Raw genomic sequence first — 57,671 nt, 5'->3', positions numbered from 1 at the left:
CGAGCCGGCTCCTGGGGGAGGCCGAGCGCGCGGAGGTCGCCGCCATCGTGGGGGAGTGGGGCGTATGAGCACGCAGACCAGACGCCCCGATGAGCTGCGCAGCCACCAGTGGTACGGCACCGACGGCATACGGTCCTTCAGCCACCGCGCCCGGACCCGTCAGCTCGGCTACCTGCCCGAGGAGCACCTGGGCAAGCCGGTGATCGCCGTCCTGAACCCGTGGTCCGATATCAACCCCTGCCATGTGCACCTGCGCGACCGGGCCCAGGCCGTCAAGCGGGGCGTGTGGCAGGCGGGCGGTTTCCCGCTCGAGTTCCCGGTCTCGACGCTGAGTGAGACCTTCCAGAAGCCGACGCCGATGCTCTACCGCAACCTCCTCGCCATGGAGACGGAGGAGCTGCTGCGGTCCTACCCCGTTGACGGCGCCGTGCTGATGGGCGGATGCGACAAGACGATCCCCGCGCTGCTCATGGGCGCCGCCTCGGTCGGCCTTCCTACCGTGTTGGTACCGGCCGGACCGATGCTGCCCGGCCACTGGCGCGGCGAGACCCTCGGCTCCGGCACCGACATGTGGAAGTACTGGGACGACAAGCGTGCGGGCCTCATCGACGACTGCGACATGGCCGAGCTGGAATGCGGACTGGCCCGTTCGCCCGGTCACTGCATGACCATGGGCACCGCCTCCACGCTGGCCGCCGCCGCCGAGGCCCTCGGCGTCACACTGCCCGGCGCCTCCTCGATCCCTGCCGTCGACTCCGGGCACGAGCGGATGGCGGCCGCGTCCGGGATGCGGATCGTCGACCTCGTACACCGGGATGTGACGCTGTCGCACCTGCTGACACGGGACGCCTTCGAGGACGCGGTCACCACTGTCCTCGGGCTCGGCGGCTCGACCAACGCCGTGATCCATCTGATCGCGATGGCCGGGCGCGCCGGAGTGAAGCTGACGCTGGACGACTTCGACCGGATCGCCCGCACGGTGCCGGTGCTCGCCAACGTCCGCCCCGGCGGCGGCCCCTACCTGATGGAGGACTTCCACTTCGCGGGCGGCCTGCCCGGGTTCCTCTGTCGGATCACCGACCTGCTGCACCTGGACCGGCCGACCGTCGCGCACGCCACCCTGCGCGAACAGCTGCGCGGTGCCCGGGTCCACAACGACGACGTGATCCGCACCCGGGACAACCCGGTCGCGGACGAGGGCGGTGTCGCGGTGCTGCGCGGCAACCTCTGCCCGGACGGCGCGGTCGTCAAGCACCTCGCCGCCGAGCCGCACCTGCTCAAGCACACCGGCCCCGCGGTCGTCTTCGACGACTACCAGCAGCTGCAGCGCACCATCGACGACCCGTCCCTCGGCATCACCCCCGACCATGTGCTGGTGCTACGGGGCGCCGGCCCCAAGGGCGGCCCCGGCATGCCCGAGTACGGGATGCTGCCGATCCCGGACCACCTGCTCAGGCAGGGGGTGCGGGACATGGTGCGGATCTCCGACGCCCGGATGAGCGGCACGAGTTACGGCACGTGCGTGCTGCACATCGCGCCCGAGTCGTACGTCGGCGGACCCCTCGCCCTCGTCCGCACCGGCGACCTGATCAGCCTCGACGTCGAGGCGCGGACCCTGCGGCTGGACGTACCGGACGAGGAGCTGGAGCGTCGGCGGGCCGAGTGGACCCCGCCGCCCGAACAGTACGAGCGCGGCTACGGCGCCCTCTACAGTGAGCAGGTCACCCAGGCCGACACCGGCTGCGACTTCGCCTTTCTCGCGAAGCCGGGGAAGGTGCCTGATCCGTACGCGGGTTGAGCCCGCCGCCCCCCAAGCAGCTCCTTGCACAGCACTGTGGCCGATATGTCGAACAACGTTCGCGAAGCGCTTCACCTCGCACCGCCCGCACGTCCGCACGTCCGCACGTCCGCACGTCCCTGAGAACGGAGAGAAGAGTCATGGCCCCAGCCGCAGCCGTGGCCCAACCCCCGCCCCGGCGCCGCCCCGGTGCGACGCCGCGCCGACTGCCGTACCTGCTGATCGCGCCCGCCGTGCTGCTGATGCTGGGCTTCATCGCCTACCCGGTGCTCAGCGTCTTCTACTACAGCCTGCAGCACTACACCCCCACCAAACCATGGCGGAACGGCTTCGCCGGGCTGGAGAACTTCACCGCGATCCTCAGCGAGGACGAGCTGTTCTGGGGCACCCTGACGTTCAGCCTCAAGTGGGTCGTCGTCGAGGTGGGGCTGCAGCTCCTCTTCGGCCTGGCACTGGCGCTGATCGTCAACCAGAGCTTCGTCGGCCGGGCGCTGGCCCGTGCGCTGGTGTTCTCGCCGTGGGCCGTCTCCGGCGTTCTGACCTCGGCGATCTGGGTGCTGCTCTACAACTCCCAGACGGGCATGGCTCGTTACTTCGCCGACCTGGGCCTCGGCGAGTACGGCACCTCGTGGCTGTCGGACACCGCTACGGTCTTCCCGGCCGTGATCGTCGCCGAGCTGTGGCGCGGCGTGCCGTTCTTCGCGATCCTCATCCTCGCCGACCTCCAGTCCGTCTCGAAGGACCTGTACGAGGCGGCCGAGGTCGACGGCGCGAGCCGCATCCGGCAGTTCTTCCACATCACGCTGCCCCACTTGAAGGACGCGATCATCCTGTCCACCCTGCTGCGTGCCGTGTGGGAGTTCAACAACGTCGACCTGCTCTACACGCTCACCGGCGGCGGCCCCGCGGGCGAGACGACCACGCTGCCGCTGTACGTCGCCAACACCAGCGTCGACGCCCACAACTTCGGCTACGCATCCGCGCTGACCACGGTCGCGTTCGTGATCCTGCTCTTCTTCTCGATCGTCTACCTGCGACTGAGCAAGTTCGGGGGTGGCGACAAGTGATCACCAAGGACGCCGACACCGGGACCGCCGTGGTGCCGGGCCCCCGTGCCGAATCGGTCATGGGCGCGACCGTGCCGGCGCGCCCCGCCGGGGCCCGGCGCGCCTGGGACGAGGCCCCGCGCTGGCAGATCCACCTTCCGCTGACGATCTACCTGCTGTTCACGCTCGTTCCCCTCTACTGGATGCTGCTCTTCTCGCTGCGCCCGACCGGATCCACCTCATTGGTGCCCTGGCCGATGACCTTCGACCACTTCACGAAGGTGTGGACGGAGCGCAGCTTCGCGACGTACTTCCAGAACAGCCTGCTCATCGGCGCCGCCACGCTGGTGCTGACCACGGTCGTCGCACTCGCCGGCGGCTACGCGCTCGCCCGCTTCGACTTCCGCATGAAGAAGGGTTTCATGCTGGCCCTGCTGTGCTCCCAGTTCGTGCCGGGCGCGCTGCTGCTGGTGCCGCTCTTCCAGATCTTCGCCGAACTGCGCATGATCAACTCTCTGGGCAGTGTCGTCGTCGCGGAGACGGTCTTCCAGCTGCCGCTGTCGATGATCCTGCTCAGCGGCTTCATCAGGAACGTCCCCGCCTCCCTCGAGGAGGCGGCCTGGGTGGACGGCTGCTCCCGCTTCCGCGGCTTCTGTGCCGTCGTGCTTCCGCTGCTGCGCCCCGGCCTGATCGCCGTGGGCTCCTTCGCCTTCGTCCACAGCTGGAACCACTTCCTGTTCGCCCTGATGTTCCTCAGCAACCAGGAGAAGCAGACCATCCCCGTCGGCCTCAACACACTCATGGGCGCGGACAGCGTCGACCTGGGCGCGCTCGCCGCCGGCGGCGTCATCGCCGCCGTCCCCGTCGTGATCGTCTTCGCCTTCATCCAGAAGTGGCTGATCACCGGATTCAGCGCGGGGGCGGTGAAGGGATGACCACGACGCCCGCTCAGCCGCTGCCCGTCGTCCTCGCGGGGGCCCGGGGTCACGGCCGCTGGCATCTGCACAACATCCGTCGACTGGAGGAGAGAGGGCTCGTACGCCTCGCCGGCGTCTGTGAGCTCAAGGCCCTCACCGACGACGAACTCGACGGCTTCGGCACCCCCGAGCAGTCGGACGACTTCGACGCGCTGCTCGCCTCCACGGGCGCTCGCATCGCCGTGGTCTGTACGCCTATACCCAGCCATGCCGACCTTGCGCTCACCGCCGCAGAGCGCGGTGCGCACGTGCTGCTGGAGAAGCCGCCCGCGCCGTCGCTCACGGAGTTCCGACGCATCGTGGACGGCGTCGAACGGGCGGGCGTGGCCTGCCAGATCGGTTTCCAGTCGCTCGGTTCGCATGCGACGGCGGCCATCCGCGGCCGGGTGGCGAGCGGCGCGATCGGGGAGCCGTTGGGCATCGGAGCCGCCGGGGCGTGGGTGCGCGACGAGGCGTACTACCGTCGCGCCCCCTGGGCCGGGCAGCGCAGGCTCGACGGCGCCGACGTCGTCGACGGGGTGCTCACCAACCCCCTCGCGCACGCCGTCGCCACCGCACTCGCCCTTGACGGCACCACTGCGGCCGATGACGTCGCGGGCGTGGAGACGGAGCTCTTCCGCGCCAACGCCATCCAGTCCGACGACACCTCCTGCGTCCGCGTCACCACCGTGCGCGGCAGCCGGATCACGGTCGCCGCGACCCTCTGCGCCGAGCAGTCCGCCGAGCCGTACGTCCTGATCCACGGGACGCGCGGGCGGATCACGTTCTGGTACCGGCAGGACCGTGTGCTGCTGCAGCGCGCCCACGACGACGCTGAGGAGATCCAGTACGGCAGGACGGACCTGCTGGAGAACCTGGTCGAGCATCTGACGCTCGGCGTACGGCTGCTCGTACCGCCCGCCGCCACGGGCGCGTTCATGCGGGTCCTCGAAGCGGTTCGCCTGGCGCCCGACCCGGTGCAGCTGCCAATGTCCGCCTGGCGTACCGAACCGGCCGCCTCCCTGGCGGGCAGCCCGGCGCCCGTCCAGAGCGCGCCGCGCCGAGTCGTCCGCGGCATCGACGGCCTCGTCGCCGCCAGTGCCGACTCCCTCTCCCTCTACTCCGAAATCGGCGTCCCCTGGGCGCTTCCGGCGGAAGTGAACCACTCATGAGCACCATCATGTTGTTGCGCTGCTCGGGGCGGCCCGTCGGGCGGTACGTCTACCGGCCCGAGCTCGGCATCCGGCTCTCCCCCCGCCCCTATCTGCACCCCGTCTCCACGCTCCACGGGGTGACCGTCACCGAGCTGATGCCCGAAGACCATCCGCATCACCTCGGTGTGGGCGTCGCCGTGCCCGATGTGCGGGGACACAACTTCTGGGGTGGGCGTACCTACGTGCGCGGTCAGGGGCCGACCAATCTGGACAACCACGGAGTCCAGCGCCACCAGGGCTTCAACCTCCGGGACTCGGACGGGTTCGTGGAGGAGCTGAGCTGGGTCACGGGGGCGGGTCAGCTGCTGCACGAGCGCCGCACGGTGGCCGTCACCGAACTCACCGGCAGTGCCTGGGCACTGGACTTCACGTTCTGTCTCACCAATACAACGGCCGAGCTGCTGTCGATCGGCAGTCCCGCGATCAATGGCCGCCCAGGAGCCGCGTACGGCGGATTCTTCTGGCGCGCACCCAAGGAGGCAGCGGCCCCGACCGTGTTCACCGCCGTAGCCGAGGGGGAGGCCGCTGTGCACGAAAGCCGCGCCGGCTGGCTCGCGCTGAGCGGTGAGAGCTGGACCCTCGTCTTTGCGGGGGCGACCGCAGAGACCCGCCGTGACCCATGGTTCGTGCGCGCGGCCGAGTATCCGGGCGTCGGCTCCTCGCTCGCCCACGAAGAGCGGTTGCCGATCGAGCCCGGAGCCACCGTCGTACGGCGGATCGTCACCATCGTCGCCGACGGCCGCCTCGACCGCGGCGAGGCGGCGGCTCTCGTCCGCAAGGCGGTGACCGCATGACGCCCGCCCGGCTGCGCACCGACTGCACCCCGCCGCAATCCGGGACACACCGGTGCCACGGCCTTCCCCAGCTTCCGCATCACTCCCAGGAAAGAGAGCCGACCATGACCATCTTCCGCAGCAGCAGAGGGCACCGCGCGGTGCTCGCCTTCGCTCTCACCGTCGCCCTCGGGGCGAGCGCCGCCTGCGGCGACGACGGCAGCGGCGCCGCAGGGGACACCGGCAACGAGGGTTCCGGCAAGGGAGAGATCACCTTCTGGGACAACAACGGCGGTGTCCGGACCGACATTTGGAAGGACATCATCAAAGACTTCGAGCAGAAGCACCCCGACATCAAGGTCAACTACGTCGGTGTTGCCGCGACCGAGGTGCAGTCCAAGTACGACACCGCCATCCAGGGCGGCGGCCTGCCCGACGTCGGCGGCATCGGCGCCGCGATGCTCGCTGGGATCGCCGCGCAGGACGCGCTCGAGCCGCTCGATTCGCGCCTCGCGAAGAGCTCGCTCACCGAGAGGCTGAACCCGGGCATGGTCCAGAGTGTGCGGGCCGCCTCCGGCGGCACGTCGCTCTACACCCTGCCCACGTCCGCCAACAACGGCGTGCTGTACTACCGCACCGACCTGTTCGAGGCCGCGGGGCTGGCCGCGCCCACCACCTGGACGAAGTTCTTCGAAGCCGCCGACAAGCTCACGGACAAGGGCAGGAACAAGTTCGGCTACACCATCCGCGGAGGTGCGGGCTCCGTCGCACAGGCGCTGGACGCGATGTACGGCCAGTCCGGCATCACGGAGTTCTGGGACGGCGACAGCACGACCGTCAACGCCCAGAAGAACGTCGAGGCACTGGAGAAGTACGTCGCCCTCTACAAGAAGAACACGCCCTCGGCCGACCTCAACAACGACTTCACCAAGATGGTCGCCCAGTGGGACAGCGGCGAGATCGGCATGATGACCCACAACCTGGGCTCCTACCAGGACCATGTGAAGGCCCTCGGCCCCGACACCTTCCGCGGCATCCCCTCCCCGACGCTTGACGACGGCACGCGCGTACAGGTGTCCAACCCGGTCGACGGGCTCGGCCTGTTCAAGTCGAGCAAGAACAAGGCGGCGGCCTGGAAGTTCATCGAGTTCGCCGTGGACCACGAGGCCAACAGCAAGTGGAACGAGTCGGCAGGCGCCATCCCGGCCAACACCGACGCCGCCAAGGACCCCTGGATCCAGAAGTCTGAGCCGACGAGGCTCGCCGCCGAGGCGCTGAACGACGACAGCACCAAGATCGTCCAGCTGCCGTACTACCTCCCCGACTGGAACACCATCTCCAAGGCCGACAACGAGCCGAACTTCCAGAAAGTGCTGCTCGGCAAGATGGCCGCCAAGGAGTTCCTCGACGACCTCGCCCAGCAGCTCAACAAGGCGCAGGCCGAATGGAAGAAGCAGCAGGCGTGACGGCCGCGGGCCTGGCGCGACGCTGCGTACGCCGTCTCGACGACGAGATTCCCGAGTCCTGGATCACCTGGCCACAGGGCGCCGACACCGCTCGAGCCCCGAGGAGGGTCGCACTGTGAGCACGCAAAGAAGTCATGACCGGATCACCCACCTCGTGGCTTGTACCGCTCTGGTGCTGGCCGCGACGGCGACCACCGCCCACGCCGACCCGGGCCGCACGCACGCCCACGACCCGGGCCGCCAAACCCTTCCGGCCCGGGACGGCTGGGCCTCGGCCGGCACGGGCACGACCGGCGGCGCGGCGGCGGACGCCGAGCACGTCCACACCGTCACCACCTGGGAGGAGTTCAGGGCCGCCCTCCGGGACGGCGGCACCCCGAAGATCATCAGAGTCGTGGGTACGATCGGCGCGGACGACCAGGGCTGCGCCTCGTTCGAGGCCGAGGGCTACGACTTCCGGAAGTACCTCGCCGACTATGACCCCGCCGTCTGGGGCCGGGACAAGCCGGTCAGCGGCGAACAGGAGGACCTGCGCGCCGCCTCCGCCGCCCGCCAGTCCGAGGCCGTCACCGCGTACGTTCCCGCGAACACCACCATCGTGGGCGTCGGCAGGAACGCCGGATTCACGGGCGCTAGCCTGCAGATCAAGGGCGTGGACAATGTCATCGTCCGCAACCTCACCCTGGAGAGCCCCCTCGACTGCTTTCCGCAGTGGGATCCCACCGACGGCGCCACCGGAGCGTGGAACTCCGAGTACGACGGCATGGTCGTGCACGGCTCCACGCACGTGTGGATCGACCACAACACGTTCACGGACGGCGCCCACCCGGACAGCTCGCTGCCCAGGTACTACGGGGAGCTCTATCAGCAGCACGACGGCGAGCTCGACATCGTGAGAGGCGCCGACCTGGTCACCGCGTCCTGGAACGTCTTCGCCGACCACGACAAGACCCTGATGATCGGCAACAGCGACGGCGCGGGGGCCACCGACCGGGACAGGCTGCGGGTCACCCTGCACCACAACCTCTTCCGGAACATCGTCGAGCGGGCCCCGAGGGTGCGCTTCGGCAAGGTCGACGCGTACAACAACCACCACGTCGCCCCGGCCGACGGCTATGCGTACTCCTTCGGCATCGGTTACGAGTCGCGACTGGTCGCCGAGAAGAACGTGTTCACGCTCCCCGAGGGCGTCAGCCCCGCGCGCATCCTCAAGAAGTGGAAGGAGGCGCCGGTCACCGCCGACGCGAACCACGTGAACGGCAAGCCCGTCGACCTGATCGCCGTCCACAACGCGGAGATGCCCGAAGAAACCCTCCAGCGGGACGCGGGCTGGACCCCGGAGCTGCGGTCACGTATCGACGCCCCCCACGCGATCCCCGGCCTCGTCGGCCACCGGGCGGGGGCCGGACGGATCTGCTGACCGAGCTGAGCTGTACGCCGACCCCAGGACGGGCCGGGGCGCGGACCGGAGTCCGCGCCGCCGTCGACAGCTTTCCCGAGTCACTTCACAAGCCCATCACCGACCATGGGGACTTCATCAACGCCATGTCAGATTCGCTGATGGAGCAGGCCGTGGAGTGCATCAATACCGGGCGCCGCTGCGGCTGACCACGTGCACGGCGACCGTCGGCGAGCCAGCGGCCAGCTGGCGTCGGCGGTCGGCACGGTATACACGTGATTCGGCTGGAGCGGCACCGGCCGCGGTCGGCGCGCAGGCACCCAGCGGCACCGAATGTCATAGCCGCGTAACAGCGCACAACCAGACCAGGGGGGCCGACCGTCGTTACGGGGTGAACGCGACCTGAAGTTCTGAACAATGAGAGGTTCCCCCACATGTCTCATCGAGCGCCTCGCACCTCGCTGGTCATCCGCTGCGCCGCCCTCGCCGCGCTGGTGGCCGCACCGGTGGCCTTCGCGATACAGGCGTCGCTCGCTGACAGCGCCGATGCCGCCCCCGGCCTGGTGAAGACCGACGGCAAGCCGGACTTCAACGGCGACGGCTACGCCGACACCGCCACCGGTGCCCCCGGTGGGTCCGGCGGGGGCTACGTGGCCGTGGTGTACGGCTCGGCGAACGGCACGGACATCGGGCACTCCCAAACGCTGCGCCGGCCGACCGCGGTCGACGGCGGCCAGTACGGCAGCCGCACCGCCGCCCGCGACCTGAACGAGGACGGCTATACGGACCTCGCGGTGTACGGCGGGGTTGCGGGCGCCATCGTGCACTGGGGCTCGGGTAAGGGGCTCGGCTCCGGAGTGGCGCTCACCGACTACGCCGAGGCGGACAGCGGAAACCTCACCGCCGGGGACTTCAACGGCGACGGCCATCCGGACCTGGTGGCCAACGCGGAATCGTTCACCGACAACGTCAAACTCCGCGTCGCCTACGGCCCGTTCAACCGCAGCGGCAAGGCCGCCAAGACCGCCGATCTGGCCACCGGAGAGATCGACGCCCCCACCGACATCATCGCGGGCGACACCACCGGCGACGGCAAGGACGACGTGGTCACCACACACGCCTTTGAGGAGATGTCCAACGCCAGCAAGCTCTGGCGCGGCACCGGTGAAGGGCTGCTCCGCACCGACCAGACCCTTGACGACGCCGCGACCGGCACCGTCGGCGACGTTGACGGGGACGGCTATGGCGACCTGGTGATCCGTCCGGTGCCGGGCGGCGTCGTGGAGAATCTGCCGTACGACAAGGGCACGGTGAAGGTGCTCTACGGCACCAAGAACGGGCCGAGCAAGACCCGTACCACCACCATCACCCAGGACACCTCCGGGGTGCCGGGCATCGGCGAGGAGGGCGACCAGTTCGGCTACCAGCTGTCCGCGAAGGACGCCAACGGCGATGGGTACGCCGATGTCGCGGTGGGCGTCCCGTACGAGAACCTGAACACCGGGCAGGAGGACACCGGCGCGGTGGTGCTGCTGAAGGGCGGCGCCGGCGGGCTTTCAGGAAGCGGGGCGCAAGCCTTCAACCAGAGCACCTCCGGGGTTCCGGGCATCGCCGAGAAGGGCGACCACTTCGGCTCGGCGGTGCAGCTGCTGGACACCAACAAGGACGGCAAGTCCGATCTGGCGGTCGGCACGCCCGGCGAGGACGGCGCCCACACCAACAGCGGCGCGGTCTGGACGCTGCGCGGCGCGACCGGCGGGCTGACCACCAGCGGCGTGGTGTCATACGGGCCGGACGCGCTGGGTGCACCGCCGTCGGGTGCGCAGCTGGGCGAGAGCTTCCCGCGCTGAGCCCGCCAGCAGCAGCAGTGTGCCCGCCACCGTCGCCGCAGGGGCCGGTCCGCGGCGCAGTCGGTGGACCCGCGCAGGCATGGCATGTGCGGGCCCGGCCTGCGACGCCCGTTCACGACTTCGGCGACCGGTCCTTGATGCGCATGAAGGTGACCGAGTTGGCCGGGAAGGTGTAGGTGAAGGTGTCGGCGACGCCGTCGAACGTCGACCGGCGGGGGCGGATCGGCTGTGAGGTGGGGGTGTTGACCGCATCGGGATCCCCCTGGAGCGTGGTCAGCCGGGCGACCGGCGCGACGTCGGCCTCCGGACCCAGGTCGACGCGCGTACGGGCAGCCGTGTCCTGAGCGTTGACGACCTTCACGATGAGATCACCTGTGGTCTCGTCCCGGGTCACCACCTGGCGGAAGGGCTCGGCGGCCTTGTCGTCGGTGAAGCGTCCCCACTCCTTGCCGTCGAGGAACAGCGTCACCTGCCGTCCGCGGACCTGGATCCGCAGGTCGTACTCACGGCCGGTCTCGATCGTGGTGCCGTCCTCCATCATCGTCTGCTTGGCGCCGCCGACCGATTTCTCCACGGCAGAGCGCGTGTTCCCCCAACCGCCCAGGTTCCACCAGTAGTAGTTGCCGGTGTCCTTGACGCCGAAGGCGACGAGGAAGCCCTCACGCCCCGAGCGCTTGGTCGCCTTCACCTGCAGGTCGTAGTCGTGCCAGGCGGGGTCCCCGGCGGTGACCAGAGTGTTCTCGGCCGTGGCGTCGGTCTGCACGTACGCGCCGTCCTGGATCGTCCACGATCCGCGGCCGGCGGCCCTGGTCCACTGCGCGTCGCCGTCGGAGAAGTCGTCACTGAAGCGGGCGTTGCCGTCCGCGGAGGTGACCTCGACGTCGTCGTACGCAGCGCTGGTGGCCCAGGTCGACAGGCCGACGGCGCCGCTGATCGGAGCCACAGTGGAGGGCGTGGCGGAGGCCTTGCTGGGCACCACCCGATCTCCGACATTGGTCATGAACAGCTTCTGCATCTCGTAGCTGGTCGAGCCCCACGACCTCTGGCCGTCGAACCAGATCATGTCGGGACGCCATTGCACGGAGTCCACGTTGGCGAGGAGCGGAGCGTACGACGCCAGTTTGACGACGTCGGCGTTGCGCTCGAGCCCGGTCATGTACGCCGCTTCGGTGAGAGCGTTGTAGAAACGGTTGTCCTGGGAGGCGTACTCGCCGAGGAAGACCTTCGGGCCCTTGCGGTCGTAGGAGTCGTAGCGGTGGTTGTTCTCCAGGAACCACTGCGGGCTGTTGTAGTAGTGCTCGTCGACCATGTCGACGTTGTGTTGCCGGTTCAGCTCCCAGGCGCGGTCGAAGGTCCGGCCGCTGTCGTCGGGCCCGGAGTTGCTGATCACCCTGATGTCCGGGTACTTCGCCTCGATGGCCTTGCGGAACTCGGTGAAGCGCTTGAAGAACTCGTCGGGCAGGTTCTCTTCGTTGCCGACCTCGAGATGGGTCAGGCCGAAGGGCTTCGGGTGGCCCATCTCCGCCCGCTTCTTGCCCCACGTCGACGTTACGGGGCCGTTTGCGAACTCGATCAGGTCGAGGGTGTCCTGAATGTGCCGCCGGAGAAGCTCAGGGTCGTCGGTCGCGCGGTTCTCACCGCAGCCGGTGACGAGCGCGGGCACGACAGGCAGCGCCATGGCGCCGATGTCCTCGGCGAACTGGAAGTACTCGTAGTAGCCGATGCCGTAGGACTGGTTGTAGCCCCAGAAGTTGGCGTTGGTCGCCCGCTGCTCGACCGGACCGATGGTGTCCTTCCACTGATACGACCGCCGCCGCTGCCAGTCCGGGGCCTCGTACGCCTCGTGGCTCCCGGTGTTGACCAGGCAGCCGCCGGGGAACCGCAGGAATCCCGGCTTCAGTGCGGCGATCTTCTCGGCGAGGTCCCTGCGCATGCCGTTCGGCCGACTCTTGTAGGTGTCCTGAGGGAAGAGCGAGACCATGTCGAGCCGGACCGTGCCCGCACCGCCCGCGGTCACCGCGAGGCGGCCGTTCGCGCTCGTGGTGCGCGCGGTGAGCGTCCCCGAGTACTTCGTCCAGCGGTCCCCTCGCACCGTGATGCGCAGCGGTTCCGCGAGCAGCGTGCCTCCGGCGGCGTCCTTCAGGCCGACCGTCAGCGGCGTGCCGGAGCCCCGGTCGGTGCGTGCCCACACCGAGAAGGCGTATCGCTCGCCCTGCTTGACGGCGATGCCGGAGTTGTAGCCGGCGTTGGTGACACCGAACCGCGCTGCCTCGCCGCCCCCGCCGTTCAGCCGCAGCCGCAGATGGCGACGGTTGCGCTCATTCAGGCGGCTCTCGTCGTCCACCACGTCCGCGGCGCCCGTCGCACCGCCGGTCGCGGTGGTGGTCCACGCGGTCAATGGCTTGTACGAGGCGTTGTCCGCACGGTCGTACTCGAAGGACCGGTTCTGGACGAGCTCGGCGTACAACCCGCCGTCGGCGGCGCGGTTGATGTCCTCGTAGAAGACGCCGTACATGGTGTCGTCGATGGCGGGGCCGGTGCGGGTCGGGTCGACAGCGAGCGAGTAGTCGGCGGCGGCCGGCATGGGCGCGCTCGTGGCGGTGGGAAGCACGATGAGCGGTGCACCGGCGAGCAGGACCCCCACCGTGGGGACGAGCCTCGATCGTATGCGTGACCGGCTCGGCGGGGCAGATCCGGTCGCCTCTGTCGCCATGCCGAACTCCTCGAGTGTTCGATATACCGGACGGGGTACGGGATTTCGCCCGGAGAGAATGGCGCCAGCCGTGTCGCCGCGTCAACACCCGTGACACGCGGCCCGCGGATCGCGCGCGGTGGTGTGGCTACTTCGGTGCGTAAATCATGCCGAGTTTGTCGATCTCGTCGCCGGAGCGGCCGGTGAAGCCGATGATCTGCCAGTCGGAAGGCGCGGTGTAGGTCACCGTGTCCGAGGTGGCGCTGCCGGCCGAGAGGGTGCGGCCTGTGCTGGTGGTGAAGGCGGCGGAGAAGATCCTGGTGTGGCCGTCCTTCTTGCCCTGGGTCAGCGTGACCGAGGTGAGGTGTTCGCCGGCCGCCAGGGTGAGGGAGACAGGGGTGCCGCCCGTACGGCCGTGGCTGAGCACCGTACCGCCGTCCAAGGCGAGGGAGACGGCGTCCAGGCGGGAGCCGCCGCGCAGAGTGAGTGTGCGTCCCTGGGGCCTGGCCGGGAGGTTGTCGGCGTCGTTGAAGGCGGTGCCGTGCGGGCCCCCGAACGTGTCGCTGGCGCGGCGGTTCGACGGCAGGGACCAGCTGAAGTCGACGGTGTGCGGGAAGTGGTCCGACAGGTGCTTGCCGTCGGAGTCGAGGAACTTCTGCCAGTCGTTGTTGTAGCGGGTAGCGGTGAGGTTCACCAGCGGGCCCGAGCGGTAGAAGACCTTGTCGACGACCTCGCAGGTGTTGGTGGGGGCGGCCCTGTCGCAGAGCAGCGCCTCGCTGCCGGCCGGGGGAGCGGAGCCGCCGCGGACCAGCTGCACCCAGGCGTCGGTGAGTCCGTTCTCGCTGACGAGGGTGCGGATGTTGTCCCCGGTGCGCGTGTAGCGGGTGTTGGTGTCACCCATGACGATGACGGCGTTGCCGCTGCTGTTGGCCTGGATGAAGTCCGACAGCTGCTCGATGTTGGCGCGCCGGGCTGCCAGAGCCGCGTCGTCGGAGTCGGCGTTGGTGTGGACGTTGTACAGGTCGACGAGAACGCCTTCGGCGAGGCGGACCCGAGCCAGGGTGAAGCCCTTTGGGGTGAGGCAGTTGGTACCCGTGCAGTCGTTCCAGCGGACCCGCTGGGAGTCGTCGAAGACGTAGTCGGACAGGGTGTTCAGCCCGTCGCCGAAGCCGGCGCCGCCGCTGGTGGCGGTGCGGTGGGTGTGGCGGTCGTTGGCGTACAGCGAGGCGTGGTAGTTGAAGTCCTCCTGGACGTTGACGATGTCGTAGGCACCGAGGCGCTGGCCGATCAGCGGGGTGTTCTTCTCGGGGTCGCTGTCGCCGAGTCCGAGCGGGAGTCCGGCGATGTTGTACGTGAGCACATTGAAGGTGCCGGAGGTGTCGTCCGCGGCGGCGGATGTCGCACCCGAGGCGGTGAGGCCGGTCAGCGCTATCGCGCCGGCGGCTATGACGCCGATGAGTCTTCGCATGGTGGGGGACTCCTCGAGAGGTCTGTCAGAACATGCCAACAGCGGGGGGCGTCGGAGCAGTCGTGCCGACGCGAAGCGGGAGTTTGGAGTGCTGGGTCGGCCCTGTGGGGCGAGGCGCTCGTGATGCGAAGCAACTTAGGGATTGAGAGCCCTCGTTGCAATGGTTAGTTTATTCACTGGCCTAACGCACTCTCAACTGCTAAGTATCACAACCGCAGACGTGCGCCTTGCGTCCCACGCTGGATCCGATAGTCAAGGACTTGGTTCTCCTGACCGAACGAACTGAGGAGTTCGAGTGAGTAACGTGCTCGCGCCCGGCCCCCAGCACCGCTTTGCCTTCGGACTCTGGACGGTGGGCCACCCGGGAACAGACCCGTTCGGGGCCCCCGTGCGTCCGCCGCTGGAACCGGGCGAGATCGTGCGCCGTCTCGGTGACCTGGGCGTGTGGGGCGTCAGCTTCCATGACGACGACCTGCTGCCACCCGGACTGAGTGCGGCGGAACGTCAGCAGCGGCTGACCGGCTTCAGGAAGGCGCTGGACGCGACGGGGGTCGTGGTCTCGATGGGTACCACGAACCTGTTCACCCACCCGGTCTTCAAGGAAGGGGCATTCACCGCGAACGACCCGGAGATCCGGCGGTATGCGCTGGCCAAGGTGATGCGTTCGATCGACCTCGCCGCCGAGTTCGGCGCGCCCACGTACGTGTTCTGGGGCGGCCGCGAGGGCGTGGAGGCGATGGCCGCCAAGCCCGCGTGCGAGGCCCTGGACCGGTACCGGGAGGCGATCGACTTCCTCTGCGGGTACGTCCGTGACCGCGAATACCCGATGCGGTTCGCGTTGGAGCCGAAGCCGAACGAGCCGCGCGGCGACACGTTCCTGCCCACGATCGGCCACATGCTCGCCTTCATCGAAACGCTGGACCAGCCGGCGATGGTGGGGGTCAACCCCGAGGTCGCGCACGAGACCATGGCCGGCCTGAGCTTCTATCACGGGGTGGCGCAGGCGCTGTGGGCCGGCAAGCTGTTCCACATCGACCTCAACGCCCAGAAGCCCGGCCGCTACGACCAGGACCTGCGGTTCGGGTCCGAGGAGGTCAAGGACGCGTTCTTCCTGGTGAAGCTGCTGGAGGAGGCCGGGTACCAGGGCCCGCGGCACTTCGACGCCCGGCCGTACCGGACCGACGCCGGCGAGGACGTATGGGAGTTCGCGGCCGGCTGCATGCGCACCTATCTGATCCTGGCGGACAAGGCTCGGCGTTTTGCCGTCGATGGGGACATCCAGGCCGCGCTGAGCGCGGCCGGGGCGTCCGACCTGGCGACCCCGACCGTCGGCGGTCACACGCGCGAGGCAGCAGAGAAACTGAAGGCCACCGAGTTCGATCCGGACGTCCTGGCGGATCGCGGCTACCACAACGAGCGGCTCGACCAGCTCGTGATGGAACTGCTGCTCGGGGTCCGGTGAGGGACCAGGACCGCCCATGAGCCAGCGGATTGTCGCGGGGGTGGACAGCTCCACTCAGTCCACGAAGGTACTCGTGGTGGACGTCGATGACGGGACTGTGCTCGCGTCCGGGCTCGCGCGCCACCCAGTGGAAGGTACCGACGGCGCACGGCAGACCGACCCCGAGGCGTGGTGGCGCGCGCTGCGCGACGCGCTCGCGCAGACCGGGTTCGCCCGCCAGGTGGCGGCAATCGCGGTCGCCGGGCAGCAGCACGGCCTTGTCACCCTCGACCGGGCCGGCCGCCCGGTCCGCCCCGCGCTGCTGTGGAATGACACCCGATCAGCACCAGAGGCCACGCTGCTCATCGACGCCCTCGGCGGCCCCGCCGAGTGGGCGGCGTGCACCGGCACCGTACCGGTGGCCGCCATCACCGCCACGAAGTGGGCATGGCTGCGCCGGGCCGAACCGCACCACGCGGCTGCGACGTCGGCGGTCCGGCTGCCGCACGACTTCCTCACCGAGCGCCTGGCGGGACGCGCGGTCACCGACCGCGGCGACGCCTCGGGTACCGGTTGGTACGCCACCTCCGCCGGCGCCTACGAACCCCGGGTGCTCGACCTGCCGCTGCTGGAGCTCGACCCGGCCCTGCTTCCCGAGGTGTGTCCCGCGGACCAGCCCGTCGGCACGACCCGTCGCCCGGCAGCGAACGACCTGGGCCTGCGCGAGGCCTGCGTGGTTGCGGCGGGTACCGGCGACAACATGGCCGCTGCCCTCGGCCTCGGCCTCACCCCGGGGCAGCCTGTGCTGAGCCTGGGAACCTCCGGCACGGCATTCGCGGTGTCCACGCGTCGGCCCGGCGACCCGACCGGCGTCGTCGCCGGCTTCGCTGACGCCACCGGCCGGTACCTGCCCCTGGCCTGCACGCTTAACTGCACCCTGGCCGTTGACCGGGTGGCGGCGCTGCTCGGCGTGTCCCGCGAGGACACCGAACCCGGCGGCAACCTGGTCGTCCTGCCGTTCCTCGACGGTGAACGCACCCCGAACCTGCCGCGCGCCTCCGGCCTGCTGACCGGCGTGCGCCACGACACCACTGCGGGCCAGATCCTACGAGCCGCGTACGAGGGCGCCGTCTACGCTCTGCTCGACGCACTGGAACGGGTGTCCGAGGTGGGTAGTGGGGTCGATCCCGCGGCCCCACTCCTCCTCATCGGCGGTGGATCACGTGGCGCAGCTTGGCAGGACGTCGTGCGACGCCTGTCCGGCCGCGCCGCGCTGGTCCCCGACCAGCGAGAACTGGTCGCCCTCGGCGCCGCAGCCCAGGCGGCGAGCTGCCTGACGGGCGAGCCCGCAACGGAGATCGCACAGGGTTGGCACACGACCCGCGGGGCGGTGCACGATCCAGTAGCGCGCGACGACGAGACGCTGTACCGGATCGCCGCAGTCCTCGACCGTTCTCGTCCATTGCTCGACGCGTGAGGGCCACCTGCGCGTACCGCCGCCCCCGTATGCGCGGGCACCCCGGTACGTCGGTGGACCGATACGAGAAACCGCGGGCGTCCAGGCACCGGCGGTGGTCCCCCGAACGCATTCATGACCTGCGATGCTGGGCTTCCGCGGGTGCGCTCGCACGATAGGAGTGGTTGCACAGATGGTTGATGGCACCGCGCTGGCCCCCGTGCGACAGCAGTCGATGCGTCGGCACAATCTCGCGCTCGTCATGCGGTACGTCGCCGAGCACGGCCCGGTCTCGCGTGCCCAGATCGCCACGGCCAGCGGCCTGACCAAGGCAACTGTCTCCGCGCTCATCGACGAACTGATCAAAAGCGGACTGACCGCGGAACTCGGTGCGCAGCTGCGGGCTCACACCGGCCGCCCGAGCCGCCCCCTCGCGCTCAACCCCGATGGTCCCGTCGGTATCGGCTTGGAGATCAACGTCGACTACGTCGCGATCGCGGTGCAGAACCTGGCCGGCGAGATCCGCATGCAGAAGGTGTGCCGGGGGGACAGCCGCGGCTCGGACCCGGACGTGGTGCTCGGGCGCGCGACGAGCCTGACGCAGGAAGCGTTCGCCGCCGCGGACGAACACGGATGGGACGTGCTGGGCCTCGCCGTCGCCGTACCCGGACTTACCGATCCCGAACGAGGTCTCCTCCGGCGCGCGCCCAACCTCGGGTGGTCCGACGTGCCCGTCGTCGACACGCTCCGCCGGCTGCTCGGCCGCCCCGACCTACAGATCCACGTCGACAATGAGGCCAACCTGGCCGCGCTCGGCGAGCTGTGGTTCGGCGGCGGCCGGGAGTGGGGTGACTTCGTCCATGTGTCCGGCGAAATCGGGGTCGGGGCAGGCCTCGTCGTCGGCGGGCAACTGTTCCGCGGCGCGCACGGATTCGCTGGCGAACTGGGGCACGTGGCCGTCCAGCCACGCGGCCCACGCTGCGCGTGCGGCGCGCGCGGCTGCCTGGAACAGGTCTCCGGACAGGAGGCGATCCTGCGCGCCGCGGGCCTGAGCACCGCGGCCGCCACCGCCATCGGACAACCCGAGGGATCCATCGCCGAACTCGTGGCCCGGGCGCAGCGAGGCGAAGCCAACGCGGGCCGCGCGATCAGGGAGGCCGGCAAGTACCTCGGCATCGCCGTGTCGTCACTGGTCAACGTGGTGGACCCGGCGACCGTGGTACTGGGAGGCCTGTACGCCACGCTCGCCCCCTGGCTGCGAGAGCCGGTCGAGCGCCAGCTGCGTGAGCGCGCCATCGCGAACCCCTGGTCGAAGGTCACCGTCGAGGTTTCCCGCCTGGCCGGCGAAGCCGCGGTGCGTGGCGCTGCCGGCGTCGTCGTCCAGCGAGTGATCGCCAACCCCGGACTGCGCCCGCCGACTTACTGAGACGCTTTGAGCACGTCAACTCCTCGGCCGCCGCGTGCTCCCGCGATCCGGGCCTCCGCCCGGTCCCATGCGGCATGATCGCCCCTCGGCTCATGGCGCCGCAGCGCCTGCGTCTCCCGCAGCAGGGCGCGGAGCCGGGCCAATCCGCCGCGCACCGCCCCGGCCGTACGGGCCTGCACCAGTACGTTCCCGAGCGCCGCGGCTTCCGCGGGACCCGCCACCACGGGCAGTCCGCAGGCGTCGGCGGTGAGTTGGCACAGCAGCTCGTTGCGCGCGCCGCCGCCGACGACGTGCACGGTGTCGACCGTACGGCCGGACAGCCGCTGTGCGTCGGCGACCGCGCAGCGGTGGCCCAGGGCCAGGGAGTCCAGCACGCAGCGGGTCGTCTCGGCCGGGTCGCGCGGCACGGGCTGGCCGGTGCGGCGGCAGGCCTCGGCGATTCGCTCCGGCATTCGTCCGGGCGCGAGGAACGCAGGGTCGCCCGTATCGACGACCGAGCGCAGCGGCGTTGCGGCCGCGGCCCGCGCCAGCAGCCCGTCGAGCGGCTGCGGACGGCCCGCGGACTCCCAAGCGCACAGGCACTCCTGGAGCAGCCACAGGCCCATGATGTTGCGCAGGTAGCGGACGGTGCCGTCCACGCCCAGCTCGTTGGTGAAGTTGGCGCGGCGGCTGTCCTCGGTCAGGACCGGGGCGTCGAGCTCCAGACCGGCCAGCGACCACGTGCCGGTGGCGATGTACGCGAACCGCTCCCCGGACGCCGGGACCGCCACGACGGCGGAGGCCGTGTCGTGCGAGCCCACGGCGGTCACCGGCACGGGCCCGGTCAGCCCAGTCTCCTCCAGTACGGCGAGAAGAAGCGTCCCCGCCGGGTCCCCGGGACGGCGCAGTGACGGGAAGAGCGACAGGTCGATACCCAGGGCGTCCGCGACCTGACGTGCCCAGTTGCGGGTGCGCGGGTCGACGAGCTGGGTGGTGGAGGCGTTGGTGAGCTCGGTCCCGGCTTCGCCTGTCAGCCAGTAGGAGACAAGGTCCGGGATCAGCAGCAGCCGGTGACCCGCGGCGAGGGCGGGCGTACCCCGGGCGGCGATGAGCTGGTAGACGGTGTTGAACGGCAGATACTGCAGGCCGGTGGCCGCGTAAAGCTCTGCAGGCGTCAGGGCGTCCGCGACCTCGGCGGGGGCGCCCTGCGTACGGGCGTCCCGGTAGTGGACGGGGTTGCCGATGAGCGCGCCGCTGGCGTCGAGCAGGCCGTAGTCGACGGCCCACGCGTCGATACCGACGCTCGCGAGCCGACTCCCGGCTGCGCGCCCCGCGGCACGCAGCCCGTCGAGCACTCCCCGGTACAGCGCGAGGATGTCCCAGTGCAGGGTGGGGCCCACGCGCACGGGCGTGTTCGGGAACCGGTGGACCTCTTCCAGGACGAGGGTTCGCTGCCCGGCGCGCCCGACCATGACGCGCCCACTGGACGCGCCGAGGTCGACGGCGGCGAAGGGGAGGGGGTCGGTTGGTGACATGTTCGTCCGTCCTCACAAGGGTGTGGGCACCCACAACGCGACGCGTGAGCACGCGTGTCAGCGCAGGAAGGCCGCTGCGACGCCGGCGTCGACGGGAATGTGCAGCCCCGTCGTGTGGCTCAGATCCCCGCCGGTCAAGGCGAACACCGCGTTGGCGACATGCTGGGGGAGCACCTCGCGCCCCAGCAGGGTGCGCCGGGCGTAGAACTCGCCCAGTTCCTCCTCCCGTACGCCGTACACCGCGGCCCGCTGCGCCCCCCACCCTCCCGCGAAGATGCCGGAGCCGCGGACGACGCCGTCGGGGTTGACGCCGTTGACGCGGATGCCGTGCTCGCCCAGCTCGGCCGCCAGCAGCCGTACCTGGTGCGCTTGGTCGGCCTTCGCCGCCCCGTACGCGATGTTGTTCGGGCCCGCGAACACACCGTTCTTGGAGGCGATGTAGACGATGTCGCCGCCCATGCCCTGGGCCGTCATGACGCGAGTGGCCTCCCGAGAGACGAGGAAGGAGCCGCGCGCCATGATGCGGTGCTGCCGGTCCCAGTCGTCGGCCGTGGTCTCCAGCAGGGGCTTGGAGATGGAAATGCCCGCGTTGTTGACCACCAGGTCGACGCCGCCGAAGGCGAGCGCCGCCTCCGTGAACGCGGCGGCGATCTGCTCCCCGGACGTGACGTCCATGGTCACCGCGACCGTCCGGTCCGGGCCGCCGAGTTCACCGGCCACGGCCGCGGCACCCTCCGCGTTCACGTCGGCGACGACCACGCAAGCGCCCTCGGCCGCCAGTCGGTGCGCGATGGCCCTGCCGATGCCCGAGCCTGCACCCGTGACCAGCGCGACACGCGTGGCGAGCGGCTTCGGTGCCGGCATCCGGCGGAGCTTGGCCTCCTCCAGCTCCCAGTACTCGATGCGGAACTTCTCCGCCTCCTCGATGGGCGCGTACGAGGAGACGGCCTCAGCCCCACGCATCACGCCGATCGCGTTGAGGTAGAACTCGCCCGCCACGCGCGCCGTCTGCTTGTCCTTGCCGAAGCTGAACATGCCGATGCCGGGCACCAGCACGATCGCCGGGTCGGCGCCACGCATCGCGGGGGAGTCGGAGGTCGCGTGGCGCTCGTAGTACGCGCGGTAGTCCTCGCGGTAGACGGTGTGCAGCTCCTTCAGCCGGGCCGCCGCCTCCTTCAGGGGCGCGTTCGCGGGCAGGTCCAGCACCAGTGGCCTGACCTTCGTCCGCAGGAAGTGATCGGGGCAGGAAGTGCCGAGCGCGGCAAGACGGGGATGCTCCCTTCGGGAGAGGAAGTCCAGTACGGCCTCGGCGTCCGTGAAGTGGCCGACCTGCGGGCGGTCAGTGGAGGCCAGACCGCGGATCAGCGGGGCCAGCGCGGCGGCGCGGGCCCGCCTCGCGGCCTCCGGCAGCGGCTCGTACCCCTCGAGCACCGGGCCGAACGGCTCCGCCCTGCCGCGTTCGGCGATGAACCGCTCAGCGGTGCGGATGATGTGCAGTGAGTTGCCCTCGCACTCATCGGACGTGTCGCCCCAGGCGGTGATGCCGTGTCCGCCGAGGACGCAGCCGACCGCCTCCGGGTTGGCGGCCTTGACGGCCGCGATGTCCAGGCCCAGCTGGAATCCGGGGCGCCGCCACGGCACCCACGCGACACGGTCGCCGAAGCACTCCTTGGTCAGCGCCGCTCCGTCCGCCGCACAGGCGAGGGCAATGCCCGAGTCGGGGTGGAGGTGGTCGACGTGGGCGGCGGCCACGAGGCCGTGCATCGCGGTGTCGATGGACGGGGCTGTGCCGCCTTCCCCCGGGAGCCATCCCTTGCCGTGCAGGCAGTAGTCGAGGGCCGCGACCATCTCGTCCTCGCGCTCCACGCCCAGGTAGACGTCGGTGAGCGCGCGCAGCCGGTCCAGCCGCAGCACAGCGAGCCCGCTGGGCCGCAGCGTCCCGAGGTCCCCGCCCGAGCCCTTGACCCACATCAGCTCGATCTCACGACCCGTCACCGGATCGGTGTCCGTGCCCTTGGCGGAGGTGTTGCCGCCCGCGAAGTTGGTGTTGCGCGGGTCCGCCCCGAGCCGGTGCGACCGAGCGAGCAGTTGATCGATCTGCGGGTGCTGCGCCATGTCGGGTCAGGCCCCCCACCCGGCTTGCGTGCCGCCCACCCGCTCCGAGCGGATCTTGTCCGCCCAGCCGGAGCGTTGGTACGCGCCGAGCGGATCCGGGTCGATGCCCAGATCGCTGCGGACCTCGGCGAGTAGCGGCCGTACGTCCGTGGCGTACGCGTCCATCAGTGCGGCATTGGCGCCGAGCACATCCCCCTCCCGCTGGGCCGCCGACAGGGCGTCGCCGTCGACGAGCAGCGCCTTGGCCGTGGCCTCCTGCACATTCATCACCGAGCGGATGATCGCCGGTATCTTCGGCTCGATGTTGTGGCACTGGTCGAGCATGAAGGCGGTGTCCGGGGACAGGCCACCGCCACGGACGACCTCGTACATGATGCGGAAGAGTTGGAACGGATCCGCCGCGCCGGCCATCAGATCGTCGTCCGCGTAGAAGCGGGAGTTGAAGTCGAAGCCGCCCAGCCTGCGCTCGCGCAGCAGCAGCGCGACGATGAACTCGATGTTGGTGCCGGGCGCGTGGTGGCCGGTGTCCACCACCACCTGGGCCTGGTCGCCCAGCTTCAGGCAGTGTGCGTACGCCGTGCCCCAGTCCGGGACGTCGGTCGCGTAGAAGGCCGGCTCGAAGAGCTTGTACTCCAGGAGCATCCGCTGCCCCTCGCCCAGCCGCTCGTACACCGCGGCGAGGGCGTCCGCGAGCCGGTCCTGGCGGAGGTGGAGGTCGTCCTGGCCCGGGTAGTTGGTGCCGTCGGCGAACCACAGCTTGAGGTCGCGGGAGCCGGTGACGTCCATGATGTCGACGCACTCCAGCAGATGGTCCAACGCCTTGCGGCGCACGGCGGGATCGGGGTGGGTGACCGAGCCGAGCCGGTAGTCGTCGTCCTGGAAGACGTTGGCGTTGATCGCGCCGATCCGCAGACCGAGTTCGCGGGCGTAGGCGGCCAGCGCCGGGTAGTCGTCCACCCGGTCCCAGGGGATGTGCAGGGCGACGGCCGGGGCGGCACCCGTGTGGGCGTGGACGCGGGCCGCGTCGTCGAGCTTCTCGCGGGGTGTGCGAGGCACGCCGGGCTGGGCGAACACCTTGAACCGGGTACCGGAGTTGCCGTACGCCCACGAGGGAGTCTCGAGGGCCTGGCTCCTGAGTGCTGCCTTCACGGCGGAGACCGCGGTCATGGATCAGTGCTCCCGTGGGTCGAGCGTGGTGGCCGCGCGTCGCACGAGGCGGACGGGCAGTCGCATGAATCGTTTCATTCCTCGGAAACTAGGATGGCTCCTCGGGCGTGTCAAGGCATAGGTGGGGGACGACGAACCTAACTTCTCTTGCGGCGCCCATTGACGCTCCGGCCCCGGCGCGTTTAGCTTCCGTGAAATCACTTGAAACCTTTCAGGGAAGCTGATGAAGCAGTCCGACACGGGCACGGCCCCCGTCCTGGAGCTCAGGGACGTGTTCAAGTCCTTCGGCGCCGTACGGGCGCTGCGGGCCGTCTCCCTGCAATTGCTCCCCAGCGAGATCCACGCGCTCGCCGGGGAGAACGGCGCGGGCAAGTCCACCCTCATCAAGGTGCTCGCCGGCGTGCATCTGCCCGACTCAGGCCAGATCCTGCTCGACGGCCAACCGGCGGTCTTCAACAGCCCCGCCGACGCCCGGGCCGCTGGCATCGCCGTCATCCACCAGGAACCGACCCTCTTCCCCGACCTCTCCGTCGCGGAGAACCTCTTCATGGGCCGTCAGCCCCGCCGCTCCCTCGGCCGCATCGACCGCCGTGCCGCGCACACCGCGACCGCCGACCTCATGGACCGGCTCGGCGTCGCCCTCGACCCCGACCGGCCCGCCCGCGGACTCTCCATCGCCGACCAGCAGATCGTCGAGATCGCCAAGGCGCTCTCCCACCCGGCCACCGCCGAGGGGCCTCGTACCTCCGCCCGCGTGCTCGTCATGGACGAGCCCACGGCCGCCCTCACAGGAAGTGAGACCGCCCGGCTCTTCTCGGTCGTCGAGGGCCTGCGCGCGGCGGGAGCGGCCGTACTGTTCATCTCCCACCGGCTCGAGGAGATCTTCGGGCTCTGCACGCGCGTCACCACCCTGCGGGACGGCTGCCTGGTGGCCTCCGAACCGCTGGCCGGCCTCACCGAGGACGACGTCGTCCGCCGCATGGTGGGCCGCGACCTCGACGCCCTCTACCCCAAGCAGTGCACGACCCTCGGCGACACCGCCCTGTCCGTGCGTCGTCTCACCCGCGAGGGCGTCTTCCGCGACATCTCGTTCGACGTACACCGGGGCGAGATCGTCGCTCTCGCGGGGCTTGTCGGCGCCGGACGCAGCGAGGTTGTCCAGGCCGTCTTCGGAGTGGACCGGGCAGACGCGGGCGAGGTGCACGTGGGCGGCAAGGCTCTGCCCGCCGGCTCGCCAACTGCCGCCATGGACGCCGGCATCGCGCTCGTCCCCGAGGACCGACGCCAGCGCGGACTGGTCATGGAGATGTCCATCGAGCGCAACATCGGCCTCACCGGCCTGAACAGGCTGGGCAAGGGGGGTCTGGTGCGCCGCGCCCTCGAGCGCGGGCGGGCCGCCGACTGGGCGGCCAGGCTCCGGCTCAAGTACGACAAGCTCTCCGACAGCGTGGGGATGCTCTCCGGCGGCAACCAGCAGAAGGTCGTGCTCGGAAAGTGGCTGGCCACGGAGCCGGCGGTGCTCATCGTCGACGAGCCCACCCGCGGCATCGACGTCGGCACCAAGGCCGAAGTGCACCGGTTGCTGTCCTCCCTCGCCGCCGAAGGCCTCGCCGTGCTCATGGTCTCCTCCGACCTCCCCGAAGTCCTCGGCATGGCCGACCGCGTCCTCGTCATGCACGAGGGTCGGCTGGTCGCCGAGATCCCGCGCGCGGAGGCCACCGAGGAGTCCGTGATGGCCGCCGCTACCGGCCTGGGCGGAACGGCCGTGGCGGCATGACGACAGCGTTGGACAAGCCCCCCGCCGCGCTCGCCCCGGAGCGGAGCGATGCCCGCGCTCTCGTCGACGCCGTCTTCCGGGCCCGGGAGATCAGCATCGGCGGCGCGCTGGTGCTGCTCGTCTTCGGCACCTGGATCGCCAACCCCTCCTTCCTCGACAGCCAGGGCACCAAGGACCTCCTGCTCAACTCCTCGATCCTGGTGCTGCTCGCCGTCGGACAGTCCGTCGTCGTGGTGACCCGCCACATCGACCTGTCGGTGGGCTCGGTCGTCGGCCTCACCGCGTTCACCCTCGGAGACTTCGTCTCCGGCACCGACGACGGACCGCTCACCGTGATGCTCCTCGGCATTGGCATCGGCGCCGTGTGCGGCCTGGTGAGCGGGGCCCTCGTCAGCCTTGGCAAGGTGCCCGCGCTCGTCGTCACGCTCGGCATGCTGTATGTCGTCCAGGGCGTCGACTACGCCCTGGCGCACGGCGGCCAGATCAACGCGGTGCACCTGCCCGACTCCGTGCTCTCACTGGGCAGCGGCAGCGTCCTCGGCATTCCCTACCTGCCGCTGATCTCGGTCACGGTGCTCGCCGCCACCGCCTACTTCCTTCGGACCTACCGCAGTGGCCGTGAGCTGTATGCCATCGGATCCAGCCCCGAGGCCGCACGGCTGGCCGGCATCCCCATCCGCCGCCGCGTGCTGGCGGCCTATGTGTTCTCCGGCGCCGTCGCCGGTCTCGCCGGCGCCCTCTGGCTGGCGCGCTTCGGCACCGTCGTCGCCAACGCGGCGAGCGGCTGGGAACTCACCGTGGTCAGCGCGGTGGTCGTCGGCGGAGTCGCCATCACCGGCGGCACCGGCTCGGTGTCCGGCGCGGCGCTCGGCGCCCTGCTGCTCACCACCATCTCCGGCGCTCTGGTCGTCCTCAAGGTGGACCCCTTCTGGGAGCAGGCCATCACCGGTGCCCTGCTGATCCTCGCCATCTCCGCCGATCGCATCGTGCAGATCCGCACCACGCACGCCCTGAGGAAGAGGAGCAGGCGATGACCGCACTCACCACGCTCCTGCGCTGGGACAGCATCGTCGGTGTCCTGCTGGTCTCCGTCTTCCTCGTCGGGACCGGCACCACCGAGGGCTTCGCGGACACCGCCAATCTCTCCGCCGCCTTCAACGACATCGCCGAAGTAGCCCTCATCGCCCTGCCGATGACCCTCCTGGTCGTCGCAGGTCAGGTCGATCTCTCCGTCGCCTCGATGCTGGGTCTGTCCAGCGCGCTCGCGGGCGCGCTGTGGAACGCGGGCTGGGCCTTCGAGATGATCGTGCCGGTCTGTCTGCTGGTCGGCGCGCTGGGCGGACTGCTCAACGGCTGGCTGGTCACCCGGGTCGGACTGCCCTCCCTCGCCGTCACCATCGGCACTCTCGCCCTCTTCCGGGGCCTGGCCTCCGTGGTGCTCGGCACCGAGGCCGTCGCCGACTTCCCCGAGTCGTATGCCCAGTGGGCGACGCACACCACGACCGTGCCCGGGACATTCGTCCCGTACCCGGTCGCGCTGTTCGTCGTGCTCGCCGCGATCACTGCCGTCGTGCTGCACTGCACCGGCTTCGGACGGTCGCTGTTCGCCATCGGCGCGCAGGAGGACGCCGCGTACTTCGTAGGGATCCGGGTCAAGCGGATCAAGCTGGTGCTCTTCCTGGTCTCCGGTGTGTTCGCCTCATTCGCCGGCATCGTCTACACGCTGCGGTACGGAAGTGCCCGCGCCGACAACGGCCTTGGCCTCGAACTCGTCGTCATCGCCTCGGTACTGCTCGGCGGCATCCACTTCGACGGTGGCAAGGGCACCCTCGGCGGCGCGGTCGCCGGGGTGCTGCTCATCGGGCTGCTGCGCAATCTGCTCACCCTCAACGACGTCTCCAGCGAGATCCAGGTGGTGGTTACGGGACTGTTGCTGATCGCCTCCGTGCTGACCCCGCGGCTCGTCTCCGTGATCTCCGAACGCCGGCACCGGCGGGCCGCGGCCGCCACCGCCCCCTAGCCCCCGGCCCTCACCTTTTCGTACCCGTACGTCCTGAAAGGCTGTCCCCTCATGCACCTGCACTCCCGCACACGCCGCGGCTCCCTCGCCGCGTCCGCGGCCGTCTGCGCCCTCGCCGTCACCGTGGGCGGTTGCTCGGGCACCACCAAGGACTCCGCCAGGTCCGACACCCAGGGGGCCGCGGGGAAGGCCACCGCCAACCCGGACGCCGAACTGAAGAAAGGACTGAAGCTCGCCTTCCTGCCCAAGCAGATCAACAACCCGTACGAGAAGATCGTCGACGACGCGGGCATCGAGACGACCAAGGAGTTCGGCGGCACCGGCAAGGAGGTCGGGCCCTCCGACGCCAGCGCCTCTTCCCAGGTCTCGTACATCAACAGCCTGATCCAGCAGCGCCAGGACGCCATCCTCATCGCGGCCAACGACCCGAACGCGGTGTGCACCCCGCTGAAGACCGCAATGAAGCAGGACATCAAGGTCGTCGCCTACGACTCCGACACCGCGAAGGACTGCCGTCAGCTCTTCATCAACCAGGCCGGCTCCGAGGAGATCGGCCGCAGCCAGGTGCGGCACATCGCCGAGCAGCTCGACCACAAGGGCGAGATCGCGATCCTCTCGGCCACCCAGAACGCGACCAACCAGAACACCTGGATCGAGTTCATGAAGGACGAGCTGAAGAAGCCCAAGTACAAGGACATGACGCTGGTCAAGGTCGCCTACGGTGACGACGACGACCAGAAGTCCTTTCAGGAGACTCAGGGCCTGCTCAAGGCGTATCCGAAGCTGAAGGGCATCATCTCGCCCACTACGGTCGGCATCGCCGCCGCTGCGCGCTACATCAGCTCCTCCTCCTACAAGGGGAAGGTCGTCATAGGCGGTCTGGGAACGCCCAACCAGATGCGCAAGTACGTGAAGGACGGCACGGTCGAGCAGTTCTCGTTGTGGGACCCGAAGAAGCTCGGCTACCTCGGCGCGTACGCCGCCGCAGCCCTGGCCTCCGGACAGATCACCGGTGCCGAGGGCGAGAAGTTCACGGCCGGGAAGCTCGGCGAGTACGAGATCGGCAAGGACGGCGAGATCATCCTCGGCCCGCCAACCGTCTTCGACAGGAAGAACATCGACGAGTTCGACTTCTGAGACAGGACAGGCGGTACGAGGACATGCAGCGCGTCTGCTTTCTACTGAAGGTCCGCCAGGACCGGCTCGACGAGTACCGCGAACGGCACGCGGCGGTCTGGCCCGACATGCTCGAAGCCCTCTCAGCCACCGGCTGGCACAACTACTCGCTCTTCCTGCGCGAGGACGGACTGCTCGTCGGCTACCTGGAGACCGAGGACTTCGCGAAGGCCCAGGCCGCCATGGCCGCCACCGAGGTCAACTCCCGCTGGCAGGCCGAGATGGCGGACTTCTTCGAGGCGCTCGACGGCGAGCGGCCTGACGAGGCGATGAAACCGCTCACCGAAGTGTTCCACCTCGCCTAGGAGACCACTGAACCCACTGACACACCCGGAGACCTCCCATGAGACGACCCCCGACCCGCGTGGTACTGGCAACCGCCCTGCTCTCCGCCGTATCCCTGTCCGGCACCGCCGCGCAGGCGGCCGACCCCACCCCGGCGGTCAGCAGGATCGCCGACACCCGGCTCGACTCCCGGGCCCTGTACTTCGTGTCATACAACGGCCTGGTCAACAACGGCTCGTTCCAGAAGAACGGACTGCTCACCTACAAGGGGCACCAGTACGCGGCCTGGTACACCGCGGACCGCAGCGCGGTCATCGCCCGTCGGGCACTGGGCTCGTCGGACTGGCGGACCGTCAAGCTTCCCCACAAGCTGCGCTACAACGACTCCCACAACGTGATCTCCATGGGTGTGTCGAAGCTCGACGGGCGTCTGCACATCAACATGGACTCGCACAGTGACGGCTTCTTCTACGTGAGGTCGGCTGCCGGACTGCTCGACGACCCCGGCGGACGGGCATGGACCGCGAGCGAGTTCGGCGCCGTGCAGACCACCCTCGACGGCCTCACCCTCACCTGGCAGTTCACCTACCCGCAGTTCATCTCCACCCCGGAGGGGAGGCTCCAGCTCAGCTACCGTGTCGCCGGATCCGGCAACGGCCGCAACGCCCTCGCCGAGTACGACGGCAGGAGGTGGACGGCGCTCGGCGAGTGGACCAGCTCCACCGGCACGTACACCAGCGAGCACGGCTCCAGCAGCTCCCGCAACATGTACCTACACGGCATCGACTACAGCGCCGACGGCAGGCTGCACGCCTTCTTCACGTGGCGCGAGCAGAACGCCGCCGTGATGTGCAGCAGCGGGGGTCTCACCAACCACGACACCGGCTACGTCTACTCGACCGACCGCGGCCGCACCTGGCGCAACGCCGCCGGCACCGTCGTCGGCACCACCGGAGGCTCCGACCGGGTCTCCGTCAACGACACCGGCCTCGTCGTCGACCCGCTGAACCCCGACCACTCCCTGATGAACCAGGAGAGCCAGGCCACCGACTCCGCCGGCCGCCCGCACGCCGTCATCAGCTACGTCCCCGGCCGATTCGGGCAGTGCACCACCGACTACGTGCGCGACCGCACGGCGAACGGCCGCGCCTTCCACGTCCGCAAGGACGCGACGACCGGCGTCTGGCGGAAGACCGAGATCCCGGTGCCGCTGAACTCCAGCCAGCGCACGCACCTCGCCTTCGACAGGTACGACAACGCCTACGCCGTCATGCCGTACGGGAGGATCGCGGGGGCGTCCAAGGCCTCGGGCTACACCGACTGGAAACTGCTCTTCGACGGCAGCGGCCTGAACGCCTTCGGCGAGGTCGTCGTCGACGACACCCGGCTCGCCCAGGACGGCGTGCTGTCCTTCATGTACCAGCAGAAGTCCAGCGGTACGACGCCCTCGCCGATCCGCGTTGTCGACTTCGCCCTGCCCAAGTGATCGGAAGCCGGGCGGCCGAGCAGCAGCCTCGGCCCGGTGTACGGCAGTCGACCTGCGTAGCATGAGGCCGCGGCCGCGCACGGGGCCGAGGGAAGGCGGATGGTCGGAGCTCGTGACAGGCATGGTGGGCATCAAGGACGTCGCACGCGAGGCCGGGGTGTCGGTCGGCACGGTGTCGAACGTCATCAACCGCCCGGAGATGGTCGCTGAGGAGACCCGTGAGCGGGTCCTCGGAGTGATCGAGCGGCTGGGGTATGTGCGCAGTGAGATGGCGCGGCAGCTGCGGGCGGGCCGGAGCCGGATCATCGCGCTGTTGGTGCTCGACATGGCGAACCCGTTCTTCGTGGACGTGGCCACGGGGGCGGAGCGGGCTGCCCGTGCGGCCGGTCTCGGCGTGATGCTGTGCAACAGCGCGCAGAGCCCGAGCGAGGAGGCGGACTATCTCTCCCTCTTCGCGGAGCAGCGCGTGCGCGGCGTGCTCATCACGCCTGCCGACACCACGGGCCGGAATCTGGAGGGCTTCCGCCGGCAGGGCATCCCGTACGTCGTCGTGGATCGCGTGGTCCCCAGTGGCGAGGGGTGCTCGGTGTCGGTCGACGACGTCACCGGCGGCATGTTGGCCGTACGGCACCTGGTGGAATGCGGCCATGACAGCGTGACGTACATCAGCGGCCCCATGCATCTCGCCCAGTGCCAGGACCGGCGGACGGGGGCGCTGCGGGCGCTGGAGGACGCGGGTCTGCCGGCGGGACGGTTGCGGCATGTGGAGACCGAGCGGCTGGACGTGGCAGCCGGGCGGGACGCGGGGGCGCGGCTGCTGGGCATGTCGCCGCGCCCGACGGCGGTGTTCTGTGCCAACGACCTCCTCGCCCTCGGGGTGCTGCAGACGCTGTACGGCGCGGGGGTCCGCGTCCCGGAGGAGATGGCCCTGGTCGGCTACGACGACATCGAGTTCGCCGCCGCGGCGGCGGTGCCGTTGACCTCGGTGCGCCAGCCGGCGTTCCGCATGGGCCGTACGGCGGCGGAGTTGCTGATCGAGGAGACGGGGGAGCGGGCGGGGGAGCACGAGCACCAGCGCATCGTGCTCCAGCCGGAGCTCGTCGTCCGGGGCTCGACGCTGTCCCGCCCGCGCGGCTGAGCCCGCCGCAGGAGGCCACCACAGTCCGCCCTCGCCGGCGGGCACTCCGACGACGAGCGCCTGCTTCCGGCGTCGAGGGCCCGTAGCCGTCGGTCCGCCGCCTACCCGTTCGTGACCGGGCCGCCCGCGGTCTGCCGCCCCGGCGGGAGGAGCATGGCAAGGAGGATCAGGACCAGTTCGTCGACGACCTCGTCGAGCGTGGCGTCGACCCAGCCTGCGCTCCAGTCATGGAGGAGCCCGTTGACGGCGCCGATGAACGCGGTGGACGACAGCCGGTAGTCGCGTGGCGCGGCCTCTCCGCGCTCTGCTGCCGCCTCGGCTTCCGCGCGGATGAACTCCACCCAGCGCGACCGTCGGCTGAGCCGCTGGTGCTCCAACTGCGGGCTGACACCGACGATCTCGACGAACGCGATCCGAATCCGCCGGGGCTCGGAGGTGACGGCGGAGGCGTACGCGCGGAACGCCGCCGCCACGCGCTCCTCGAGGCCGAGGCCGGACGCCTCGGCGAGCGCCTCCGCCGCGGCCTGCTCCGCCCAGTCGTTGACGAGCAGATGGAGAGCGGCCAGCACCTCTTCGAGGCTGCGGAACTCCTCGTAGAACTGGCGGGTCGAGAGCCCGGCATCCGCGCAGAGCGCGGCCACGGACGTGGCGCGGTAGCCGGGGCTGTCGCCGAACAGCCGCATCCCGGCGTCGAGCAGCCGCTGCCGCCGCTCCGCCCGCCGATCCTGCGTCGACCGGCCCGCGTACCGGCCGGTGGGCCGCCTCACCTTGCCCGCCACGGTCAACTCCCTTGCCGCTGCTCGCCATTTTCCTGCTGCAGGCCACTTGTCGAGACGCGGAAGGGCCCCTTACCGTCGGTAACAGCAGTTGTGTGAGCTTCAACCTTTTCAGATTCGCCCCCCACCCCAGAGGACCCCCCATGCGCCGTCCCGCTCCCTCCCCTCCGACGAGATCCGCCCCCGGCACGCCCGCCCCGACCGCGAGGAGTGTCCTCGCCGGCCGGCACCCGGTCCGCCGCGCGATCTGCTTCGGCGCAGTGCTGGCTGCCGTGGCCGCGATCACCGGCGGCCACACCACCGCCGCCGCGGGCGAGGAAAGCCGCCCCCTGCACGATGTGATGCTCGTCGGCAACGGCCAGGGTGGGACGATCAGTTTCATCGACTCCCGCACCTTCGAGAACCTCGGCTCGTTCGACGCCGTGCCCGATCTCGAGCAGCGCATAGCCGAGATGGACCCCATCGAGCGGGCGGGCTACGAGATCGTCAACTCCACCCAGGGCTACCGCAAACTCGTCGACGACATGGCCGTGTCGCCCGACGGCAGGACGCTGTACGTCTCGCGCGGTGTGCTGTCCGACGTGGCGGCGTTCGACATCGCGAGCCGCCGGATGCTCTGGCGCCACGAGACCGAGGGGTTCAAGGCCGACCATGCCGCCCTCTCCGCCGACGGCGGCAGGTTCGTCGTCTCGGCGCTCACCGCGGGGAAGTCCGAGGTTCTCGACACCGCTACCGGCAAGCTCGTCACGACCTTCGCCACCGGCACGTATCCGCACGCCAACGACTACTCGCCCGACGGCAGCGTGCTCTACAACTCCAGCATCGGCGTCACCTCGCTGCCGAAGTGGCTCAACGGACTCAAGGGCAAGAAGCAGGTCACGGCGGTGGACGGAAAGACCTTCAAGCCGCTGCGCACCTATGACTTCGAGTACGGCGTCCGCCCTGCGGTCTTCACCGAGGACAACAAGACCATGTACGCCCAGCTCTCGTACCTCAACGGCTTCGTCGAGTACGACCTGGCCGCCGGGAAGATCACGCGCCGGGTGGAGATGCCGTTCAGCGAGCAGGCTGCGAAGGACCGCCCCGACGACTACCCGCAGAACTCCGCCCACCACGGCATGGCCATCAACCGCGGTGAGAACAAACTCTGTGTCGCCGGCACCATCGACGACTACGTCGCCATCGTCGACCGTCCTGGACTGAGCGCCGACGGATACGTCCACTACGACACCGACGCCCTGCCGTACTGGACCGCCACCGGCTCCGACGGCCGCCACTGCTTCGTCTCGCTCGCCAACGAGAACGAGGTGTCGGTGATCGACTACGCCACCGCGAAGGAGGTCGCCCGAGTCCCCACCGGCCACTTCCCGCAGCGCGAGCGCCCCGGCACCCTCACCGACGAGGCTCTGGCGTCCCTCGACCCCTCCAAGGGCTGAGCAGTTACCCGGTGACCCAGGCAACCTTCCGGCGCATGGCGGCCACTGACAGGCGTAGGCCCCCGCCCACGGAAGGAACACCCCCCATGCAGCCCCGGCGCCTCCGCTTGACGAAACGGGCCAAGATCTTTATCGCGACGTCGGCCGTGCTCGCGGCCACCGCCTCCGTCACCGTCGCCCAGGCCGGCGAGGACGCCAGGAAGTGCGGCGCCTTCGAGACGATCACGATGGGCAAGTACTACATCAACAACAACCTCTGGGGCCAGAACGACGGCACCGGTACCCAGTGCGTCTGGGACAACTCCCGCAACGGCAACACCATTTCATGGGGCACGGACTACAGCTGGACCAGCAAGCCCGGCGAGGAGAACTCCGTGAAGTCCTACTCGAGCTCCGTGCTCGGCTGGCACTGGGGGTGGAAGGTCGACAAGGCGTCCACCGAACTGCCTGTCCGCGTCGGAGACCGCAAGCCGATCAATACTCGCTGGGAGTTCTCCGTGAGCTCCAACCCGGGGACGATGAACGTCGCGTACGACCTCTGGCTGCACAACAAGAACAACGCTGACTGGCCGGACCAGCCGACCGACGAGCTCATGATCTGGCTCAACCGGCAGGGCGGCGCCGGACCCCTCGGCTCGAAGGTCGCGACCGTCAGCCTCGGCGGCGCCACGTGGGACCTCTACGAGGGCGACATCGGCTGGAAGGTGCATTCCTTCGTCCGCACCTCCAACACCACCAAGGCCACCTTGAACCTCGACGACTTCACCCACGAGCTGGTCCGCCGCAACTTGCTGAGCAATAGCAAGTACATCTCCGGCATCGAAGCGGGCACCGAGGTCTTCCGCGGCACCGGTCGGCTGGACACGAAGGCGTACTCCGTCGACGTCACCTGAGACCGCGGATCGGACCGGTCCGTACGGCGGGTGGACCGGTCCGATCCGTGCATCGAGGACTGGTGGCGTTCGCGGTCGACGACCCGGTCGACGTGCCCACGATCGACCGTGGCGGTGCTGGTGTCGGCAAGATCCAGTCGCTCAAAGGGAGGAGCATCATGACGTCGTCATCGTCGTTACGGGCCATCAGCGGAGTGTCGGCCCTCATGCTCGGCGTACTGCTCGCCGTGGTGGGGCTGGGCGGCAGCGCGTACGCGGACAGGCCGCTGGCCGACGAGCCGACCGGCTTCGCCGACGTCAACGCGCTCGGCCAGAACGGCACCACGGGCGGTGCCGGAGGTCCGACGGTCACGGCCACTACGTCCGAACAGTTCCTGGAGTACATCGACACCGTCGGCCCGCTGGTCATCCGGGTGCGAGGCACCATCAACATCACCAGCAAGCAAGGCGTACGCCCGAACAAGACGATCGTCGGGGAGGGCACGTCGGCCGTCATCAACGGCGGCGGGCTGGACTTCTACCGTTCGTACAACGTCATCGTCCGCAACATCAAGTTCACCGACGCCGAGGACGACGCGGTCAACGTCGGGCAGAACTCGCATCACATCTGGATCGACCACAACGAGTTCGTCTCCCCGGCCGACGGGGCGATCGACATCGTCCGGGGAGCCGAGTACGTGACTGTTTCGTGGAACTGGTTCAACCGTACGGACAAGACCATGCTGATCGGACACTCCGACGGCAACGCCGGCCAGGACACCGGCCACCTGAAGGTCACGATCCACCACAACTACTTCGACGGCTCACGGCAGCGGCACCCCCGGGTCCGGTTCGGCGAGCCGGTGCATGTGTTCAACAACTACTACCGAGGCAACGCGCTGTACGGCGTCGCGTCCACGATGAACGCGGGCGTGATGGTCGAGGGCAACTACGTCGAGAATGTGCCGCACCCCTGCTACTCGGCCAGTGGCTACGCCGACTCCGGCCCGGGCCGGCTGGTGCAGCGCAACAACATCTTCGTCGGCTCAGGACCGTGCGAGACGAACGGCAACGTCGCAGAACCGCGCGCCTACTACCCGTACTCGCTGGACCCGCCGGCCAACGTACCGGCGATCGTCCGCGGGGGCGCCGGCACGGGAAAGATCGGCACCTAGCGCTCCTGCTCCTCCGGTACGTACCTGATGTTCAACCCCGACCGCGGCTGCGACGGCCGCGGTGGCGAAACCGACATCAACTCCCCGCGGTCGCGGCTCACATCGCGCAGCGACGGCCGTTGAGCGCGAAGTCGCTGGGAGCGGAGTTGTACCTGTAGGGCGACTTGGCCAGGAAGCCCACCGTTATGGATTGGTTGGCGGCCACTTGGGTGTTGTAGTCGACCGGTCGGACGGTGACCGAGGGACCGTACTGCCAATAACGGCCGTTCCACATCTGGTAGATGTGCTGCATATCCGGGAAGAACCAGGTGAGCTGCCACCCGTTGAGGGGCCGGTTGTAGGTGATCACCACGTCAGCCTGGAAGCCGTCCTCCCACTGGTTGACGAGTTTGTAGCGGGCCGTGCAGGCGGGTGCGGGGGGCGTGGATGTCGGCTTGGGCCGGCGTGTAGTGCTGGTGGGACGGGGCCGCTCAGCGCCGGACGGCGGCTTGGCGGACCGGCTCTTGTCGGCGGACCTCGAGGGGGACACCTCTTCGACGGGAGCCAGAGTCTCGAATCCCACGTTCTCCTGGCTGCTGCTCACGGTCGGGGCTACGGGCGTGGCGACGTCGGACCCGGAGGACATGGGTATCAGCGTGATGAGGAAGGCCAGGAGCGCGGCGGCGGTGAGCAAGGCCCCGATCCAAGCCACCTTGGCCCATCCCGCACGGCCACGGGTGGCCCGCCGGTGCCTCGGTGCCGTCCGGTCGCCGTACGCGCTGTCGGCGGCGGCCTGGCGACGGCTTTCGAGGTAGGCGAGTCCGCCCCAGCCGAGGAGGCCGGTGGCCAGTGCGCCGGGCACCTCGCCTTCGTGCAGGGCGAGGCAGGCGGCGGCCTCCGAGCAGTCATCGCATTGCGGGAGATGCTGCCTGAGATCGGGGCACGAGGGCGAGCTTGGTGTGCGCGTGGCCACGTCCAGCAGCCTGATGTAGCCACGACATATCTCGTTCTCGACAGCGGCGGCATGGGCCCATAGGCAGCGCTGCCGGAACGCTTGGCGGACGCGGGAGATTTCGGCCTCGGCGAACGCCGGACCGCCGCTCAGGGTCTCGGCCACTGCCGCGACCGGCTGTGATTCCACCTCGACGTACCACAGCAGGGACCTGTCCGGGGTCGGCATGTCCTGAAAGGCCCGCAGGGCGAGCGGCCGCCGTCGTCGAGCCGTGGTGGGGCGCGCTGCCTCGGTGGCCAGCCGGATGCGCAGTTCCGGGTGGAGCCGGTCGCCATCTTCTCGGGCCTGCCAGGTGACTGCCGTGTCGTGTACGGCTCTGAGCAAGGTGGGGCGCCAGGCCAGCGGCAGGGTGCTTCCGGAGCGGAGCTCGCGGGCCTCCCGCAGGGCTCGGGCGCATGCTTCGGTGGCCAGACGGACACCGTCCGCGGTGGTGACGGTGCAGATGTCGGCGTAGCACAGGACCGCGTCCCAATGCTCTGTCATTACCGCGAACTCGGACGGTTCCCGGGCACTGTCCGAGGGGAACGGACGGTCGGACATAAAGCACGTCCCTCACTGAGAAGCAGCGGAGCTCCTGCCCGGGCGGTCACGGTCGGTGGTCATCGCGGCAGGTCGCATGGCAGAAAGGCCGTCGGCGCCGGTCGTCCGCCTCGGGCGAGGAAGGTCGTTGAATCTTGCATGACATTGGTCGCCCTTGGCAAGCACCTGGACGGCTTTCCCCGGCAGTCCGGCGCCGGCATGCGCGATCTCACCGCTCACTCCACGCCGTCGATCTGCAGCGTCTGCACCGATCTGGCCGCGAAGGGCACGCGGAGCTGCTTGCCGCTGAGGTAGGTGTCCTCGCGGCGGGTGTACAGATCGCCGCCACCCGAGGTGAGGGTGTTCCATCGCGGGACCAGCCCGCCGGCTCCCCCGGTGACGCGGCCGAAGCGGGAGAGGTCGAACGTCAGGGTTTGCGCCGCACCGGAGTTGACGGCGACGACCACCAGCCGTCGCTGGCCAGGGTCGTACGCCGCAACTGCGTATCCGGCCCCGGTGTCCAGGATGCGCATCCCCGGGCGGATGTGCCGGGTGAACTGGGCCAGTACGTAGTATTTGGTCTGGACGGCGCCGGGCCGCAGCGTGTCCGGGTCGTAGTGGATCAGCGCCCAGGCTGGCGAGGGATCCATGACCTGCCAGTAGCACCAGGCGGTCGGGTGCAGCCAGCGGAAGTCCAGGCAGAGGTTGCTCGCCATGGCGAGGCCGGTGCCGTCCTTGTCGCCGAACTCGGAGTTCCACAGGCGCTTGCGCGCGGTGGTGACGACGTCGTTGTACAGCAGGTCGCGGCGTCCGCTGGATCCCTGGTAGCCGTGCACGTTGACCTGGTTGACGAGCCCCTTTGTCGTCGAGCTGAACGTGTTCCAGGTGGTGCGGGCCAGGTCGTAACTGGTCTCGTCGGATGCGGAGATCCAGGTGCCGGTGAGGCCGCGTTTGTCGAGCTCGCTGCGCAGATGCGGCAGCACGGCCGCCTGGACGGACGCGTCCATGTGGCAGCCCTCCTGCTTTCCGGTGGCTGTCCACCAGTTGGATGACGGCTCGTTGAAGGGGTCCACGGTGGTGAAGTTCACGCCCCAGTGGTCCTTGGCGTAACGGGCCACCACCGCCAGGTGATAGGCGTGCCGCTGGTAGTTCCACGACTGGAGGTTGTTGCCGCCGTTCGCGGCGCCTGACGGGTTGTGGTTGAGGCACATCCACCACATCGGCGAGTTGGCGAACAGTTCGCTCATCGCGCCCCGCTGAGTTGCCTTGACTAGGGCCGCGCGCTGCTTCGCGTCGGCGGTCCAGTCCCAGGCCGCCGACATGGGATCCTCGTTGCGCCAGTCCTGCCAGAAGCCCTCGATCTGCTTGAAGCCGGGGATGTTGGGCGACTCGACCATCCGCTCGCCGTCCACGCTGTTCCAGCTGCATGCGCCGAGGTTGTATCGAGCGATGTTCAGCCCGAGGCCGGGCAGCGTACGGCCGCCGTACGCAACGGACTTGGTGGTGAAGAACGCGTCTGCGAAGTCGTCACGCTGCCCGAAGACGTTCGCCCACCAGGCGAGCGACGTGCCCCATCCCTCCCACTTCCCGTAGGTCGTACCGGGGTTGATTCCGACGGTCGCGTCGGCCCGGGCGGTGCCCGTCGCCGACGCACTGCCCAATAGACCGCCTGCGGCCGCGGTGAGCATCGTTCTGCGTCTGATCATGGTCTTCTTCTCCTGTCCATGTCACCAATGAAAGGATCGAAGCGCGCCAGAACGTTGTCCAGATCCATGACAGCGCTTTCTGTCAGCTGGCACACTGAGTCCTTCCCGCGCACGAGTCTGTGGTGACTGGCAGGTTCGCCCGCAGCTGACGCCAAAGTCGCCTAACGGACAAAAGCCTGCCAAGGTTGACGCCTTCCCAGAAAGGCACAGGTAATAGGCGTTGATTGCGGGAAGCACTGCGACTGGTCCCGTCCGAGCCGTTGCCGCACCCGTCGATCGACCTTACGGTGTGTGATGGCAAGCGCTTTCCCGAATCAATTCATCAGACCCGACTGACGGCGCCTGCCAGCCGCCCTCGACCCCGCGGTGACCAGTGGGCCGGGCGGACCTCCGTGTGGCCGCGTTGCGGCGGTACCGCAGGACTGATCGCGGTACCGCCGCAACGCCGGCCGACACCAGACAGGAGAGAGATTCACGGTGGAAGATCGAATGCTCGGCCGCACCGGCCGTCGGGTCGGCGTAGTAGGGCTGGGGGCCTGGCAGCTGGGCGCCGACTGGGGAGAGGTGGACGAGGATCAGGCCCTTGCGGTGCTGTCGGCAGCCGCCAACGCCGGCGTGACCTTCATCGACACCGCGGACGCGTACGGTGACGGGCGGAGCGAGCAGCTGATCGGCCGGTTCCTCAAGTCGCGGGCGGACGCGGGGATCACTGTGGCCACCAAGATGGGCCGGCGCGTCATGCCGCAGGATCCGGCGAGCTACACCCTGGACAACTTCCGGGCGTGGACCGACCGGTCCCGGGCCAATCTGGGCGTGGACACCTTGGACCTGGTGCAGCTGCACTGCCCGCCCAGCGTGGTGTACTCCACGGACGCGGTGTTCGACGCGCTCGACACCCTTGTGGAGGAAGGACGCATCGCGGCGTACGGGGTGAGTGTGGAGACCCGGGCCGAGGCGCTGACTGCGATCGCGCGTCCCGGCGTCGCCAGCGTCCAGCTCATCCTGAACATGGTGCGGCTCGGGCCCCTCGACGAGGTACTGCCGGCGGCCCGGGAGGCGGGCGTGGGCATCATCGCGCGAGTACCGCTGGCCAGCGGCCTGCTGTCCGGCCGCTATGACGAGAACACCACCTTCGCCGCCGACGACCACCGCACGTACAACCGGCACGGGGAGGCCTTCAACATCGGCGAGACCTTCTCCGGCGTGGACTTCACCACAGGCCTGGAAGCGGTACGCCGGCTGGCTCCCCTGGTACCACCCGGCGTCACCATGGCCCAGTTCGCCCTGCGCTGGATCATCGACCAGCCCGGCGTGAGCGTGGTCATCCCGGGCGCACGAAACCCCGAACAAGCACGCGGTAATGCAGCCGCCGCGGACCTGCCGCCGTTGTCTGACGACGCGCAGCGCGCGGTACGTGAGGTCTACGACGAACTGATCGCGCCTCAGGTGGCCCACCGATGGTGAGCGATGACGCCGTCACCGAGCGCCATCTCGCCTGGCAAGAGCGGGCGGTCCTGGAGAGTGCCTCTGTCCCGACGACGCGCCCGCCGACGAACACCCCGGCGTGGTGAGCCGGGTTTCGTCCGGCTGACATCTGCCCATGGCCACTGCACGGCCACCGCGACGACGACACGTCGTCGACATACCGCATCACGATAGAGGTGAACTCATGTCAGAAACCGACCACCCTCTGACGCCTCCGACAGATCGGCACAGCACGCAGTCGCTGCCACAGCACAGGCGAGGCAGACGCCGTCTCCGTCGCCTTGCCGGGATCGTGGCCTTCTCCTTGGCTGCTACCGCGGCCACGCTTGTCAGCTGGCCTCAGGAGAAAGCCAAGGCGGCACCGGCCTATGCCGGGTATCTCTTCGTCTACTTCACAGGCGAGGGGTACTCGAATGGTGAGCAGGTCTACTACGCGCTGAGCAAGGGCAATGATCCCCTGCACTGGACGGAACTCAACGGCGGCAAGCCGGTGCTCGCGTCCACCGTGGGCAAAAAGGGCGCGCGTGACCCATTCATCATCCGGTCTCCGAAAGGCGACAAGTTCTACTTGCTTGCCACCGACCAGCGCCAGTACGGCAGCGGTGACTGGGACACCCCGCAGCGCAAGGGCAGTAAGAGCATCGTGGTGTGGGAGTCCACCGACCTGGTGAAGTGGACCAACCAGCACCTGTCGAAGGTCGCGCCGGACACCGCCGGCAACGCCTGGGCGCCGGAGGCGACCTACGACGAGAGCCTCGGAAAGTACGTCGTCTACTGGGCCTCGAAGATCTACGCCGCGAACGACCCCGACCACACGGGCAACACGTACAACCGCATGCTGTACGCCACCACCAGCGACTTCACGACGTTCAGCGCGGCCAAGACGTGGTACAACCCGGGCCACTCGGTCATCGACTCCACGATGATCAAGCACAACGGCCACTACTACCGGTTCACGAAGGACGAGCGCGACGGGGGTACGTGCGGCAAATTCATCACCGCGGACAAGTCGGCCTGGGTCCTGAACACCAGGTACACCTTCATCGCCGACTGCATCGGCAGGGGCTCGATCAGCCGAGGTGAGGGGCCGTTGGTGTTCAAGTCGAACACCCAGAACAAGTGGTACCAGTTCATCGACGAGTACGGCGGCCGCGGCTACATACCCTTCGAGACCACTGACCTCAACTCCGGCAAGTGGACCCGGTCGTCCAACTACGCCCTGCCCGGCCGACCCCGCCACGGCACGGTCCTGCCGGTCACCCAGGCCGAGTACGACCGGCTGAAGAAGCAGTACGGCTGACAGCCGCACTCAATGCCTCGGGAACGGTGCACGAGATCCCGTCCGATCTGGCTGATCGGACGGGATCTTGGCGTTTCCGGGAGCTGCACCCGGCAGGATGAATGTTTCGAATGATGCCATTCAACCCATCGAAACATTGACAGTGCAGCAGCCGGTTCCTACATTAGCCCCGCATCAATGCGGCGTGAACACCACGGGAATTGGCGCACGTAGACCCTCCAATTTTCGAAATCTCGAACATGGTAAGCCCGAACGCGCTGAAATCCCGAACGTCGATATACCGAACGTCGATATCCCGAACGTCGAGGCGCGCGACCGTCTTCGAAAGTTTTGCAGCGCATCACGGGGCCGTCCGATGACCCCAGAACGCTTAATCCCCCAACAAAAATGATCAGTTGCGGTCAGGGGCGCATACGGCCCGGACCATCGGTAGGAGACCCGACCCATGCCACTGCTCGAAGCCAGACCCAGGAGCGCGATCCGCCTGCTCCTGGCACTGATGACCCTTCTGGTCGCGGCCGTACCGCTCGGCATCGGCCGATCCTCCGGTGCGGAGCCCGCTCCGGCCGCAAAGCCGCCGAAGACCGTCTCGCGGTATCTGTTCACCGCGTTCACCAACAGCAGCGAGAGCAACATGTACGTCTACGGCTCCGACGACGCCCAGAACTTCTGGTCCGTCCAGGACCAGGCGTACACCCCGCCGGCCGGCCTGGTCCGCGACCCCAGCGTCATCAAGCGCGGCGGCCGCTACTACGTCGCGTACACCACCGGCTGGACCGGCAAGACCTTCGGCATCGCCACCAGCAAGGACCGCCGGAAGTGGACGCATGTCGCCGACATCGACCACGGGGTGGCGGCCAACAACACCTGGGCCCCGGAGTTCTTCACCGACTCTCCGGACGGCAAGGTCCGCATCGTCGTCTCGCTCTCCACCGGGCCGACCTCCTACCGGCACTTCCAGCCCTACATCCTGACCGCGCTCGACGACACGCTCACCAAGTGGAGCAAGCCCAAACCGCTCCGGGGCATCCACCCCAGCGCGACCGACTACAACGGCTACATCGACACGTACATCGTGCGCAGGGGTGCGACCTACCACGCCTTCACCAAGAACGCGACGGGCGAGGTCATCGAGCACGCCGTCGCCGACCGCGTCACCGGCCCGTACACCTTCAAGGGAAAAGGTGACTGGGCCGGCTGGGGAGACCTGCTCGAAGGCCAGACCATCGTCCGGCTGCCGAACGGCGGCTACCGCATGTTCATGGACGGCTACACCGTCAAGAAGTACTACTACAGCGACAGTACGGACCTGGAGCACTGGACGCCGAAGAAGGAGCTCCCCGCCCTGTCCGGCGTCGTGCGCCACGGCACGGTCATCCAGGAGACCGCGACCGTGCTGCCCAAGGACAACAACCCCGCGCTGCCGGGCTACCACGCCGACCCCGATGTGATGTACGCCAAGGGCAGGTACTGGATCTACCCCACCGAGGACGGCCACCCGGGCTGGAGCGGCACTCGCTTCAAGAGCTTCTCCTCGCCAAACCTGGTGAAATGGACCGCGCACGGCACAGCCCTCGACCTCGCCGACCTCTCCTGGTGTCACCAGAACGCCTGGGCCCCGGCGGTCGTCAAGAAGGGCCGCACGTACTGGATGTACTTCAGCGCCTGCCAGTCCATCGGCGTCGCCAAGTCCTCTAGCCCCAAGGGCCCCTTCGTGGACGCCCTCGGCAAGCCGCTTGTCGCCAAGGGCGAATTCGGCCACCAGTCCATCGACCCGGACGTCTTCATCGACGACGACGGCACTCCATACCTCTACTTCGGCCAGGGCGGCTTCGAGGCCGCGCGTTTGGGCCACGACATGGTGTCCTTCGCCACCCAGCCCGTGAAGATCACTCCCCCCGGCTACAACGAAGCGCCGACCGTCTTCAAGCGCAAGGGCCGCTACTACGCGATGTGGTCCGAGGATGACACCCGCAGTCCGAATTACCGTGTGACGTACGGAGTCTCGAACTCTCCGCTCGGCCCGTTCACGAAAGCCGCGACCAACCCCGTCCTCAGCAAGGACGAGAGCGACCAGATCCTCGGCACCGGGCACAACTCGGTGATCCAGGTACCGGGACGGGACAAGTGGTACATCGTCTACCACCGCTTCGCGCGCCCTGGCGGCGACGGCACCCACCGCGAGGTCGCCATCGACCGGATGCGGTTCAACGACGACGGCACCATCCGCGTGATCAAACCCACCCAGCGTGGCATCAACCCGGTGAAGGGAACCACCTCATGAGCCACAGTGGAGAGCGAGAGCCCAGTCGCAGACTGATGCTGAAGGGAGCCGCCCTGACCCTGGGGGTGGCGGCAGGAGCGAGGGGCCTGGCCGCCCACGGCGCCGTACCCGAGAAGCGGGTCGATGCCGCGAAGGCCGCCCCGTACCTCAATCCTCTCGTACGCAAGCGCGCCGACCCGCACATTCACCGGCACACCGACGGCTTCTACTACTTCACCGCCACCGCGCCCGAGTACGACCGGATCATCCTGCGCCGCTCCAGGACCCTGCGCGGGCTGGCCAAAGCCCAGGAGTCGGTGATCTGGAAGAAGCACACCAGCGGCGACACGGGTGCCCACATCTGGGCCCCGGAGATCCACCACATCGACGGCAAGTGGTACATCTACTTCGCCGCCGGCCGGACTGACGACGTCTGGAAGATCCGGATGTGGGTCCTGGAAAACGCGAGCGCCAACCCCTTCCAGGGAACGTGGACCGAGAAGGGGCGGATCACCACCGCCTGGGACACGTTCTCGCTGGACGCCACCACGTTCGTCCACTGCGGCACCCGCTATCTCGCCTGGGCGCAGCACGAGCCCGGGATGGACAACAACACGGGCATCTTCCTCTCGAAGATGGCCAACCCGTGGACCCTGACCGGGCCGCAGGTACGTCTGTCGACACCCGAATACGACTGGGAGTGCATCGGCTACAAGGTCAACGAAGGCGCCTCGGTCATCCAGCGGGGCGGCCGGGTCTTCATGACGTACTCCGCGAGCGCCACCGACCACAACTACTGCATGGGCCTGCTGACCGCCGACGCGGACAGCGACCTGATGAAGGCGGCGTCCTGGAAGAAGTCCCCCGTCCCGGTCTTCACCAGCAACGACACCACCAAGCAGTACGGTCCCGGCCACAACTCCTTCACCGTCGCCGAGGACGGCCGCACCGACGTCCTCGTCTACCACGCGCGCCAGTACAAGGAGATCACCGGCGACCCGCTGAACGACCCGAACCGGCACACCCGCATCCAGCCCCTGCGCTGGAAGGCGGACGGCACTCCCGATTTCGGGATACCCGTCGCCGACACACGGGCGGACGGTGTCGCGGCCGTCACGCGCTACACGATGACCGCGTTCACCAACACCAGCGAATCCAACATGTACGTGTACGAGTCGGCCGACGCGACGACGTACAAGCTGCTGAAAGGCCCGGCTTACACGCCTCCGAGCGGACTCATCCGGGACCCCAGCATCCTCAAGCACACCGACGGCTACTACTACATCGTCTACACGACGAACTGGACCGGGAACACCATCGGCTTCGCGCGCAGCCGCGACCGCGTCAACTGGACCTTCGTGCGCAACCACACCATCCCGATGGCGGGCCTGGACCGTACCTGGGCGCCCGAGTGGTTCGTGGACGAGGACGGCAGCGTCAACGTCATCGTCTCGCTCACCACCAACGACCTGACGGACTTCGCCCCCCACCTGCTGCGGGCGACCAAGGCCGACCTGTCCACGTGGGCGCCGCCCGTCGTGCTGCGGGGCATCCACAACTCCAACTACATCGACACCTTCGTCGTCAGGGACGGCGGGATGTACCACGCCTTCTGCAAGCAGGAGACGACGAAATACATCGAGTACGCGACCGCGCCCGCGCTCACCGGCCCGTACACCTTCAAGGGGACCGGGGACTGGGCCGGCTTCGGCAGCTGGAACGAGGGACAGGCGCTGGTGCGCCTCGACGACGGCGGCTGGCGGATCTACTTCGACGCCTACCGCGACGGAAAGTACTACTACTGCGACAGCCGCGACGGCTTCAAGACCTGGACCCCGAGGCGTCAGCTGCCCGACCTGTCTGGATTCGCCCGCCACTTCACCGTACTGAAGGAGCGGTTGCCGTGAGGCACCGACGGCTACGAGCCCTGGTGGCGACCCTCTGCATCGGTCTGGCCGGCGTCCTGCTGCCGGCCGGGCCGACCCAGGCCGCACCCGTGGCAGTCACCAACGGCACCCAGTTCACCGACACTTCGGGCGGCCCAGTCCACGCGCACGGCGGCGGGATCATCAAAGTCGGCGCGTACTACTACTGGTTCGGCGAGAACCGCAACGCCGACAACACCTTCCGCTACGTCTCGGCCTACCGCTCAAAGGATCTGAAGAACTGGGAATTCCGCCATCACGTCCTCACCCAGGCCACCCACCCCGAGCTCGCCCTCGCCAACATCGAGCGGCCGAAGGTCATCTACAACCAGCAGACCAAGCAGTTCGTGATGTGGATGCACAAGGAGAACGGCAGGGACTACGGTGAGGCCCGAGCCGCGGTCGCCACCTCACCGACCGTCGACGGTGATTACGCCTGGAAGGGCAGTTTCCGTCCGCTGGGCCATATGTCCCGTGACATCACGCTCTTCCAGGACTCCAATGGCACCGGCTACATGATCTCGGCGGCGCGGGAGAACTACGACCTGCACATCTACCGGCTGACCGATGACTACCTCGGCGCCCGGAGCCTGGTGGGGAATCCGTGGCCGAGCGGCCACCGAGAGGCGCCCGCGCTGTTCAAGCGGGGAAACGTCTACTTCATGCTCACCTCCGGCGCCACCAACTGGAACCCCAACCAGCAGAAGTACGCCACCGCCGCCAGCCTCCAAGGCCCGTGGAGCGCCATGCGGAACGTCGGCGACGCCACCGCGTACGGGTCGCAGACCGCATACGTCCTGCCGGTGCAGGGCGGGCGGGAGACCTCGTACCTGTATATGGGCGACCGGTGGGGCAACTCCTTCGGCAAGACGGTCAACGACTCGCGCTATGTGTGGCTGCCGCTGAAGTTCCCGACCGCCACATCCATGACCATGGACTGGTATCCGGAGCTGACGATCGACACCGAGGCCGGCACGGTGGGCGGACGCGGAGGCCCGTACGAATCCCTGACCGCACGGCACAGCTCCAAGTGCGCCGATGTCCCGGACCAGTCCCTCCACCCGGCTGTCGCCGTCGTGCAGTACACCTGCAACGGCGGCGGCAACCAGAAGTTCTGGTTCAAGGACGTCGGCGGCGGTCACGTCCAGCTGATGGCCAGGCACAGCTCCTTGTGCCTCGGGGTGCGCGGCGCCGCCACGGCGGACGGCGCGGTCGTCGAACAGCAGACCTGTGGCAGTGGCACCCACCAGCAGTGGCAGGTCCAGGACGCGGGCAGCGGCTACGTCCGGCTGCTCGCCCGGCACAGCGGAAAATGTCTTGACGTGCTGGACGAGTCCACGGCCAACATGGCGGCGATCGCCCAGTGGAGCTGTACGGGCGGCAGCAATGAACAGTGGAAACGCATCGCCTGATCTTCCCTGATGCCGGGCGGGCCGACGTGGGCCCGCTCGGCATCACCCCGAACCTGATGAGCAAGGACGACGCATGCCTTATCTCGCCGCGGGCGACCGCTACCGCACCATGCAGTACCAACGCTGCGGCCGCAGCGGAGTGCTCCTGCCCAAGGTCTCCCTCGGCCTCTGGCACAACTTCGGTGACACCAGTCCCCTGGAGACGCAGCGCGCGGTGCTGCGCCGCGCCTTCGACCTCGGCGTCACGCACTTCGACCTGGCCAACAACTACGGACCGCCCTACGGCAGTGCGGAGGCCAACTTCGGCACGCTCTTCGCGCAGGACTTCCGCCCGTACCGCGACGAGCTGTTCATCGCGACCAAGGCCGGGTACGACATGTGGCCTGGCCCGTACGGTGAAGGAGGCTCCCGCAAGTACCTCCTGGCCAGTCTCGACCAGTCGCTGACCCGCATGGGCCTCGACTACGTGGACGTCTTCTACTCCCACCGCCCCGACCCGGACACCCCGATCGAGGAGACGATGGGGGCGCTGGACACCGCGGTGCGCCAGGGCAAGGCCCTCTATGCGGGCCTTTCCAACTACAGTCCCGAGCAGATGACCCGGGCGTCCCAGGTCCTGAAGGAGCTCGGCACCCCACTGCTCATCAACCAGCACCCGTACTCCATACTCAACCGCGGCATCGAAGGCGGGCTCCTGGCCGCATCCGCCGAAGCGGGCGCAGGAGTCATCGCCTTCTCCCCGCTCGCGCAGGGACAGCTCACCGACCGCTACCTGGACGGCGTCCCGGCCGACTCCCGGATGGCCATCGGCCACTTCCTCAAACGCGACGCGCTCACCGAGGAGAAGCTCGCCTTCCTGCATGCGCTCGACAAACTCGCCCAGGGGCGCGGCCAGACTCTCGCCCAATTGGCACTGTCCTGGGTGCTGCGTGACCCGCGCGTCACCTCCGTCCTGATCGGCGCAAGCAGCGTCGCCCAGCTCGAACAGAACATCGCGGTGCTCGACTCACCGGTCGTCACGGAGGCCGATGTGGCCGAGATCGACCGGCTCTCGGCCGATATCGGGGTGTGCTGATCCGGTGACCTCACACCACCCCTTCGCACTACCCGAGGAGGACCGGCGCACCAGCCCCTACACCGGCTGGACCCGCGCCCACTGGGAGACGGCGGCCGACCGGCTGGTCGCCGCCGTCGCCCCCTACGCCACTCCTCGCCGGGCGCTCTACCACCTGCCCGGCGGCCGGACCAGCTGGTCGGGCCGTCGCTCGGACGGGCTCGAGGGCTATGCCCGTACGTTCCTGCTCGCCGCCTTCCGGGTCGCGGGCGCCCGCGGGGCCGACCCGGCCGGGCTGATGGAGCGCTACGGGGACGGACTCGCCGCCGGCACCCTGGCGCCCGGCGGCGAGGGGACGGAAGACTGGCCGCCGATCCAGGACCGCAGCCAGCCCCTGGTCGAGGCCGCGTCCATCGCGCTGGGGCTGCGGCTCACCCGGCCGTGGCTCTGGGACCGGCTGGACGACGGCGTACGGGACCGGGCCGCGGGCTGGCTGGCGGACGCGCTGACCGCGGAGGCCTGGCCCTGCAACTGGGAGCTGTTCGCCGTCACCGTCGGTGGCTTCCTGGCCGAGGCGGGGTACGAGACCGCTGCCGCGCGGGCGGCGGTCGTCCGCGGCCTCGAGCGGATCGAACCCTGGTACGTGGGCGACGGCTGGTACACCGACGGGCCGGGCCGCGCCTTCGACAACTACAACGGCTGGGCCATGCACCTGTATCCGGTGCTCGAAGCCTGGCTGTCCGGCGACGAGAAACTCCTCGACCGTTACGGTGGGCGGCTGGCGGTCCATCTCGCCGACTACGCACGGCTGTTCGGCGGCGACGGGGCCCCCATGCACCAGGGCCGTTCGCTCACCTACCGGATGGCCACCACCGCCCCGCTCTGGCTCGGCGCCCTGACCGAGCACACCCCGCTCACCCCTGGCACCACCCGCAGGCTCGCCTCCGGCGCGCTGCGCTATTTCCTGGACCGGGGCGCGGTGGATGACCGCAGCGGGCTGCTCAGCCTGGGCTGGCACGGGCCGTACGAAGGCGTACTGCAGGGCTATTCGGGGCCGGCCTCGCCGTACTGGGCGAGCAAGGCCTTTCTGGGCCTGCTGCTCCCCGCGGAACACCCGGTGTGGACCGCCGCCGAGGAACCGGGACCCGCGGAGCGCGGCGATGCCGTGACCGCCCTACGGGCGCCGAACTGGCTGATCCAGTCCACGGCCGCCGACGGTCTCGTACGCCTGCACAACCACGGCAGCGAGGACTCCCGGTATGACCCCTACTACACTCGGCTCGCCTACTCCACGACCACCGGTCCGGTGCCGCTGGGTGCCCCGCCGGACAATCACTTCGGTCTGGTCGAGGATGAACGGGTCTCGCTGCGCGAGGAGTTGCGGCCCCTGGGCGCCGGCGACGACTGGGCCGCATCCTGGCACCGCCCGCGCCTGCCCGGAGAAGGCGACCAGGGGGGCCCGGCGGGCGAAGCACTCATCACCGGCCTCGTACTGGCGCACGGCGCGGCCGAGATCCGCGCCCATCTGGTGACGGGCGCCGCATCCGGGACGAGGGTCCGCCAGACCGGCTGGGCTGTGGACCCGGCCGACTCCTCTTCCCCACGGTCGGAACTCCTGGCGCTGCACGGGCTCTCGCCCGCCGCGGACCTGCCGGCCACCCACACGGCGTTCACCCGGCGGGCCACGGTCCCTGCCCTCTCCGGTGAAACGACGGGTGATGTGGACGGCGACCTCTTCGTCTGCGTCGCCCGGCTGACCGCCGAACCGGACCCGCTGCCGCTGCAGGCCGCGGTGACCGTGGGCGTGGCACGGGTTCGCGGTGCGTACGAGCTGACCGCCACCTGGGCCGACGGTACGGTCCACCGTGTCCGCCTCACCCGACCGGACCCGGGATCAGGGCTTGGCGCTCACCTTGTTGTCCTGGACGTCCTGGGTCAGGATGCGCGACTACGGCCCACGTAGACGTCGCGCGTGCGGTAGTAGGTGGCACCATCCGGTCCCGGGGAGCCCGACGAGCCCTCCATCTGGAGGTTGACGATGAGCCGCAGTGGCTTGCCGACCCAGCCGGCCGCCCGGTGGACCGCCTTCCACGCGTCGTCGAGGTAGTAGTGGATGTCCACGTCCCTGTCGTTCACCTTGGTGAGCCAGGCGCGGTAACGGTGCGAGCTGCCCGGTGAGGGGAAACCGGGACGATGGTGGTCGACAGGTCCGAGGCCGTCCGGAAGGTGCTGAACCAGTTGTTGGTGTTGCCCTTGAACTCCAGGGTGTCGTGCGCACTCCGGCGGCCAGCTGTTGACCCCGGTAAGCCAGAACGCGGGCCAGGTCCCCCGGGTGCTCGGCGCCTGGAACTCGCCTTTCACCTCGTATTGCGGGAACTGGTTGGTCACCACGATCTGATTCTTGGCGTGTACCGCGCCGGAGTGGTAGCGGATCGGCAGGTACGGAGGGGAGCTGCTGTTGCCCTCGTCCCAGGAGATCCGCGTCGTCTGCAGGGTGAGTACTCCTTGGTTGAGGGAGATGTGGTTGTGGTCGCTCGGGCTGCCGTACATCGGGCGGTGCCGTTGTGGTCCGAGCCCCAGGGATACCGATAGTTCCATTCCGCCTCGAAGGCTCGGTAACTCCCAAAGGAGTCCTTGATGACATCCTCCCAGGCCGCATGCTGCGCGGCAGGTGCCGGGCGTGGCCTGCCGGCCATGGCCGTCGCCGCCGTGAGGGCCGCGGCAACGGTGAGGAATCGTTCAAGGCTCAATGTTTCGTTCCTCCGAGGATGCCCCGGCCTTCAGGCCGGGGTGGGGGTACCTCCCGCTTGCGGGGGCGAATCGGACTCCTGCGGAGCAGGACAGGGGAAGACCAATCGCCGTCAGGGGCGATGCGTCGTCCACCTGCCGTGGTGGTGAGGCAGTCCACCAAGATCAAGTTACTCTCAACTGTCGTACTTCCCAGGTAATTTGAGGATCATGACGACGGCAGCAAAGACGAGCGAGGATGCCGGGCACGCCCGGTACACCTACCGTGTGCGCGTGTCGTCTACCGCCCGCGCCGCGTTGGGTTCGGAGTGGGACCGGTGCCGGTGGATTTGGAATGAGTGCGTCGCCAAGTCCAAGGAGATGTACGCGCACAACAAGGCCACGGGCGAGAAGCGAACGTGTGGTCCGGCGCGGCTGGACAAGATGCTGACCGAGGCCCGCGCTCGTACGCCGTGGCTGTGCGAGGGGTCCAGCGTTCCGCAGCAGCAACTGATACCGGACTTCGGTAAGTCGCGGGCGAAGGCGCAGAAGGACATCAAGGACCGGTTGCCGATGCGGCAGCGGGCCGGGATGCCCAGGTGGAAGAAGAAGCGCGAGGCCCGGCCGACGCTGAACTACACCAAGCGTGGCTTCCGGCTGAAGGACGGCCGTCTGCACTTGGCCGGCGGGATCGTCCTGACCGTGGTGTGGTCGCGGGACCTTCCCGCCGACCCGTCCAGCGTCCGCGTCTACCAAGACAGTCTTGGCCACTGGTACGTCAGCTTCGTTGTCCCCGCACAGACCGAGCCGCTGCCCGCCACGGGCGCGGTGATCGGCGTGGACTGGGGTGTGCAGGAGACTGCGACCACCACCAGTGACGACCACGACCTGCCGCACGCCGAGCTCGGAAAGAAGGCCGCCGAGCGGCTGGCGCACTATCAGCGGATGATGGCCCGCCGGCGCGCTCCGAAGGGCAAGGCCCAGTCTCGGGGTTACCGAAAGGCCCAGGCGCAGGCCGCGAAGCTGCACAAGAAGACCGCCTGGCAGCGGCAGGACACCGCCCGCAAGTGGGCCAAGAAGGTCGTGACCGACCATGACGCGATCGCGGTCGAGGACTTCCGGCCGAAGTTCCTCGCCAAGACCACCATGGCCCGCAAGGCCGCTGACGCGGCTATCAGCGCCAACAAGGCTGCCCTTGTCGAGATGGGCCGCAAGCACGGGCGGGACGTCCGCGTCGTGCATCCCGCGCACACCACGATGGACTGTGCGCAGTGCGGAGCGAGAACCAAGCACGCACTACCTCTCTCAGAACGAACGTATGCCTGCACCGTGTGCGGAGCCGTATCCCCCAGGGATAAGAACTCCGCCCGCGTGATGCTGGTCCGGGCTGGTCTGGCCCCGGCTAGTGCTGATCGCAGAAGACCTCCCGAGGCGCTGCCTCGGGAGGCAGCGTGAGCTAGGAATCCCCGCTCAGCCCGGAAGGAGAGAATCCCCTCCCTTCAGGGAGGGGAGCAGTCAATGTTGGTCTCACGTTCAACGTCTCCGTCTATGGTTCGCGCTCATGACGAGCCATCACCATGACCACGATGAAGCGTCCGTCGACTCCCTTCCCCCGGCCCTGGATCTGTCCGTGGCCGACACGGAATTGACGCCCGCGCAAATGTCCCGCAGGTCCATGCTGCGCCGCGCGGGGCTGCTCGGCGCCGGCCTCGCCGGGGCGAGCGTGCTGAGCGGCGGTGCCGTGCCCGCCGCGGCCGCGTCCCCGGGCCGTACCGGCAGGAGAGGCGGCTTCCTGTGGCTGGCCGGCGACCACCACATTCACACCCAGTACAGCAACGACGGCAAGTACCGCGTCACCGACCAGGTCCGCCAGGGCGCACGGCACGGCCTCGACTGGATGGTCATCACCGACCACGGCAACGAGACCCACGCCAAGATCGGCGTCGAGAAGGTCAACCCGGACATCAAGGAGGCCCGGACCGCGTATGAGGACACCCTCGTCTTCCAGGGCCTGGAGTGGAATATCCCTGCCGCCGAGCACGGCACCGTCTTCGTGCACCCCGGCAGGAACGAGGTCGCCGTCCTCAAGGAGTTCGAGACCTCGTACGACGGCAGAGTGAAGAAGGCCGGGGACTCGACGCTCGCGAACGAGGCGCTCGCCATCGCGGGCCTCAACTTCCTTGCGGAGCAGGTCCAGCGGCGCCGCGTCAAGGACATCCTGATGCTCGCCAACCACCCCGCGCGCAAGGGCATCGACTCGCCGCACGAGATCCGCGCCTGGCGCGACGCGACGTCCGCGGGCCACCGGATCGCGGTCGGCATGGAGGGCGCGCCCGGCCACCAGGCCGCCGGCATCGAGAAGTCGGTCGGCATGGGCCGTGCCCGCGGCCTCTACGACGGCAGCCCGGATGCCAACTCCTTCCCCGGCTATCCGCTGGAGAGCTACCGCACATGGGGCGGCTTCGACTGGATGACCGCCACTATCGGCGGCCTGTGGGACAGCCTCCTCGCCGAGGGCAAGCCCTGGTGGATCACCGCTAACTCCGACTCGCACAACGTGTACACGGACACCGTGAAGCGCGGCGGCCCCGACAGTGACTACCTCGCCAACGGCAAGCACACCGACCCCGTCTACGGCGGAAAGATCGACCTCACCGAGGGCGACTACTGGCCCGGCCAGTACAGCCGCACCCATGTCGGCGCCGCCGGCTTCTCGTACACCGCCGTCATGGACGGCATACGCGCCGGACGCGTCTGGGTCGACCACGGGCAGCTCCTCAGCGGCCTCGACGTCCGCCTCGTGGGCGGCGGCCGCTGGGCCACGCTCGGCGGCGCGCTGCACGTCAGGAAGGGCACGAAGGTGACGCTGACGGTCGACGTCGCGCTCGCGGGTGGTCCCAATTGGGCCGGATTCATACCGCAGTTGGCCCGCATCGATATCATCCAGGGCGATGTCACGGGCACGGCGGCCGACAAGGACACCTTCACCGCACCGACCGCCAAGGTGGTCCGGTCGTACGACGTGCACAAGTCCACCGGCACGGTCCGTCTCACGTACGCCCTCGGCGCGGTCGACCGCCCGCTGTACGTCCGCCTGCGCGGCACCGACGGCAACCGCTCCGCAACCGGCCTCATGGGCGCGGCAGTCGACCCGTCCGGCCCGGCCATCGACGTCGTCGGCGACGCGGACCCGTGGAACGACCTGTGGTTCTACTCCAACCCCGTGTGGGTCCTGCCCTCGTGAGCCCGTACGTCATCGTTGTCGATGCCGACGTACGCGACCTGCGCACGGCCGACCACCTGCTGCTGGCCCTAGCAGCCGAACTCGCACTCCCCGAGGGCGTCTTCGGCTGCACACACCTGGTGCGCGGGCAGCGGCCGCGGGTCGTACTGTCGTTCACGGGGACGTCCGCGGAGGCTGTGGAGCGGCTCACGGCTAAGGGGTACGAGGTGACGGCCGGCACACCCGACGAGGTGGGCCGGGCTGTCCTCTACCCGGGTGTCAGTGAACTCACCGGCACGGTCACCGTCGGGCAACTCCTCTCGGGCTCCGCGATCGACCTCGTCACCGTCCTGGGTGCGCCAGGCGAACCCCCGCCGGACCAGCGGATCATGACGAGGGACCACGTGCGCCCGGAATGGCGCGCCGGAGAACTGGTGCTGACCGCCATGCCGGCCGCGGACGGCCTCCTGGTCCCCTTCGAGGTACCGGACCCGACGCCGTGCTGCGCGGACCACTGAGCCACCGGTAATGCGGTGGTCTGCCGCTCATGCCGCGGGCTTCCGGGTCAGTCTGATCAGCCACACGGTCGCCAGGAGCGAGGCCCCTGACAGCACGGTCAGCAGCCACGGCACCGCGTGGATGCCGGACGCCTCGATGCCCACGCCCAGCAGCGGCGGAGCCGCCACCCCACCGATCATCGACGCGGCGATCACCCAGGCGCCGGCCCGCTTGGCCTGCGGCAGACCCCGGTTCAGCCAGGACAGCCCGGTCGGGAAGACCGGCGCGATGAACAGACCCACACCCGCGTACGCCCACGGGGCCGCCCCGGGGATCAGCGCGAGCAGCAGGCACGCCGTCATCCCGGCCGCGCAGACCGTGAGGATGCGCTCGGGCGAGTACCGCAGCGTGATCGGCACGACGAGGAAGCGGCCGACGGTCATCATCAGCCAGTACACAGAGGTGGCGGAGGCCGCGACCGTCGCGCTGAAGCCGACGGTCTCCAGATGCGTGGGCTCCCAGCCGCCGACGCCCGCCTCGACGGCGACGTTGAGGATGTAGAGGGCGAGGAAGCCGATCAGTACGCGCGAGAGGAGGCCACCGCCACCGCCACCGTCATCGGCAGCGGGCTTGTCCTCGGATGTCACGGGTGCCTCGCTGCGTATGCCGCCCGTGCACAGGATCAGCGCCCCGGACAGCACGGCACACGCCCCGAAGGCGTACACGTACCCCACCCCGGCGATGAGCGCCGGGCCGAGCACCGCCCCGATCCCGAATTGCGCGTTCAGCACATTCAGCATCGCCGTCGACCGGTCGCCGAAGCCGACCGCGAAGAGCTGGTTGAGGCCGTAGTCGATACCGCCGAAGCCCAGGCCGCCGAGGAAGGCCGCGGCGAGGGCGAGCGGCCAGTCCGGGGCGAACGCGAAGCCCGCGCCGCCTGCCGCCATCAGGGCGTAGCTCGCCGCGAGCAGCGCCCTGTTGCTGATCCGGGAGTGGATCGCGTTGAAGGCAAGGACGCCCGCGACGCCGCCCGTGAAGTGCAGACTGAGGCCGAGTCCGGCCGACGAGGGTGAGAGCCCGAACTCCTCGCGGAGGGCGGGAACAGCGGGCCCGTACAGGGCCTGCAGCGCCCCGATGAGAACGAAACCGACGCATGACGCGACCGTGGCCGGGCGGCTGAACAACGCCTGCCGCCCGGCCACGGACTGCGCGACCCGCTCACGGGTCTGGGTCAACTGCTCACCAAGGGCGAGAAGGTGAGGGAGAACTCGGCGGGTGCGACATCCAACCGGTGCTGGGGAAGCACGCCGGGCCCGCAGGACTGGGAGCCGATGCCGTGCTGTCCGTGGTCGAGGTTGACCCAGACGGTGTCGGACGGCTCGAGGTCCGGGGTGTGCTCCGCCGCGTCGAGCTGCTCGCTGGTCCAGCGGCGGGCGCTGAACCAGAAGGGAGGCTCGCCCTCGATCCGGATGCCCTCGTTCCCGTCCGACAGCTGCGCCCAGCGGACGTCCGCCCGGGCGCCGTTCTCCTGTGGGCGGACATACGGGGCCTGCATCTCGTCCACCTCCATCTGCCAGCGCGCGAGCATCGAGGCGGCCCGGGTGTCGGGGTACGCCTCACCGGGACCGCCGCCGAACCACGTGGCGTAGTCATACGAAGCGGGCACGCCGAAGCGGATGCCGAGCCGGGGCAGCGGGCAGCTCCACTCGCCTTCGGGCGTGACCGAGACGGTCAGGCGCAGCCGGTCCGGGACCGCGGTCCAGCGGTAGGTGGTGAGCAGCGCCAGATCGGTGGCGGCGGGGGCCACCCTGGTCCGTACGACCAGGGCATCGTCCTCCAACAGCACGTCATCGAGGCGGTGTCGCATTCTGTGCAGGCCCAGTTTCCGCCAGATCAGCCCGTACCGCTCATCGGGCTGCCAGGGCGCGCCATTGTCGTTGTCGGTCGGGGCGCGCCACACATCGAGGCGAAGTCCGGTGACCGGGACGGCCCCGAGGTGGGCGAGCGCGCCGGTGGCCGTGTCGAAGGCGGCCGGGCCGAGGGTGATGAGCTCGCTTCCCGGGTGCGGTGCGGCACCGGTCGCGGCGGGGCGGGTCGGTCGGGACACAGTGGATAGCTGACCCCAGGCGACCGTGTGGCCCTTCCTAGCCCAGGTGGTGTCCTCGGCGAGTACGGCCCGCACCGTCCACTGGGTCTCACCGGCCGCCGGGTCGGTGACCGGCGGAGCGGGGAGCTTGAGGTCGGCGGATTCGCCAGGGGGCAGGGCGGGCACGGACAGCGGCCCCGCCTCGACGGTTTCCCCGTCGACGTCGTAGGACCACTCGAAGGCGAGATGGGCCAGGTCGGCGAAGTCGTAGCCGTTGGTGATCCGTACGGTGCCGGAGCTGCCGTCGTCCTCGATCCGGACGGGCTCGATGACCTTCTTGTACTCGATCAGGCCGGGGGAGGGGGTGCGGTCGGGGAAGAGGAGGCCGTCGCAGACGAAGTTGCCGTCGTGGAGCTCCTCGCCGAAGTCACCGCCGTACGCGAACCACGGCTCACCGTCACCCGTGTGGCGGGCGATGCCGTGGTCGATCCACTCCCAGACGAAACCGCCCTGGCAGCGCTCGTACGTCGTGAACAGGCGCTGGTATTCGCTCAGGCCGC

At 69.1% G+C, this 57,671-nt stretch carries 44 protein-coding genes and 2 pseudogenes (1 of these 46 running past the window's edge); 35 read left to right on the top strand and 11 right to left on the bottom strand.

The annotated features are described in order from the left end of the window. The 10 genes from ACTWQI_RS26845 to ACTWQI_RS26800 all read left to right on the top strand — a co-directional run. Positions 1-68, top strand: partial view of a dihydrodipicolinate synthase family protein gene (locus ACTWQI_RS26845; protein WP_443274332.1) — the final stretch only. The gene continues 844 nt to the left of window position 1, outside the view; the window shows 68 of its 912 coding nt (coding positions 845-912); the start codon falls outside the window, past its left edge; the stop codon is at positions 66-68. After that, positions 65-1,798, top strand: a complete 1,734-nt coding sequence (gene araD / locus ACTWQI_RS26840; protein ID WP_443274331.1) for an L-arabinonate dehydratase — start codon at positions 65-67, stop codon at positions 1,796-1,798. The genes ACTWQI_RS26845 and araD overlap by 4 nt, the downstream gene beginning before the upstream one ends. 140 nt (positions 1,799-1,938) lie before the next feature. Further along, the gene (locus ACTWQI_RS26835) at positions 1,939-2,865 is read left to right on the top strand and encodes a carbohydrate ABC transporter permease (protein ID WP_443274330.1); all 927 of its coding nucleotides are present in this window, start codon (positions 1,939-1,941) and stop codon (positions 2,863-2,865) included. Beyond that, positions 2,862-3,779, top strand: coding sequence for a carbohydrate ABC transporter permease (locus tag ACTWQI_RS26830; protein WP_443274329.1), 918 nt, complete (start codon positions 2,862-2,864; stop codon positions 3,777-3,779). Before ACTWQI_RS26835 ends, ACTWQI_RS26830 begins: the two co-directional genes overlap by 4 nt. Next, the gene (locus ACTWQI_RS26825; RefSeq protein WP_443274328.1) at positions 3,776-4,972 is read left to right on the top strand and encodes a Gfo/Idh/MocA family protein; all 1,197 of its coding nucleotides are present in this window, start codon (positions 3,776-3,778) and stop codon (positions 4,970-4,972) included. Before ACTWQI_RS26830 ends, ACTWQI_RS26825 begins: the two co-directional genes overlap by 4 nt. Continuing rightward, the gene (locus ACTWQI_RS26820; protein WP_443274327.1) at positions 4,969-5,808 is read left to right on the top strand and encodes a PmoA family protein; all 840 of its coding nucleotides are present in this window, start codon (positions 4,969-4,971) and stop codon (positions 5,806-5,808) included. Before ACTWQI_RS26825 ends, ACTWQI_RS26820 begins: the two co-directional genes overlap by 4 nt. A gap of 104 nt (positions 5,809-5,912) precedes the next feature. Beyond that, complete coding sequence (locus ACTWQI_RS26815) at positions 5,913-7,253, top strand: ABC transporter substrate-binding protein (protein WP_443274326.1); 1,341 nt, start codon at positions 5,913-5,915, stop codon at positions 7,251-7,253. Next, positions 7,232-7,372 (top strand): hypothetical protein, encoded by a 141-nt coding sequence (locus tag ACTWQI_RS26810; protein WP_443274325.1) that lies wholly within the window; start codon positions 7,232-7,234, stop codon positions 7,370-7,372. Before ACTWQI_RS26815 ends, ACTWQI_RS26810 begins: the two co-directional genes overlap by 22 nt. After that, positions 7,369-8,673 carry a pectate lyase family protein gene (locus tag ACTWQI_RS26805; RefSeq protein WP_443274324.1) on the top strand — a complete coding sequence of 435 codons (1,305 nt, stop codon included), beginning with the start codon at positions 7,369-7,371 and terminating at the stop codon, positions 8,671-8,673. Before ACTWQI_RS26810 ends, ACTWQI_RS26805 begins: the two co-directional genes overlap by 4 nt. A gap of 413 nt (positions 8,674-9,086) precedes the next feature. Continuing rightward, entirely contained in the window at positions 9,087-10,502 is a 1,416-nt protein-coding gene (locus ACTWQI_RS26800) for an FG-GAP and VCBS repeat-containing protein (protein ID WP_443274323.1), read from the top strand. Positions 10,503-10,614: 112 nt separating this feature from the next. On the opposite strand, the gene ACTWQI_RS26795 is transcribed toward ACTWQI_RS26800, so the two are convergent. Beyond that, positions 10,615-13,215 (bottom strand): alpha-L-arabinofuranosidase C-terminal domain-containing protein, encoded by a 2,601-nt coding sequence (locus tag ACTWQI_RS26795; protein WP_443274322.1) that lies wholly within the window; start codon positions 13,213-13,215, stop codon positions 10,615-10,617. Between the two features lie 127 nt (positions 13,216-13,342). Continuing rightward, positions 13,343-14,662, bottom strand: a complete 1,320-nt coding sequence (locus tag ACTWQI_RS26790) for a jacalin-like lectin (protein WP_443274321.1) — start codon at positions 14,660-14,662, stop codon at positions 13,343-13,345. A 304-nt stretch (positions 14,663-14,966) separates the two neighbouring features. On the opposite strand from ACTWQI_RS26790, the gene xylA reads away from it, so the two are divergent. From xylA to ACTWQI_RS26775, 3 genes are all read left to right on the top strand, one after another. Then, on the top strand, positions 14,967-16,124 hold the full coding sequence (xylA, locus tag ACTWQI_RS26785) for a xylose isomerase (protein ID WP_443274352.1): 1,158 nt from the start codon (positions 14,967-14,969) through the stop codon (positions 16,122-16,124). 16 nt (positions 16,125-16,140) lie between these two features. Next, complete coding sequence (xylB, locus tag ACTWQI_RS26780; protein WP_443274320.1) at positions 16,141-17,580, top strand: xylulokinase; 1,440 nt, start codon at positions 16,141-16,143, stop codon at positions 17,578-17,580. Between the two features lie 172 nt (positions 17,581-17,752). Further along, positions 17,753-18,985, top strand: a complete 1,233-nt coding sequence (locus ACTWQI_RS26775; protein WP_443274319.1) for an ROK family transcriptional regulator — start codon at positions 17,753-17,755, stop codon at positions 18,983-18,985. On the opposite strand, the gene ACTWQI_RS26770 is transcribed toward ACTWQI_RS26775, so the two are convergent. The 3 genes from ACTWQI_RS26770 to rhaI are packed head-to-tail and all read right to left on the bottom strand — an operon-like array spanning position 18,979 to position 23,781. Continuing rightward, positions 18,979-20,499: a rhamnulokinase gene (locus ACTWQI_RS26770; protein WP_443274318.1), complete on the bottom strand. Its 1,521-nt coding sequence runs from the start codon at positions 20,497-20,499 to the stop codon at positions 18,979-18,981. The genes ACTWQI_RS26775 and ACTWQI_RS26770 overlap by 7 nt on opposite strands. A gap of 57 nt (positions 20,500-20,556) precedes the next feature. Further along, on the bottom strand, positions 20,557-22,614 hold the full coding sequence (locus ACTWQI_RS26765) for a bifunctional aldolase/short-chain dehydrogenase (RefSeq protein ID WP_443274317.1): 2,058 nt from the start codon (positions 22,612-22,614) through the stop codon (positions 20,557-20,559). 6 nt (positions 22,615-22,620) lie between these two features. Next, on the bottom strand, positions 22,621-23,781 hold the full coding sequence (rhaI, locus tag ACTWQI_RS26760) for an L-rhamnose isomerase (protein ID WP_443274316.1): 1,161 nt from the start codon (positions 23,779-23,781) through the stop codon (positions 22,621-22,623). Positions 23,782-24,004: 223 nt separating this feature from the next. Here rhaI and ACTWQI_RS26755 point away from each other — a divergent pair, with 223 nt between their 5' ends. The 7 genes from ACTWQI_RS26755 (at position 24,005) to ACTWQI_RS26725 (ending at position 31,663) form a co-directional block, all read left to right on the top strand. Further along, the gene (locus ACTWQI_RS26755; RefSeq protein ID WP_443274315.1) at positions 24,005-25,558 is read left to right on the top strand and encodes a sugar ABC transporter ATP-binding protein; all 1,554 of its coding nucleotides are present in this window, start codon (positions 24,005-24,007) and stop codon (positions 25,556-25,558) included. Beyond that, positions 25,555-26,592, top strand: a complete 1,038-nt coding sequence (locus tag ACTWQI_RS26750) for an ABC transporter permease (protein WP_443274314.1) — start codon at positions 25,555-25,557, stop codon at positions 26,590-26,592. The genes ACTWQI_RS26755 and ACTWQI_RS26750 overlap by 4 nt, the downstream gene beginning before the upstream one ends. After that, positions 26,589-27,578 (top strand): ABC transporter permease, encoded by a 990-nt coding sequence (locus ACTWQI_RS26745; RefSeq protein ID WP_443274313.1) that lies wholly within the window; start codon positions 26,589-26,591, stop codon positions 27,576-27,578. Before ACTWQI_RS26750 ends, ACTWQI_RS26745 begins: the two co-directional genes overlap by 4 nt. A 51-nt stretch (positions 27,579-27,629) precedes the next feature. After that, positions 27,630-28,715: a rhamnose ABC transporter substrate-binding protein gene (gene rhaS, locus ACTWQI_RS26740; protein ID WP_443274312.1), complete on the top strand. Its 1,086-nt coding sequence runs from the start codon at positions 27,630-27,632 to the stop codon at positions 28,713-28,715. A 23-nt stretch (positions 28,716-28,738) separates the two neighbouring features. Beyond that, positions 28,739-29,059 carry an L-rhamnose mutarotase gene (locus tag ACTWQI_RS26735; RefSeq protein WP_443274311.1) on the top strand — a complete coding sequence of 107 codons (321 nt, stop codon included), beginning with the start codon at positions 28,739-28,741 and terminating at the stop codon, positions 29,057-29,059. A gap of 38 nt (positions 29,060-29,097) precedes the next feature. Further along, a complete protein-coding gene (locus ACTWQI_RS26730; RefSeq protein WP_443274310.1) occupies positions 29,098-30,525 on the top strand; it encodes a BNR repeat-containing protein in 1,428 nt (475 codons plus the stop codon). Between the two features lie 121 nt (positions 30,526-30,646). Next, complete coding sequence (locus ACTWQI_RS26725; RefSeq protein ID WP_443274351.1) at positions 30,647-31,663, top strand: LacI family DNA-binding transcriptional regulator; 1,017 nt, start codon at positions 30,647-30,649, stop codon at positions 31,661-31,663. Between the two features lie 101 nt (positions 31,664-31,764). On the opposite strand, the gene ACTWQI_RS26720 is transcribed toward ACTWQI_RS26725, so the two are convergent. After that, positions 31,765-32,442 carry a TetR/AcrR family transcriptional regulator gene (locus ACTWQI_RS26720; protein ID WP_443274309.1) on the bottom strand — a complete coding sequence of 226 codons (678 nt, stop codon included), beginning with the start codon at positions 32,440-32,442 and terminating at the stop codon, positions 31,765-31,767. A gap of 140 nt (positions 32,443-32,582) precedes the next feature. Here ACTWQI_RS26720 and ACTWQI_RS26715 point away from each other — a divergent pair, with 140 nt between their 5' ends. The 3 genes from ACTWQI_RS26715 (at position 32,583) to ACTWQI_RS26705 (ending at position 35,922) form a co-directional block, all read left to right on the top strand. Beyond that, complete coding sequence (locus tag ACTWQI_RS26715) at positions 32,583-33,875, top strand: hypothetical protein (RefSeq protein WP_443274308.1); 1,293 nt, start codon at positions 32,583-32,585, stop codon at positions 33,873-33,875. Between the two features lie 86 nt (positions 33,876-33,961). After that, positions 33,962-34,768 carry a GH12 family glycosyl hydrolase domain-containing protein gene (locus ACTWQI_RS26710; RefSeq protein ID WP_443274307.1) on the top strand — a complete coding sequence of 269 codons (807 nt, stop codon included), beginning with the start codon at positions 33,962-33,964 and terminating at the stop codon, positions 34,766-34,768. A 47-nt stretch (positions 34,769-34,815) separates the two neighbouring features. Further along, on the top strand, positions 34,816-35,922 hold the full coding sequence (locus ACTWQI_RS26705; RefSeq protein WP_443274306.1) for a pectate lyase family protein: 1,107 nt from the start codon (positions 34,816-34,818) through the stop codon (positions 35,920-35,922). Between the two features lie 97 nt (positions 35,923-36,019). Here ACTWQI_RS26705 and ACTWQI_RS26700 read toward each other — a convergent pair whose 3' ends face one another. Together ACTWQI_RS26700 and ACTWQI_RS26695 are read right to left on the bottom strand one after the other, a co-directional pair. After that, a complete protein-coding gene (locus ACTWQI_RS26700) occupies positions 36,020-37,396 on the bottom strand; it encodes a cellulose binding domain-containing protein (protein ID WP_443274305.1) in 1,377 nt (458 codons plus the stop codon). Between the two features lie 272 nt (positions 37,397-37,668). Then, entirely contained in the window at positions 37,669-39,138 is a 1,470-nt protein-coding gene (locus ACTWQI_RS26695; RefSeq protein ID WP_443274304.1) for a glycoside hydrolase, read from the bottom strand. 489 nt (positions 39,139-39,627) lie between these two features. Between ACTWQI_RS26695 and ACTWQI_RS26690 the strand changes: the two genes are divergently transcribed. The 9 genes and pseudogenes from ACTWQI_RS26690 (at position 39,628) to ACTWQI_RS26650 (ending at position 50,540) form a co-directional block, all read left to right on the top strand. Then, complete coding sequence (locus ACTWQI_RS26690) at positions 39,628-40,602, top strand: aldo/keto reductase (RefSeq protein ID WP_443274350.1); 975 nt, start codon at positions 39,628-39,630, stop codon at positions 40,600-40,602. 205 nt (positions 40,603-40,807) lie between these two features. Next, positions 40,808-41,917: pseudogene (locus ACTWQI_RS26685) on the top strand (glycoside hydrolase family 43 protein); the annotation flags it as partial. 103 nt (positions 41,918-42,020) lie between these two features. Further along, entirely contained in the window at positions 42,021-42,314 is a 294-nt protein-coding gene (locus tag ACTWQI_RS26680) for a hypothetical protein (RefSeq protein WP_443274303.1), read from the top strand. A 54-nt stretch (positions 42,315-42,368) separates the two neighbouring features. Next, complete coding sequence (locus ACTWQI_RS26675; protein WP_443274302.1) at positions 42,369-44,207, top strand: family 43 glycosylhydrolase; 1,839 nt, start codon at positions 42,369-42,371, stop codon at positions 44,205-44,207. Then, a pseudogene (locus tag ACTWQI_RS26670) lies at positions 44,204-45,283 on the top strand (glycoside hydrolase family 43 protein); the annotation flags it as partial. The gene ACTWQI_RS26675 and the pseudogene ACTWQI_RS26670, both read left to right, overlap by 4 nt. Positions 45,284-45,313: 30 nt before the next feature. Continuing rightward, on the top strand, positions 45,314-46,093 hold the full coding sequence (locus ACTWQI_RS26665; RefSeq protein ID WP_443274349.1) for a glycoside hydrolase family 43 protein: 780 nt from the start codon (positions 45,314-45,316) through the stop codon (positions 46,091-46,093). Continuing rightward, positions 46,090-47,523 carry an RICIN domain-containing protein gene (locus ACTWQI_RS26660; RefSeq protein ID WP_443274301.1) on the top strand — a complete coding sequence of 478 codons (1,434 nt, stop codon included), beginning with the start codon at positions 46,090-46,092 and terminating at the stop codon, positions 47,521-47,523. The genes ACTWQI_RS26665 and ACTWQI_RS26660 overlap by 4 nt, the downstream gene beginning before the upstream one ends. A gap of 73 nt (positions 47,524-47,596) precedes the next feature. Further along, the gene (gene mgrA, locus ACTWQI_RS26655; protein WP_443274300.1) at positions 47,597-48,598 is read left to right on the top strand and encodes an L-glyceraldehyde 3-phosphate reductase; all 1,002 of its coding nucleotides are present in this window, start codon (positions 47,597-47,599) and stop codon (positions 48,596-48,598) included. A 4-nt stretch (positions 48,599-48,602) separates the two neighbouring features. Further along, a complete protein-coding gene (locus ACTWQI_RS26650; protein WP_443274299.1) occupies positions 48,603-50,540 on the top strand; it encodes a DUF2264 domain-containing protein in 1,938 nt (645 codons plus the stop codon). Here the strand turns inward: ACTWQI_RS26650 and ACTWQI_RS26645 are convergent. Beyond that, on the bottom strand, positions 50,513-51,175 hold the full coding sequence (locus tag ACTWQI_RS26645; RefSeq protein WP_443274298.1) for a glycoside hydrolase: 663 nt from the start codon (positions 51,173-51,175) through the stop codon (positions 50,513-50,515). The genes ACTWQI_RS26650 and ACTWQI_RS26645 overlap by 28 nt on opposite strands. A gap of 360 nt (positions 51,176-51,535) precedes the next feature. On the opposite strand from ACTWQI_RS26645, the gene ACTWQI_RS26640 reads away from it, so the two are divergent. The 3 genes from ACTWQI_RS26640 to ACTWQI_RS26630 all read left to right on the top strand — a co-directional run bounded on the left by ACTWQI_RS26640 (position 51,536) and on the right by ACTWQI_RS26630 (position 55,045). Then, positions 51,536-52,759, top strand: a complete 1,224-nt coding sequence (locus tag ACTWQI_RS26640; protein WP_443274297.1) for an RNA-guided endonuclease InsQ/TnpB family protein — start codon at positions 51,536-51,538, stop codon at positions 52,757-52,759. A 106-nt stretch (positions 52,760-52,865) separates the two neighbouring features. Then, positions 52,866-54,548, top strand: a complete 1,683-nt coding sequence (locus ACTWQI_RS26635; protein ID WP_443274296.1) for a PHP domain-containing protein — start codon at positions 52,866-52,868, stop codon at positions 54,546-54,548. Next, complete coding sequence (locus ACTWQI_RS26630; RefSeq protein WP_443274295.1) at positions 54,545-55,045, top strand: hypothetical protein; 501 nt, start codon at positions 54,545-54,547, stop codon at positions 55,043-55,045. The genes ACTWQI_RS26635 and ACTWQI_RS26630 overlap by 4 nt, the downstream gene beginning before the upstream one ends. 27 nt (positions 55,046-55,072) lie before the next feature. On the opposite strand, the gene ACTWQI_RS26625 is transcribed toward ACTWQI_RS26630, so the two are convergent. Further along, entirely contained in the window at positions 55,073-56,260 is a 1,188-nt protein-coding gene (locus ACTWQI_RS26625; protein WP_443274294.1) for an MFS transporter, read from the bottom strand. Then, a partial coding sequence (locus ACTWQI_RS26620; RefSeq protein WP_443274293.1) for a beta-galactosidase domain 4-containing protein occupies positions 56,257-57,671 on the bottom strand: 1,415 nt, incomplete at its 5' end. The genes ACTWQI_RS26625 and ACTWQI_RS26620, both read right to left, overlap by 4 nt.

This window comes from Streptomyces sp. KR80, assembly GCF_052245555.1.
Lineage (GTDB): Bacteria > Actinomycetota > Actinomycetes > Streptomycetales > Streptomycetaceae > Streptomyces.
Note: the sequence above shows the minus strand (reverse complement) of the source record. Positions and strands in the feature narration are given on the sequence as shown.

Coding starts and splice junctions, on each gene's coding strand:
- araD (WP_443274331.1), top strand. CDS start 65: ATGAGCACGCAGACCAGACGCCCCGATGAGCTGCGCAGCCACCAGTGG.
- ACTWQI_RS26835 (WP_443274330.1), top strand. CDS start 1,939: ATGGCCCCAGCCGCAGCCGTGGCCCAACCCCCGCCCCGGCGCCGCCCC.
- ACTWQI_RS26825 (WP_443274328.1), top strand. CDS start 3,776: ATGACCACGACGCCCGCTCAGCCGCTGCCCGTCGTCCTCGCGGGGGCC.
- ACTWQI_RS26820 (WP_443274327.1), top strand. CDS start 4,969: ATGAGCACCATCATGTTGTTGCGCTGCTCGGGGCGGCCCGTCGGGCGG.
- ACTWQI_RS26815 (WP_443274326.1), top strand. CDS start 5,913: ATGACCATCTTCCGCAGCAGCAGAGGGCACCGCGCGGTGCTCGCCTTC.
- ACTWQI_RS26810 (WP_443274325.1), top strand. CDS start 7,232: ATGGAAGAAGCAGCAGGCGTGACGGCCGCGGGCCTGGCGCGACGCTGC.
- ACTWQI_RS26800 (WP_443274323.1), top strand. CDS start 9,087: ATGTCTCATCGAGCGCCTCGCACCTCGCTGGTCATCCGCTGCGCCGCC.
- ACTWQI_RS26795 (WP_443274322.1), bottom strand. CDS start 13,215: ATGGCGACAGAGGCGACCGGATCTGCCCCGCCGAGCCGGTCACGCATA.
- ACTWQI_RS26790 (WP_443274321.1), bottom strand. CDS start 14,662: ATGCGAAGACTCATCGGCGTCATAGCCGCCGGCGCGATAGCGCTGACC.
- xylB (WP_443274320.1), top strand. CDS start 16,141: ATGAGCCAGCGGATTGTCGCGGGGGTGGACAGCTCCACTCAGTCCACG.
- ACTWQI_RS26775 (WP_443274319.1), top strand. CDS start 17,753: ATGGTTGATGGCACCGCGCTGGCCCCCGTGCGACAGCAGTCGATGCGT.
- ACTWQI_RS26770 (WP_443274318.1), bottom strand. CDS start 20,499: ATGTCACCAACCGACCCCCTCCCCTTCGCCGCCGTCGACCTCGGCGCG.
- ACTWQI_RS26765 (WP_443274317.1), bottom strand. CDS start 22,614: ATGGCGCAGCACCCGCAGATCGATCAACTGCTCGCTCGGTCGCACCGG.
- rhaI (WP_443274316.1), bottom strand. CDS start 23,781: ATGACCGCGGTCTCCGCCGTGAAGGCAGCACTCAGGAGCCAGGCCCTC.
- ACTWQI_RS26755 (WP_443274315.1), top strand. CDS start 24,005: ATGAAGCAGTCCGACACGGGCACGGCCCCCGTCCTGGAGCTCAGGGAC.
- ACTWQI_RS26750 (WP_443274314.1), top strand. CDS start 25,555: ATGACGACAGCGTTGGACAAGCCCCCCGCCGCGCTCGCCCCGGAGCGG.
- ACTWQI_RS26745 (WP_443274313.1), top strand. CDS start 26,589: ATGACCGCACTCACCACGCTCCTGCGCTGGGACAGCATCGTCGGTGTC.
- rhaS (WP_443274312.1), top strand. CDS start 27,630: ATGCACCTGCACTCCCGCACACGCCGCGGCTCCCTCGCCGCGTCCGCG.
- ACTWQI_RS26735 (WP_443274311.1), top strand. CDS start 28,739: ATGCAGCGCGTCTGCTTTCTACTGAAGGTCCGCCAGGACCGGCTCGAC.
- ACTWQI_RS26730 (WP_443274310.1), top strand. CDS start 29,098: ATGAGACGACCCCCGACCCGCGTGGTACTGGCAACCGCCCTGCTCTCC.
- ACTWQI_RS26725 (WP_443274351.1), top strand. CDS start 30,647: ATGGTGGGCATCAAGGACGTCGCACGCGAGGCCGGGGTGTCGGTCGGC.
- ACTWQI_RS26715 (WP_443274308.1), top strand. CDS start 32,583: ATGCGCCGTCCCGCTCCCTCCCCTCCGACGAGATCCGCCCCCGGCACG.
- ACTWQI_RS26710 (WP_443274307.1), top strand. CDS start 33,962: ATGCAGCCCCGGCGCCTCCGCTTGACGAAACGGGCCAAGATCTTTATC.
- ACTWQI_RS26700 (WP_443274305.1), bottom strand. CDS start 37,396: ATGACAGAGCATTGGGACGCGGTCCTGTGCTACGCCGACATCTGCACC.
- ACTWQI_RS26695 (WP_443274304.1), bottom strand. CDS start 39,138: ATGATCAGACGCAGAACGATGCTCACCGCGGCCGCAGGCGGTCTATTG.
- ACTWQI_RS26690 (WP_443274350.1), top strand. CDS start 39,628: ATGCTCGGCCGCACCGGCCGTCGGGTCGGCGTAGTAGGGCTGGGGGCC.
- ACTWQI_RS26680 (WP_443274303.1), top strand. CDS start 42,021: ATGAATGTTTCGAATGATGCCATTCAACCCATCGAAACATTGACAGTG.
- ACTWQI_RS26675 (WP_443274302.1), top strand. CDS start 42,369: ATGCCACTGCTCGAAGCCAGACCCAGGAGCGCGATCCGCCTGCTCCTG.
- ACTWQI_RS26665 (WP_443274349.1), top strand. CDS start 45,314: ATGACCGCGTTCACCAACACCAGCGAATCCAACATGTACGTGTACGAG.
- mgrA (WP_443274300.1), top strand. CDS start 47,597: ATGCCTTATCTCGCCGCGGGCGACCGCTACCGCACCATGCAGTACCAA.
- ACTWQI_RS26645 (WP_443274298.1), bottom strand. CDS start 51,175: ATGGAACTATCGGTATCCCTGGGGCTCGGACCACAACGGCACCGCCCG.
- ACTWQI_RS26640 (WP_443274297.1), top strand. CDS start 51,536: ATGACGACGGCAGCAAAGACGAGCGAGGATGCCGGGCACGCCCGGTAC.
- ACTWQI_RS26635 (WP_443274296.1), top strand. CDS start 52,866: ATGACGAGCCATCACCATGACCACGATGAAGCGTCCGTCGACTCCCTT.